At 75.2% G+C, this 57136-nt stretch carries 49 protein-coding genes and 3 tRNA genes (2 of these 52 running past the window's edge); 32 read left to right on the top strand and 20 right to left on the bottom strand.

Annotation, left to right across the window (positions count from 1 at the left end):
• From gyrA to P9841_RS10975, 6 genes are all read left to right on the top strand, one after another.
• On the top strand, positions 1-1722 hold the 3' portion of the coding sequence (gyrA, locus tag P9841_RS11000) for a DNA gyrase subunit A (RefSeq protein WP_283318732.1). The gene continues 891 nt to the left of window position 1, outside the view; 1722 of the gene's 2613 nt are visible here — the last part of the coding sequence; its start codon lies beyond the left edge, outside the window; the stop codon is at positions 1720-1722.
• Positions 1719-2420 (top strand): DUF3566 domain-containing protein, encoded by a 702-nt coding sequence (locus P9841_RS10995; protein WP_283318731.1) that lies wholly within the window; start codon positions 1719-1721, stop codon positions 2418-2420. Before gyrA ends, P9841_RS10995 begins: the two co-directional genes overlap by 4 nt.
• Positions 2421-2482: 62 nt before the next feature.
• A tRNA-Ile gene (locus P9841_RS10990) sits at positions 2483-2556 on the top strand.
• 23 nt (positions 2557-2579) lie between these two features.
• A complete protein-coding gene (locus P9841_RS10985) occupies positions 2580-2699 on the top strand; it encodes a DLW-39 family protein (RefSeq protein ID WP_222170890.1) in 120 nt (39 codons plus the stop codon).
• 49 nt (positions 2700-2748) lie between these two features.
• Positions 2749-2824: transfer RNA gene (locus tag P9841_RS10980), tRNA-Ala, on the top strand.
• 95 nt (positions 2825-2919) lie between these two features.
• Complete coding sequence (locus P9841_RS10975) at positions 2920-3459, top strand: hypothetical protein (protein WP_283318730.1); 540 nt, start codon at positions 2920-2922, stop codon at positions 3457-3459.
• A 40-nt stretch (positions 3460-3499) separates the two neighbouring features.
• On the opposite strand, the gene P9841_RS10970 is transcribed toward P9841_RS10975, so the two are convergent.
• Entirely contained in the window at positions 3500-5998 is a 2499-nt protein-coding gene (locus P9841_RS10970) for an FAD-dependent oxidoreductase (protein WP_283318729.1), read from the bottom strand.
• Positions 5999-6152: 154 nt separating this feature from the next.
• Positions 6153-7064 (bottom strand): hypothetical protein, encoded by a 912-nt coding sequence (locus P9841_RS10965; RefSeq protein ID WP_283318728.1) that lies wholly within the window; start codon positions 7062-7064, stop codon positions 6153-6155.
• 148 nt (positions 7065-7212) lie between these two features.
• On the opposite strand from P9841_RS10965, the gene P9841_RS10960 reads away from it, so the two are divergent.
• Positions 7213-7755: a peptidylprolyl isomerase gene (locus tag P9841_RS10960; protein ID WP_283318727.1), complete on the top strand. Its 543-nt coding sequence runs from the start codon at positions 7213-7215 to the stop codon at positions 7753-7755.
• Between the two features lie 139 nt (positions 7756-7894).
• On the top strand, positions 7895-8614 hold the full coding sequence (locus tag P9841_RS10955) for a rhomboid family intramembrane serine protease (RefSeq protein ID WP_349306890.1): 720 nt from the start codon (positions 7895-7897) through the stop codon (positions 8612-8614).
• 214 nt (positions 8615-8828) lie between these two features.
• On the opposite strand, the gene P9841_RS10950 is transcribed toward P9841_RS10955, so the two are convergent.
• Entirely contained in the window at positions 8829-9077 is a 249-nt protein-coding gene (locus tag P9841_RS10950) for a cell division protein CrgA (protein ID WP_222170895.1), read from the bottom strand.
• A 120-nt stretch (positions 9078-9197) separates the two neighbouring features.
• Here P9841_RS10950 and P9841_RS10945 point away from each other — a divergent pair, with 120 nt between their 5' ends.
• From P9841_RS10945 to P9841_RS10930, 4 genes are read left to right on the top strand one after another with little or no spacing between them, the layout of a single operon-like run.
• Complete coding sequence (locus P9841_RS10945) at positions 9198-10142, top strand: DUF881 domain-containing protein (protein WP_283318725.1); 945 nt, start codon at positions 9198-9200, stop codon at positions 10140-10142.
• Positions 10139-11014 carry a class E sortase gene (locus tag P9841_RS10940; RefSeq protein ID WP_283318724.1) on the top strand — a complete coding sequence of 292 codons (876 nt, stop codon included), beginning with the start codon at positions 10139-10141 and terminating at the stop codon, positions 11012-11014. Before P9841_RS10945 ends, P9841_RS10940 begins: the two co-directional genes overlap by 4 nt.
• Complete coding sequence (locus P9841_RS10935; RefSeq protein ID WP_283318723.1) at positions 11014-11172, top strand: hypothetical protein; 159 nt, start codon at positions 11014-11016, stop codon at positions 11170-11172. The genes P9841_RS10940 and P9841_RS10935 overlap by 1 nt, the downstream gene beginning before the upstream one ends.
• A gap of 3 nt (positions 11173-11175) precedes the next feature.
• Positions 11176-11799 carry an aminodeoxychorismate/anthranilate synthase component II gene (locus P9841_RS10930; RefSeq protein ID WP_283318722.1) on the top strand — a complete coding sequence of 208 codons (624 nt, stop codon included), beginning with the start codon at positions 11176-11178 and terminating at the stop codon, positions 11797-11799.
• A 67-nt stretch (positions 11800-11866) separates the two neighbouring features.
• On the opposite strand, the gene pknB is transcribed toward P9841_RS10930, so the two are convergent.
• From pknB to P9841_RS10895, 7 genes are read right to left on the bottom strand one after another with little or no spacing between them, the layout of a single operon-like run.
• Positions 11867-13837, bottom strand: coding sequence for a Stk1 family PASTA domain-containing Ser/Thr kinase (pknB, locus tag P9841_RS10925; protein WP_283318721.1), 1971 nt, complete (start codon positions 13835-13837; stop codon positions 11867-11869).
• Positions 13837-15237, bottom strand: coding sequence for a serine/threonine-protein kinase (locus P9841_RS10920; RefSeq protein WP_283318720.1), 1401 nt, complete (start codon positions 15235-15237; stop codon positions 13837-13839). The genes pknB and P9841_RS10920 overlap by 1 nt, the downstream gene beginning before the upstream one ends.
• Complete coding sequence (locus P9841_RS10915; RefSeq protein ID WP_283318719.1) at positions 15234-16691, bottom strand: peptidoglycan D,D-transpeptidase FtsI family protein; 1458 nt, start codon at positions 16689-16691, stop codon at positions 15234-15236. The genes P9841_RS10920 and P9841_RS10915 overlap by 4 nt, the downstream gene beginning before the upstream one ends.
• Positions 16688-18175, bottom strand: coding sequence for an FtsW/RodA/SpoVE family cell cycle protein (locus P9841_RS10910; RefSeq protein ID WP_283318718.1), 1488 nt, complete (start codon positions 18173-18175; stop codon positions 16688-16690). Before P9841_RS10910 ends, P9841_RS10915 begins: the two co-directional genes overlap by 4 nt.
• On the bottom strand, positions 18175-19497 hold the full coding sequence (locus tag P9841_RS10905) for a Stp1/IreP family PP2C-type Ser/Thr phosphatase (RefSeq protein ID WP_283318717.1): 1323 nt from the start codon (positions 19495-19497) through the stop codon (positions 18175-18177). Before P9841_RS10905 ends, P9841_RS10910 begins: the two co-directional genes overlap by 1 nt.
• Positions 19498-19503: 6 nt before the next feature.
• Positions 19504-20016 carry an FHA domain-containing protein FhaB/FipA gene (locus P9841_RS10900; protein WP_283318716.1) on the bottom strand — a complete coding sequence of 171 codons (513 nt, stop codon included), beginning with the start codon at positions 20014-20016 and terminating at the stop codon, positions 19504-19506.
• A 21-nt stretch (positions 20017-20037) separates the two neighbouring features.
• A complete protein-coding gene (locus tag P9841_RS10895) occupies positions 20038-20751 on the bottom strand; it encodes an FHA domain-containing protein (RefSeq protein WP_222170905.1) in 714 nt (237 codons plus the stop codon).
• A 267-nt stretch (positions 20752-21018) separates the two neighbouring features.
• Between P9841_RS10895 and P9841_RS10890 the strand changes: the two genes are divergently transcribed.
• A tRNA-Leu gene (locus P9841_RS10890) sits at positions 21019-21101 on the top strand.
• Positions 21102-21394: 293 nt separating this feature from the next.
• Positions 21395-21541 carry a hypothetical protein gene (locus tag P9841_RS10885; RefSeq protein WP_283318715.1) on the top strand — a complete coding sequence of 49 codons (147 nt, stop codon included), beginning with the start codon at positions 21395-21397 and terminating at the stop codon, positions 21539-21541.
• 40 nt (positions 21542-21581) lie between these two features.
• On the opposite strand, the gene P9841_RS10880 is transcribed toward P9841_RS10885, so the two are convergent.
• Positions 21582-22157 (bottom strand): hypothetical protein, encoded by a 576-nt coding sequence (locus tag P9841_RS10880; protein ID WP_283318714.1) that lies wholly within the window; start codon positions 22155-22157, stop codon positions 21582-21584.
• 96 nt (positions 22158-22253) lie between these two features.
• On the opposite strand from P9841_RS10880, the gene P9841_RS10875 reads away from it, so the two are divergent.
• Complete coding sequence (locus tag P9841_RS10875) at positions 22254-22862, top strand: dihydrofolate reductase family protein (protein WP_283318713.1); 609 nt, start codon at positions 22254-22256, stop codon at positions 22860-22862.
• 229 nt (positions 22863-23091) lie between these two features.
• Here P9841_RS10875 and P9841_RS10870 read toward each other — a convergent pair whose 3' ends face one another.
• Positions 23092-24597, bottom strand: a complete 1506-nt coding sequence (locus P9841_RS10870; RefSeq protein ID WP_283318712.1) for an MFS transporter — start codon at positions 24595-24597, stop codon at positions 23092-23094.
• Positions 24598-24734: 137 nt separating this feature from the next.
• On the opposite strand from P9841_RS10870, the gene P9841_RS10865 reads away from it, so the two are divergent.
• Positions 24735-25349, top strand: coding sequence for a TetR/AcrR family transcriptional regulator (locus P9841_RS10865; RefSeq protein ID WP_283318711.1), 615 nt, complete (start codon positions 24735-24737; stop codon positions 25347-25349).
• Between the two features lie 87 nt (positions 25350-25436).
• Here P9841_RS10865 and nhaA read toward each other — a convergent pair whose 3' ends face one another.
• Positions 25437-27350, bottom strand: a complete 1914-nt coding sequence (gene nhaA / locus P9841_RS10860; RefSeq protein ID WP_283318710.1) for a Na+/H+ antiporter NhaA — start codon at positions 27348-27350, stop codon at positions 25437-25439.
• Positions 27351-27638: 288 nt separating this feature from the next.
• On the opposite strand from nhaA, the gene P9841_RS10855 reads away from it, so the two are divergent.
• A complete protein-coding gene (locus tag P9841_RS10855; protein ID WP_283318709.1) occupies positions 27639-30824 on the top strand; it encodes an Ig-like domain-containing protein in 3186 nt (1061 codons plus the stop codon).
• Between the two features lie 220 nt (positions 30825-31044).
• Here the strand turns inward: P9841_RS10855 and P9841_RS10850 are convergent, their stop codons facing one another.
• Both P9841_RS10850 and P9841_RS10845 read right to left on the bottom strand, forming a co-directional pair.
• Positions 31045-33630, bottom strand: coding sequence for a LuxR C-terminal-related transcriptional regulator (locus P9841_RS10850; RefSeq protein WP_283318708.1), 2586 nt, complete (start codon positions 33628-33630; stop codon positions 31045-31047).
• Between the two features lie 140 nt (positions 33631-33770).
• Positions 33771-34727, bottom strand: coding sequence for an SDR family oxidoreductase (locus P9841_RS10845; RefSeq protein ID WP_283318707.1), 957 nt, complete (start codon positions 34725-34727; stop codon positions 33771-33773).
• Positions 34728-34850: 123 nt separating this feature from the next.
• On the opposite strand from P9841_RS10845, the gene P9841_RS10840 reads away from it, so the two are divergent.
• The 4 genes from P9841_RS10840 (at position 34851) to P9841_RS10825 (ending at position 38476) form a co-directional block, all read left to right on the top strand.
• On the top strand, positions 34851-35705 hold the full coding sequence (locus P9841_RS10840) for a helix-turn-helix transcriptional regulator (protein ID WP_283318706.1): 855 nt from the start codon (positions 34851-34853) through the stop codon (positions 35703-35705).
• 80 nt (positions 35706-35785) lie between these two features.
• A complete protein-coding gene (locus P9841_RS10835) occupies positions 35786-36349 on the top strand; it encodes a hypothetical protein (protein WP_283318705.1) in 564 nt (187 codons plus the stop codon).
• An 85-nt stretch (positions 36350-36434) separates the two neighbouring features.
• Positions 36435-37850 (top strand): sensor histidine kinase, encoded by a 1416-nt coding sequence (locus tag P9841_RS10830; RefSeq protein ID WP_283318704.1) that lies wholly within the window; start codon positions 36435-36437, stop codon positions 37848-37850.
• Positions 37847-38476 carry a response regulator gene (locus P9841_RS10825; RefSeq protein ID WP_283318703.1) on the top strand — a complete coding sequence of 210 codons (630 nt, stop codon included), beginning with the start codon at positions 37847-37849 and terminating at the stop codon, positions 38474-38476. Before P9841_RS10830 ends, P9841_RS10825 begins: the two co-directional genes overlap by 4 nt.
• Positions 38477-38480: 4 nt before the next feature.
• On the opposite strand, the gene P9841_RS10820 is transcribed toward P9841_RS10825, so the two are convergent.
• Complete coding sequence (locus tag P9841_RS10820) at positions 38481-39704, bottom strand: ROK family protein (protein ID WP_283318702.1); 1224 nt, start codon at positions 39702-39704, stop codon at positions 38481-38483.
• A gap of 168 nt (positions 39705-39872) precedes the next feature.
• Here P9841_RS10820 and P9841_RS10815 point away from each other — a divergent pair, with 168 nt between their 5' ends.
• From P9841_RS10815 to mgtE, 5 genes are all read left to right on the top strand, one after another.
• Entirely contained in the window at positions 39873-41147 is a 1275-nt protein-coding gene (locus P9841_RS10815) for an ABC transporter substrate-binding protein (protein WP_283318701.1), read from the top strand.
• Positions 41144-42034 (top strand): carbohydrate ABC transporter permease, encoded by an 891-nt coding sequence (locus tag P9841_RS10810; RefSeq protein ID WP_283318700.1) that lies wholly within the window; start codon positions 41144-41146, stop codon positions 42032-42034. Before P9841_RS10815 ends, P9841_RS10810 begins: the two co-directional genes overlap by 4 nt.
• Entirely contained in the window at positions 42034-42939 is a 906-nt protein-coding gene (locus P9841_RS10805; RefSeq protein WP_283318699.1) for a carbohydrate ABC transporter permease, read from the top strand. The genes P9841_RS10810 and P9841_RS10805 overlap by 1 nt, the downstream gene beginning before the upstream one ends.
• Positions 42940-42984: 45 nt before the next feature.
• Positions 42985-44682 carry a glycoside hydrolase family 13 protein gene (locus P9841_RS10800; protein ID WP_283318698.1) on the top strand — a complete coding sequence of 566 codons (1698 nt, stop codon included), beginning with the start codon at positions 42985-42987 and terminating at the stop codon, positions 44680-44682.
• Between the two features lie 418 nt (positions 44683-45100).
• Positions 45101-46468 carry a magnesium transporter gene (gene mgtE, locus P9841_RS10795; RefSeq protein ID WP_283318697.1) on the top strand — a complete coding sequence of 456 codons (1368 nt, stop codon included), beginning with the start codon at positions 45101-45103 and terminating at the stop codon, positions 46466-46468.
• A gap of 28 nt (positions 46469-46496) precedes the next feature.
• Here mgtE and P9841_RS10790 read toward each other — a convergent pair whose 3' ends face one another.
• Both P9841_RS10790 and P9841_RS10785 read right to left on the bottom strand, forming a co-directional pair.
• On the bottom strand, positions 46497-47486 hold the full coding sequence (locus P9841_RS10790) for an SDR family oxidoreductase (RefSeq protein ID WP_283318696.1): 990 nt from the start codon (positions 47484-47486) through the stop codon (positions 46497-46499).
• A 41-nt stretch (positions 47487-47527) separates the two neighbouring features.
• Positions 47528-48490, bottom strand: coding sequence for a glycosyltransferase family 2 protein (locus P9841_RS10785; RefSeq protein ID WP_283318695.1), 963 nt, complete (start codon positions 48488-48490; stop codon positions 47528-47530).
• Between the two features lie 342 nt (positions 48491-48832).
• Here P9841_RS10785 and P9841_RS10780 point away from each other — a divergent pair, with 342 nt between their 5' ends.
• The 4 genes from P9841_RS10780 to P9841_RS10765 all read left to right on the top strand — a co-directional run bounded on the left by P9841_RS10780 (position 48833) and on the right by P9841_RS10765 (position 53653).
• Positions 48833-49321, top strand: a complete 489-nt coding sequence (locus P9841_RS10780) for a hypothetical protein (protein WP_283318694.1) — start codon at positions 48833-48835, stop codon at positions 49319-49321.
• A gap of 182 nt (positions 49322-49503) precedes the next feature.
• On the top strand, positions 49504-51738 hold the full coding sequence (nrdD, locus tag P9841_RS10775) for an anaerobic ribonucleoside-triphosphate reductase (protein ID WP_283318693.1): 2235 nt from the start codon (positions 49504-49506) through the stop codon (positions 51736-51738).
• Entirely contained in the window at positions 51738-52355 is a 618-nt protein-coding gene (gene nrdG, locus P9841_RS10770; RefSeq protein ID WP_283318692.1) for an anaerobic ribonucleoside-triphosphate reductase activating protein, read from the top strand. Before nrdD ends, nrdG begins: the two co-directional genes overlap by 1 nt.
• Before the next feature lie 524 nt (positions 52356-52879).
• Positions 52880-53653, top strand: coding sequence for a DUF1206 domain-containing protein (locus tag P9841_RS10765; RefSeq protein WP_283318691.1), 774 nt, complete (start codon positions 52880-52882; stop codon positions 53651-53653).
• Between the two features lie 117 nt (positions 53654-53770).
• Here P9841_RS10765 and P9841_RS10760 read toward each other — a convergent pair whose 3' ends face one another.
• Positions 53771-54379 (bottom strand): dihydrofolate reductase family protein, encoded by a 609-nt coding sequence (locus P9841_RS10760; RefSeq protein ID WP_283318690.1) that lies wholly within the window; start codon positions 54377-54379, stop codon positions 53771-53773.
• A 93-nt stretch (positions 54380-54472) separates the two neighbouring features.
• Between P9841_RS10760 and P9841_RS10755 the strand changes: the two genes are divergently transcribed.
• Positions 54473-55420 carry an LLM class flavin-dependent oxidoreductase gene (locus tag P9841_RS10755; RefSeq protein WP_283318689.1) on the top strand — a complete coding sequence of 316 codons (948 nt, stop codon included), beginning with the start codon at positions 54473-54475 and terminating at the stop codon, positions 55418-55420.
• 19 nt (positions 55421-55439) lie between these two features.
• Here P9841_RS10755 and P9841_RS10750 read toward each other — a convergent pair whose 3' ends face one another.
• Positions 55440-55928, bottom strand: coding sequence for an FBP domain-containing protein (locus tag P9841_RS10750; RefSeq protein ID WP_283318688.1), 489 nt, complete (start codon positions 55926-55928; stop codon positions 55440-55442).
• A 454-nt stretch (positions 55929-56382) separates the two neighbouring features.
• Between P9841_RS10750 and P9841_RS10745 the strand changes: the two genes are divergently transcribed.
• On the top strand, positions 56383-57136 hold the 5' portion of the coding sequence (locus P9841_RS10745; RefSeq protein WP_283318687.1) for an endo alpha-1,4 polygalactosaminidase. 194 nt of this gene lie beyond the right edge of the window; 754 of the gene's 948 nt are visible here — the first part of the coding sequence; its start codon is at positions 56383-56385; its stop codon lies beyond the right edge, outside the window.

Genomic DNA, 57136 nt, shown 5'->3' with positions numbered 1-57136 from the left:
GCCGACATCCGCGACGAGACCTCGGGCCGCACCGGCCAGCGCCTGGTCATCGTGCTCAAGCGCGACGCGGTCGCCAAGGTCGTGCTGAACAACCTGTACAAGCACACCCAGCTGCAGGACACGTTCGGCGCGAACATGCTCGCGCTGGTCGACGGCGTGCCGCGCACGCTCAGCCTCGACGCGTTCATCCGGCACTGGACCACCCACCAGCTCGACGTCATCGTCCGGCGGACCAGCTTCCGGCTGCGCAAGGCCGAGGAGCAGATCCACATCTACCGCGGCTACCTCAAGGCGCTCGACGCGCTGGACGAGGTCATCGCGCTCATCCGCCGCTCCCCCGACGCCGACGAGGCACGCACCGGCCTGATGGCGCTGCTGGACATCGACGAGGTCCAGGCGAACGCGATCCTCACCCTCCAGCTGCGCCGGCTCGCCGCGCTCGAGCGGCAGAAGATCCTCGACGACTACGCCAAGCTCGAGCAGGAGATCCTGGGCTACCGCGCGATCCTCGAGTCCCCGGAGCGGCAGCGCGGGATCGTCCGCGACGAGATGGACGAGATCGTCGACAAGTACGGCGACGAGCGCCGCACCACGATCCTGCCGTTCGACGGCGAGGTGTCGGTCGAGGACCTCATCGCCGAGGAGGAGATGGTCGTCACCATCACCCGCGGCGGCTACGCGAAGCGCACCCGGTCGGACAACTACCGGGCGCAGCGGCGCGGCGGCAAGGGCGTCCGCGGCGCGCAGCTGCGCGAGGACGACATCGTCGACCACTTCTTCGTCACCACGACGCACCACTGGCTGCTGTTCTTCACCAACCTCGGCCGGGTGTACCGCGCGAAGGCGTACGAGCTGCCCGAGGGCGGCCGCGACGCCAAGGGCCAGCACGTCGCGAACCTGCTGGCGTTCCAGCCGGGCGAGAAGATCGCCCAGGTCCTGGACCTGCGCGACTACGACCAGGCGGAGTACCTGGTGCTCGCCACCAAGCGCGGCCTGGTCAAGAAGACCCGCCTGACCGAGTACGACTCCAACCGGTCCGGCGGCGTCATCGCGATCAACCTCCGCGAGGACGAGAACGGCCTGCCGGACGAGCTGGTCTCGGCCCGCATCGTCGACTCGGTGAACGACCTGATCCTCGTCTCCCGCAAGGGCCAGTCGCTGCGGTTCACGGCCACCGACGAGGCGCTGCGCCCCATGGGACGCGCGACGTCCGGCGTCACGGGCATGAAGTTCCGCGCGGACGACGAGCTGCTGGCCATGGACGTCGTCCGCGAGGAGGCGTTCCTGTTCACGGTGACCCAGGGCGGCATCGCCAAGCGCACCGCGCTGACCGTGGAGAACTACCGCGTGCAGGGCCGCGGCGGTCTCGGCATCAAGGTCGCGAACCTGCCGGAGGCGAACGGCGACCTGGTCGGCGCCCTCGTCACCGACGCGGACGACGAGGTGCTGGTCATCATGGAGCGCGGCAAGATCGTGCGCTCCGCCACCTCCGAGGTGAACGCGACCGGCCGCACGACGCAGGGCGTCATCTTCGCGAAGCCCGACAACGGCGACCGGATCATCGCCGTCGCGCGCAACATCGAGCGTCACCTCGGCGACGAGGCGGGTACCGTGGGGTCGACGGGCGAGCCGGACGTGGCATCCGCTGCCCTCGAGGACACCAGCGCCACCACAGCTCCGGAAGCCCCGGTGGCTGACGAGACCTCCGAGGAGGATGCGTGAGCGACACGCCTCCGTCGATCCCGCCGCGCAAGGCCGGGGACGCGTCCGAGAAGCCGTCGGGCGGCCGCACGGCCACCGAGACCTCGCCGCGCGGCGCCGGGTCCACGCAGGCCACGCCCACCGCGCCCCGCGGCTCGGCGTCCGCCCCGGCCAGGCCCGCGAGCGGCAAGCCCGCGACGTCGGGCAAGCCCGCCGGTGCGCCCTCCGGGCCGGCGGCGCCGTCCGCCTCCCCCGCCGGCGGCACGGCCTCCGGCACCGCGACCGCCACGAAGCCGGCGGCGCGCCCCGCGCGTGACGCCGACGCCGCGGCCGCCCCGCGCCCGTCGCTGAGCGGCTCCGGTCCGCGGCGCGTCCGGCTCGCGATCTCCCGGGTGGACCCGTGGTCGGTCATGAAGCTGTCGTTCCTCATGTCCGTCGCGATCGGCATCATGATCGTCGTCGCGGCCGCGGTGGTGTGGCTGACGCTCGACGGGCTCGAGGTGTTCGCCAAGCTCAACGGCCTGATCGTCGAGATCCTCGCGGACTCCGACTTCGACCTCATGCAGTACGTCGAGTTCGACCGGGTCATCTCGGTGGCGACGCTCGTCGCGGTCGTCGACGTCTTCCTCATCACCGCGCTGTCCACCATCGGGGCGTTCCTGTACAACATCACCGCCGCGCTGGTCGGTGGCGTGCACGTCACGATGACGGACGAGTGACCCGCGGTTTGGGCGGGCAGCCCCTGCTGGGGTAGTCTCGTCCGGCACGCCAGCCGTGCCACGGGCCTATAGCTCAGACGGTTAGAGCGCTTCCCTGATAAGGAAGAGGTCAGAGGTTCAAGTCCTCTTAGGCCCACTCCCGAGCCCTGGGGGGAACCCGTGAAGAAGCTCCTTCTCCTGACGGCCGTGGCCGTCGCGGGATACGTCGCCTGGACGCGGTACGCCGCCGAGCGCGACGACCGGGACCTGTGGGCCGAGGTCACCGACCCGGTCGAGTAGGGCTCGCCCACGCAGCACCTCCCGGTGCGGCCGCACGCCGGTCGCTCACGGGGCCATGGCGCAATTGGTAGCGCACCTGCTTTGCAAGCAGGGGGTTAGGGGTTCGAGTCCCCTTGGCTCCACCACCCGGTCGCGGTCCCGCGGGACGTCCCACGCGCGGCTCCCCCCTGGCAGGTCGATGCACCCCGACGCCGCACGCGCGCGGGCTACGGTGGCCGCCATGACCGATCCCCACCCGACCGTCCCGGGCGCCACCTACCCCGGCCCGCCGGGCTCCGGGCGCACAGGCCGTGCGGCGCGGGACGCGTGGGACGTCCAGCTGCGGTGCCAGGCCGTCGTCGCCGCGCTCGCGGTCCTCGCCACCGTGGCTGTGGCCGTGGGGTCGCACGACGACGGCGCCGCCGGCCTCATGGCGTTCGTGTGGCTCGTGCACGCGCTGGTGACGCTCGTCGTCGGGTTCCCGGTCGGCGTCGTCGTGGCGCGGCAGGTGCCGGCGGGGACGACCGCACCGCGGGCGGCTGCCTGGTTCGCGGTCGCCGGGGCCGTGACCGGCGGCCTCCTCACCCTCGCCACCGCGCCGGCGACCGCCGTCGTCTACGCGCTGCTCGGCGGGGTCGTCGCGGGCGGTGCGCGGGCCTGGGCGCACGCCCCGATCGAGCGCCGGCGCGCGGCGCGGGACGCGGCGGCGGAGCGGCCGGCCGGCGTCGTCCTGCCGCCCGGGGACCCGCAGGAGCGGGTGCCGGCGACGGACGCCGGCTGACGTCGGCCGGGGCCACGCGGCCGGGCGGACCTCCGCCGGATCAGATGAACAGGGTCGTGCCGGACCGATCCGCCGCCCCCAGGAACGAGGCCACCCCGCCGAACCGCACGCCGTCCACGAGGTCGCTCGCGGCGATGCCCATGAGGTCCATGCTCATCGTGCACGCCGTCAGCTCGGCGCCCCCGCTCACCGCGGACTCCAGGAGCTGGGGCAGGGAGGGCACGGCGTGGTCGCGCATCACCTTCTTGATCATGGCCGTGCCGGCCCCGCCCAGGTGCATCTGCGACAGGGTCAGGGAGTCCGGTCCGGAGGGCATCATCGCGGCGAGCATCCGGTCGGTGACGCCCTTGGGACGCGTCGGCGCGTCTGCCCGCCGCAGGGCGTTGAGGCCCCAGAACGTGAAGAACATCGACACCGGCTTGCCCATGGCGAGAGCGCCGTTCGCGATGATGAACGCGGCGAGCACCTTGTCGAGATCACCGCTGAACACCACGAACGACACCCCGTCCGGCGGCGCTGCCACCGGTGCGACCGGTGTGACCGCCGCCCCCGCCCGGAACCGTGCGCGGAACCCGGGACCCTCGGGCTCCATGCTCAGCAGCTCGTGCCCCTGCGCGGCCGCCCACGCCGGACCGTCCAGCGCGAACCCCGGGTCGGAGACACGGATCTCGACGTCGTCCCCGGGGGCCAGGTCCCGCACCGTCTCCGCGAGGCGCATGATCGGCCCAGGGCACGCGAGCCCGGTGCAGTCGAGCTCCACGAGCCGGCCGGTCGTCTCCCTCGCCGCCTCGGGCTCGGGCACCGTGCGTGACGCCGGCGGAGCGGCGTACGGGATCTCCGGCTCCTGCGGTGCGGGCCCGCTCGGGACGTGGTGCCACGCCCGGAACGTCGTCGACCCGCCGGACAGCGTCCGGACGTCGTCGAAGCCGCGCTGCACCAGCACCCGGTGCGCGAGGTACGACCGGAAGCCGACCGCGCAGTACAGCCGCACCGGCACCGACCGGTCCCAGCCGGCGCTCGCGTCCCGCAGAGTCGCGAGCGGGACGTTCTCGGCGCCCGGCAGGTGCCAGAGGGCGAACTCCTCGGCGGTGCGCACGTCCACGAGCCGCGCGCCGTCCACGGCCTGCGGGTAGTCCTGGGCGTACCAGAGGTCGAGGTCACCCCGGCGTGTGTTGGCCGCCACGAACGCGGCCATGTTCACCGGGTCCTTGGCCGACCCGAACGGCGGGGCGTACGCCAGCTCGGCCTCCTCCAGGTCCTCGACGGTCAGCCCGGCGCGGAGCGCGACCGCGAGGACGTCCAGCCGCTTGTCGACGCCGTCGAATCCCGAGGCCTGGCCTCCCAGCAGCCGTCCGGTGGCCGGGTCGAACAGCACCTTGAGGTGCATCATCGCGGTGCCGGGGTAGTAGCCGGCGTGACCGGACGGGTGCACGTGCACGGCGCGGTAGGGGACGCCGAGCTCCCGCAGCTGGCGCTCCGTCGCGCCGGTGCCGCCCGCCACCATGTCGAAGACCTTCACCACGGACGTGCCCTGCGTCGACCGGTAGCGGGTGTCGCGGCCGCAGATGCTCTCGGCCGCCACGCGGCCCTGCCGGTTGGCGGGCCCGGCGAGCGGCTGGAGCCAGCGTCCCGGCAGCACGGTGTGCGGGGTCTCGACCACGTCGCCCGCGGCCCAGATGTGCGGGTCGCTGGTCCGCATCTGCTCGTCCACCACGACGCCGCCGCGCTCGCCGATCTCCAGCCCTGCGTCCCGGGCGAGGCCCGCCGCCGGCCGCACGCCCACCGCGAGCACGACGAGGTCGGCGCGCAGGGTGCGCGCGGATGTGAGCTCCACGTCGACACCGCCGTCGGGCCGCGCGACGAACGCCGCGGCCGCGGTCGACAGGTGCAGCTCGACGCCGCGGCTGCGCAGGTGCTGCTCGACGGGGACGGCGATCTCCCGGTCGACCGGCGGGAGGATCTGGTCCGCCGTCTCGACCACCGCGACGCGGACGCCTCGGTGGTGCAGGTTCTCGGCGGTCTCGAGCCCGATGTACCCGGCGCCGACGACGACGGCGCGGACGGGCCCGCGCTCGCCGCGACCGTGCGCCGCCAGCGCCTCGTCGACCCGCGCCTTGATGCGGTCCATGTCGCCGACCCGGCGCAGCACCATCACCTCGGGGAGGTCGGCCCCGGGCAGCGCCGGCCGGACCGGATCGGCCCCGGGGCACAGCGCGAGGGCGTCGTAGTCCTCGGTGTACTCGCGGCCGGTGTCGCGGTCCAGTACGCGCACACGCCGGGCCGCGGGGTCGATGGCGAGGACCTCCTGGGCGACGCGGACGTCGATGTCGAGGCTCTCCCGGAGGGACGCCGGGGTCTGCAGCAGCAGCCGCTCGCGCTCCGCGATGACCTCGCCGACGTGGTACGGCAGCCCGCAGTTCGCGAACGACACGTGGCGCCCGCGCTCGAGCACGACGATCTCGGCGTGCTCGTCGAGGCGGCGTGCCCGCGCGGCCACCGAGGCGCCCGCGGCGACGCCCCCGACGACGACGATCTTCATGACCCACTCCTTCTGCCCGGTGTGCGACTCCGACCGTACCGATACCCCAGGGGGTATCAGCAGGACCTGAGTCCCCCGGTCCCGGACGCGCGACGGCCCGGCACCTGCGCGGTGCCGGGCCGTCCGGGTCGTGCTGCGGCGCGCGCCGGGAGGCTCAGGCCTCCGGCTTCTCGGCCTCCGCCGCGGCGTCGGGCTTCTTCGGCGCTGCACGGCGCTGCGTCGCCTTCTTGGTCGCCTCGCTGACCTTCTCGGTCGCGTCGGCGACGCGCTCCTCGACGTCGTCGCGGACCTCGGCGACCTTCTCGGCGGCCTTCTTGGTCGCCTCGCGGCCCCGGGCGACGGCCTCGCCGGCCGCCTCGCCGACGGCCTCGGCGGCGTCACCGGCACGGGCGCGGAGCTGGTCGGCCGCCGGGGCCTCCGGCTCCCACGGCTCGGCCCACGGGTCCGTGGTCGTCCGCGAGCGGGTCCAGGCGAACGCCGCGGCGCCCGCACCGGCCAGGGCCGCGACCAGGAAGAACCGCTTGGCGCCCGTGTGCTTCTTCTTCTGGGACTGCTTCGCCGCGGCGGCGACGGCCGCGGCCGCGGCGGCGGCACGGGCCTTGGAGGCGTCCGCGCCCTTGTCGGCGACGTGCTCGACCGCGGAACCGGCGCGCTCGGCGGCCTCGTTCACGGCCGCGACGAGCTTGGGCAGCAGCTCGTCGACGAGCTTGTCGTGCGCGGTGTCGATGACCGGGCCGGCCTTCACCGCGGCCTTCTCGACGCGCGGGGCCGCGGCCTTGACGCTCTCCTTGTACAGGTGGTCGATCCGCGGGATCAGCCACTCGATCGCGGCCTCGACGCGCGGCTGCGTCCACTCGACGGCGTGCCCGGCGGCGCCCTTCGCGGCGACCGCTGCCTCGGCTGCCTGCACCTTCGCGGTGGCGGCCAGCTTGCCGGCGCCGTCGGCGGCCTTGCTCCCGGCGTCCGCGAGGGCTGCGCCCACGTCGGCGGCCTGGTCCTTGAGGCGCTCGGAGGTCAGGTGGTCGGTGACGGTCTCGAGCTTGCTCCGTCGAGTCAGGAAGGCCATGTCCACACTCTCCCTCAGGGGTGGTCCGTTGACGTCCCACTCTGCCACCGTCGGGCTCTTCGCGCAGGTGGCAGGGCTGTGTTCGTCGCCCGTGAACACGGGACCCTCACGGGGTCGCCCCACGGCCCGGCGTGACAGGATGACGGGCATGCACGCGACCCTGCACACGAACCGTGGCGACATCCGCCTGGAGCTCTTCCCGAACCACGCCCCGCGGACCGTGGAGAACTTCCGCGGCCTCGCCACCGGTGAGAAGGAGTGGACCGACCCCGCGACCGGCGAGCCCCGCACCGGCACGCCGCTGTACGACGGCGTCGTCTTCCACCGTGTCATCGACGGCTTCATGATCCAGGGCGGCGACCCGCTCGGGCGCGGCACCGGCGGCCCGGGGTACACGTTCGACGACGAGATCCACCCCGAGCTGCGGTTCTCCGAGCCGTACCTGCTGGCCATGGCGAACGCGGGCCTGCGCCGCGACCCGGTCACCGGCCAGGTCGGCGGCACGAACGGCTCGCAGTTCTTCATCACCGTGACCGCGACGCCGCACCTCAACGGCAAGCACACGATCTTCGGCAAGGTGGCGGACGACGAGTCCCGCGCCGTCGTCGACGCGATCGCGACCACCCGCACCCGCCCGGGCGACCGGCCGGTCGAGGACGTCGTGATCCAGTCGGTGACCATCGAGCCCTGACGCCCCGATGACCCAGCCGCAGCCGGTCCCCGCTCCCGCTCCCCCGCCGGTCTGCCCGCGGCACCCCGACCGCATCGCCTACGTGCGGTGCCAGCGGTGCGGCAGGCCGACGTGCCCGGAGTGCCAGCGACCGGCTGCGGTGGGCATCCAGTGCGTCGACTGCGTGCGGGACGCGGCGCGTCAGACCCGTCCCGCACGCACCGCCTTCGGGGGAGCCGTCACCGGCCGCACCCCCGTGGTGACGTACACGCTCATCGCGCTGTGCGTCCTGTCGTACGTCCTCCAGCTGACCGTGCCGGGCTGGACGCAGCGCCTGGCGTTCGCGCCGGTGCTGGGGGAGACGGAGCCGTGGCGGTTCCTCACGGCGGCGTTCCTGCACTCCCAGAACCAGATCCTGCACATCGTGTTCAACATGGTGGCGCTGTGGTCCGTCGGGCCGTTCCTCGAGGCGATGCTCGGGCGGTGGCGGTTCCTCGCGCTGTACCTGCTGAGCGCCGTCGGCGGGTCGGTCATGTTCCTGCTGCTCGCGTCGCCGGACTCGCTGAGCTGGTTCACGTGGCTCGTGGGGGCGTCGGGGGCGGTGTTCGGCCTGTTCGGCGCGGTCCTCGTGGTGCTGCGTCGCACGGGACGCAGCGCGGGCGGCATCGTCGGCGTCCTGGTGATCAACGCGGTGCTCGGCTTCGTGCTCCCGGGCGTGGCCTGGCAGGCGCACCTCGGCGGTCTCGTGGTGGGTGCCGCGCTCGGGACGGCGTTCGCGTACGCGCCGCGCGAGCGCCGGCTGCCGGTGGCGGTCGGCGCGTGCGCGGGGGTGGCGGTGCTGCTGGCAGCGGCCGTCCTGGTGAGCTACGGGGCGGTCTGACGCCCGTCCCCAGCGTTGCTCACAGCTGTGGAACTACACCCGTGTAGTTATCCACAGGGTTGTGCACCCCTGGGGACATCGCGGTCGCGTGCCTGGGGACAACGGGTCCGCGGCTGGGGACGGCGCTGTGGTCGACGCCGCGCACGACCGGCCGGCACACCACCGGCGAGGCTCCGGACGTCGTCGTCCGAGCCTGCGCCGGGCGGGACCGCCGCTACTTCCAGCGGGTGGCCATCCCGAGGCCGCCGAGCGCGAACGCGAAGCCGATCGCCAGGTTCCACGACCGGATGCCGGGGACCGGGTAGTCGAACCCCGTGAGGTACGTGACGACGATCCAGAGCAGGCCGAGCAGCAGCAGCCCGCCCAGCACCGGCACGAACCACGGCGGGTTGACGCCGGGTCCTGCGGACTTCTCGGGCGGCGCGGTGTAGTGCGACTTCTGCCGCGTCCTCGACTTGGGCACGGGGATGCTCCTGACCTCGACCGTCGGACGTGCGCCCGATCCGCGCACGACCCGCTGTGGACGCACACCTGCGGGGCGCCGTCGTGGCCTAGCGTAGTGGCGACACCGAGGGGGAGAAGCGTGCCTGACGAGCACCCCGAGCGCCGGGCCCACGGCGCCCACGCCGCGGACGCCGCGGCGTCGCCCTCCGGTGCCCGCGACGACGAGGTCTCCGCGCGCCTGCACGCCGCGCGCGAGCGCGCCCAGCACCGCCTCACCCGGCAGCGGCGCGGGCGGGCGCTGCGGGGCACCGCGTCCGTCGCGCTGGTCATGGCGCTCGCCGGCGCCCTCTTCACGGCCAACGCCCGGCTCTCGGCCGGCACGGACACCCGCCAGCCGCAGGACCTCCAGGGGCTGCAGGCCAACGAGGACGCCCGACGGGAGCGGCTCGCCGACGAGGTCGCGGCGCTGCGCGCCCAGGTCGACGCGCTCACGCAGGAGCAGACCGACACCGTGGGCCTCGAGTGGCAGTCGGCCGGCGCGGCGTTCGACGTCGCCTCCGGCAAGGTCGCGGTCACCGGGACCGGCATCACGGTGAGCCTGGACGACGCGCCGGCGGACGGTCCGCGCCCCGCCGGCACCGGGCCGGACGACCTGGTGGTCCACCAGCAGGACCTGCAGGCCGTCATCAACGCGCTCTGGGCGGGCGGCGCCGAGGCGATGGCGCTCATGGACCAGCGCGTGATCTCGACCAGCGCGTTCCAGTGCATCGGCAACGTGCTCTCGCTCCAGGGCCGCCGGTACTCGCCGCCGTACGTCGTCACCGCGGTCGGCGACCCGGAGGAGCTGCTCGCCGCGCTCGACGCCGACCCGGCCGTGCGCGCGTACCGGACGTGGGTGGACGCCGTGGGACTCGGCTGGGCCGTGACCGAGCCGGACGGCGGCGTCCAGGTGCCCGCCTACGATGGGTCCGTCGACATGAGGTACGCCAGCGTGCCGCCGGGCACGGAGGTGCTGCCCGGGCTCGTCGCGGGCAGCAGCACCGCGACCGGCGCGCAGAGCCGGCGGGAGGACACCGGGGGATGAGCGGGACGGAGGCCACGTGGCCGCCCCTCGGCGAGCGCGGCGAACCCGACCGGCCCGGTGAGGGCGGCGCCCCGGGCACGACGCGGACGACGCCCGGGCCGGGGACGCGCCGCCGGGCGTCCCGCGGGTCGGCGGGGACCGCGGGACCGCCCCGCCGGGGCGCCGGCGTCGTGCTCGGCGCCGTGGGCGTGCTCGGCGAGCTGCTCATCACCGCCGGCGTGCTGCTGCTCGCGTTCCTCGCGTGGCAGCTGTGGTGGACCGACGTGGTCGCCGACCGGGAGCAGGCGGCCGTGGTGGCCGAGCAGGGCTGGGACGAGCCGCTCGCCGACCTCGACGACGGCCCGGCGATCGTCACGCCGCGGTACGACGACCCTCCGGTCATGGAGCAGCCGCCGTACCTCACGACGTTCGCGTCCATGCGCGTGCCGCGGTGGGACGGCGAGCCGACCCGCACCATCACGCAGGGCACCGACCGCGAGAACGTGCTGAACCCGCTCGGCGTCGGGCACTACGACGGCACCGCGATGCCGGGCGGCGTCGGCAACTTCGCGCTCGCGGCGCACCGCACCACGTACGGCAAGCCGTTCAACCGGATCGAGGAGCTGCAGGCGGGCGACCCGATCGTCGTGTGGACCGAGGAGGCCTGGTACGTCTACCGGGTCACCGACTCGCAGATCGTGCTGCCGCACGAGACGCAGGTCATCGAGCCCGTCCCGAACCAGCCGGGCGTCGCCCCGACCGAGCGGTACATCACCCTGACGACCTGCCACCCCATGTTCTCCGCGCGCGAGCGCTACATCGTGCACGGTGTGATGGACTACTGGGCACCCCTCGACGAGGGTGTGCCCGCCGAGCTCGTGGAGGGCACCTGATGTACGGCTGGCTGTGGCGGCACCTGCCCGGACCGGCGGTGGTGCGTGCGCTGGTGCTGCTGGTCCTCGCGGCCGGCGTGCTGGCGGCGTGCTTCGTCTGGGTGTTCCCGTGGCTCGCCCCGTACATGCCGTTCAACGACACCACCGTGGGGGAGTGACCGATGAGCCGGATCCTCGTCGTCGACAACTACGACTCGTTCGTCTACACGATCGTCGGCTACCTCGACCAGCTCGGGGCCGAGACGGTGGTCGTGCGGAACGACGCCGTGCCGCCCCTCGAGGAGCGCACCGGGTTCGACGGCGTGCTCGTCTCGCCCGGGCCCGGCACGCCGTCCGAGGCCGGCGCCTCGATGCAGGTCATCCGCGACTGCGCGGCGTCGGGCACCCCGATGCTGGGCGTCTGCCTCGGTCACCAGGCGCTCGGGGAGGTCTTCGGCGGCACGGTCACGCACGCGCCCGAGCTGATGCACGGCAAGACCAGCCAGGTCGCGCACGACGGGCAGGGCGTGTTCGAGGGCCTGCCGACGCCGTTCACCGCGACCCGCTACCACTCGCTGGCCGTCGTCGACGGGACCGCGTCCGACGAGCTCGTGGTCACCGCCCGGGCGAACGGCATCATCATGGGCCTGCAGCACCGCGAGCTGCCGCTGCACGGCGTGCAGTTCCACCCGGAGTCCGTGCTGACCGAGGGCGGCCACCGGCTGCTCGCCAACTGGCTGACGCTGACCGGGGCGGACGACGCGGTCGCCCGCTCGGCGGACCTGCACCCGCTCGTCCGGCCGTAGCGCCGGCGGGGACGACGGAGGCCGGCACCCGCGCGGGTACCGGCCTCCGTCAGGGACGAGCGGCGTCTCAGGGTGCGTCGGTGCTGTCGCCGGACGGCCCCGCGTAGACGTTGAGCGTCACGGTGGACCCGATCTGCACGGTGCTCCCGGGCGACGGGGACGTCGAGACGACCTCGCCGGGCTCCGCGTTCTGGAACTGCCCGCTGGCCTCCTGCGACTGCACCTCGAGCCCGAGCCCGCGGAGCTGCGCGGTGGCGTCCTCCTCGGACTTGCCGACGACGTCGGACGGGATCTGGACCGTGGTGGGCGCCGCCGCCACGGTCAGCGTGATGACGGTCTGCTGCGGGATGATGCCGGACCGGTCCTGCGCGATGACGGTGCCCGGCTCGGCGTCGGCCGTCTCCTGCTGCTGGATGTTCGACCCGAGCTTCAGGCCGTTCAGCGCCGCGACGGCGTCCTCCTGCTTCTGGCCGCGCAGGTCGGGCAGCTCGACGTTGCCGGAGGCGATGAACAGCGCGACGGTGGAGCCCTCCGCGACCGACTGGCCCTTGGCGGGGTCGGTGCGCAGGGCGCGGTCGCCGGCCTGGTCGGGGCTGTTCTCCTCCTCCACGCTGCCGACGACGAGGCCACGCTCCTCGATCTGCTGCCGCGCCTGCTCCTGGGTGAGGCCGGCGACGTCCGGGACCTCGACGGAGCTCGGGCCGGTGGAGACGACGTACGTGACGTCGGAACCCTCCTCGACCTCCTCGCCGCCCGCGGGGTCGCTGCTGATGACGGTGCCCGCCTCGACCTCGGTGCTCGCCTCGGCGGTCCGCACCGGGTTGAGCCCGGCGTCCTGGATCGCGGCGACCGCGTCGTCCTCGGACATGCCGGCGACGGTGGGGACCGTGACCGGCTCGACCGGCGGCGTGCGGTCCTGCATGAGCAGGTACACCAGGCCGGCGACGGCGAGCGCGGCGATCACGCTGAGCGTGATCCACAGCCAGCGCTTCGACTTCTTCTCCGGCTCCTCGTCCTCCGGGTCCGCGGGCGGCAGCACGGCCGTCCCCGGGCTCGTCGGCGCCCACGCGGGCGCGTCGCCGGGCATGAGCTGGGTCGTGGCGGCGTCGGCGCCGAGCACCTGGGTCGCGGCGCCGGCGCCGAGGGCGGCCGGGACGACCGGGGGAGCGGTCACGACGCCCCCGCGGGCGGCGGCCTCGAGGTCGGCGCGGAACTCGGCCGCGGAGGAGTAGCGGGCGTCCCGCTCCTTCGCGAGCGCCTTCGCGCAGATCCGGTCCAGCACCTCGGGCACGTCGGACGCGACGGACGACGGCGCCGGGGCGATCTCCCGCACGTGCTGGTAGGCGACGGCCACCGGGGAGTCGCCGACGAACGGCGGTCGGCCGGTCAGCAGCTCGAACAGCAGGCAGCCGGCGGAGTACAGGTCGGAGCGGGCGTCGACGGTCTCGCCGCGGGCCTGCTCGGGGGACAGGTACTGCGCCGTGCCGATGACGGCCTGCGTCTGGGTCATGGTGGCCGCGGAGTCGGCGACGGCCCGGGCGATGCCGAAGTCCATCACCTTGACCGCACCCGTGGGCGTCAGCATGACGTTCGCGGGCTTGATGTCCCGGTGCACGATGCCGGCGTGGTGGGAGTACTCGAGCGCCGACAGCACGCCGGCGGTGATCTCGATGGCCTCCTCGATCGGCACGGCCTGGCCGTCGCGGAGGATGTCGCGGACGGTGTGCCCCTCGACGTACTCCATGACGATGAACGGCACGTGCGCGACGGCGCCGGTGGGCTCGGTGTAGACGTCCTCGCCGGTGTCGTACACCGCGACGATCGACGGGTGGTTGAGCCCGGCCGCGGCCTGCGCCTCCCGGCGGAACCGTGCCTGGAAGGACGGGTCGCGCGCGAGGTCGGAGCGCAGGATCTTGATCGCGACGGTGCGACCGAGCCGCGCGTCGTGCCCGATGTGCACCTCGGCCATGCCGCCGCGGCCGATGAGCTCGCCGACCTCGTACCGTCCGGCGAGGATCCGGGATCCGTCGTCCACCACTAGGCGTCCTTCGCTGTCGTCGTTCGCGCGCCCGGTGCGGTTGCGCCGGGCACGTGCTCGGAGATCATCCCACCCTCGGCTGCCGCCTGGGCGTACCCGGGGGCGTCCTGGCGGCCGGTCGACCCGGTGTCTCCGCCCGTCAGGCTGTCGGCCAGCGCGGCGCCGAGCAGCGCCACGACCAGCACGGCCAGCACGAGCAGGGGCCACCGCACCTGCAGCCGCCGCCACGCGGGCCGCTCGGTGACGCGCACGTGCGCGCGGGTGGTGGGCTGGGCGTGCGCGCCGCCGGGCCGGGCCGCGCCGCCCACCTGGTAGGTGGGGCGGTCGACCGGCCGACCGGTGCGGGGGTCGAACGCCGGCGGCGGCGCGGGGGTCGCGGCGACCGTCGGGTTCACGGAGCCCCGGACCCGGGTCGCGCCCTCGGCGGTCGGCCGGGAGCCGGTGGCCCGCCCGCGCCGGGTGTCGGCGGCAGCGGGTCGCGCGGCCGCGTCGCGGGCCGGACCGGAGGCGCCGGACGTCGCGGCCGCGGCCGACCGCGACCGGCCGGGCACGATCGACACGGGCGGGCTGCCGCCGGCCGGCGTGTGCGGGACGAGCGCGTCGAACATCCGCGCGAGCTCCTCGGCGCTCGCGGGACGCTGCGACGGGTCCTTCGAGAGCAGCCGCATGACGAGCGCCGCGATCTGCCGGTCCACCGTCGCGGGCAGCGGCGGGACGGGCGTGTTGACGTGGGCGACCGCGATGTCGACAGCGGTCGGGCCGGTGAACGGCCGGTGCCCGACGAGCGCCTCGTAGGCCACGATGCCGAGCGCGTACATGTCCGAGGCCGCGGTCGCGGGGCCGCCGACGGCCTGCTCGGGGGACAGGTACTGCGCCGTGCCCATGACCATGCCGGTCGCCGTCATCGGCACCTGGTTGTGCGACAGCGAGACGCCGAAGTCGGTGATCTTCACCTTGCCGGTGGGCGTCAGCAGGATGTTGCCGGGCTTGACGTCGCGGTGCACGACCCCGGCCTCGTGGGCGGCGTGCAGGGCGCGGGCGGTCTGCGCCAGGATCGGCAGCAGCCGGCGCGGCGGCAGCACGGGCTCGCGCTCCAGCAGGTCGCTCATCGGCTCGCCGATGATGAGCTCCATCGCGAGGAACGCGGAGCCGTCCTGCTCCCCGTAGTCGAACAGCGCGGCGATGCCCTCGTGCGACAGGCTCCCGGCGTTGCGGGCCTCGGTGCGGAACCGCTCGAGGAACCCGGTGTCGCCCGCGAACTCCTCGCGCAGCACCTTGATGGCGACGTCGCGCTGCAGGGACTCGTCGTGCGCGGCCCACACCTCGCCCATGCCGCCGACGGCGATCTGCCGGGTCAGCCGGTAGCGGCCGCCCAGGACGACGCCGGGTGCGGGCCTCACTGCCCGATCACCGCCTGCATGACGGCGCGCGCGATCGGCGCGGCCACGCGGCCGCCGGTCGCCTCGGAGCCGGCGTCGCCGCCGTGCTCGACGATGACGGCGACCGCGACCTGCGGGTCGTCCGCGGGCGCGAAGCCGGTGAACCAGGCGTGCGGCGCCTCGCCCTCGCGGCCGGTCTGCGCCGTGCCGGTCTTGCCGGCCACCCGCACGCCGGGGATCTGCGCGGCGGTGCCGGAGCCGGAGTCCACGACGCCGACCATCATGTCGGTGAGCGCGCTCGCGGTGGCGCCGGAGACGGCGTCGGACAGCTCGGACGGCTCGGTCTCGCTGACGACGTCGAGGTCGGCCGTGCGGACGGTCTGCACCAGGTACGGCGTCATGAGCGTGCCGCCGTTCGCGATGGCCGCGGAGACCATCGCCATCTGCAGCGGCGTCGAGCGCACCGACTCCTGGCCGATCGCCGACAGCGCGGTCTGCGCCGCGTCCGGGTCCGCCGGGAACGTCGACGCCGACACCGGCATGGGCACCGTGAGGCCGTCCGAGTCGAACCCGAAGCGGTCCGCCTGCTCGCGCAGCGCGTCGTCGCCGAGGTCGGCCCCGAGCTGCGCGAACGCGGTGTTGCACGAGATCCGCAGGGCGTTCGCGAGCGTCGTCTGCTCGTTCGCGCCGCAGGACGACCCGCCGAAGTTCGGGAGCTGGGTCCGCGTCCCGGGCAGCGTCAGCTCGTCGGGTGCGGCGAGCACCGACTCGGGGGAGTAGTCGCCCGACTCCAGCGCGGCGGCGGCGGTGATGAGCTTGAACGTCGACCCGGGCGGGTAGTTCTCGCGGATCGTCGTGTTGAGCAGCGGGTCGCCCTCGGCGGCGGCGAGCTGCTGGTACGCGGCGTTCGCGGCCGTCGTGTCGTGCGTGGCCAGGGCGTTCGGGTCGAACCCGGGGGTCGAGACCATCGCGAGGATCCGGCCGGTCGACGGCTCGACCGCGACGACCGCGCCCTGCTGGCCGCCGAGCGCGTCGAACGCCGCCTGCTGCGCGGCGGGGTCCAGCGTCAGCTCGATGGACGAGCCCTGCGGCTGGCGGCCGGTCACGAGGTCCTGCACGCGGGTCCAGAACAGGGAGTCGGCCTGCCCGGTCAGCACGTCGTTCATGGCACGCTCGAGCTGCGTGCCGCCGTTGACCACCGAGTAGAAGCCGGTCACCGTCGAGTAGAGCTCGGGCTGCAGGTACGAGCGCTGGTAGCCGAACGGGTCGTCGACGGGCTTCGACTCCGCGATGGTCTGCCCGGCCACGATGATCGGCCCGCGGGGCCGGCCGTACTCCCGGTACAGCGTGCGGACGTTGCGGGGGTCGTTGTTCAGCGCCGACGCCTGGCCGAACTGCACCCAGGACGTGCCGGCGAGCAGCGCGAGGAACATCACGAGGACCACCGTGGCGAGGCGGCGCAGCGGGGCGTTCACGCGTCACCACCCCCGCTCGTCCGGCGCAGCCGCTCGGTGGGCTGGTCGTCGGTGGGGCTGGCGCCCGCCACCCGCACGGGGGCCACGGCCTCGTCGTCCAGCGGGATGCCGCCGGCGGGGGTCGACAGCAGCGGGCCGGACACCTCGGGCGCGGGGCGTCGCGCGTCGTCGGAGATGCGCAGCAGCAGCGCGGCGATCAGCCAGTTCGCGAGCAGCGACGACCCTCCGTACGCGAGGAACGGCGTGGTCAGGCCGGTCAGCGGGATGATCCGCGTGATGCCGCCGACCACCACGAAGCACTGGAACGCGATGACGAACGCGAGGCCGGCGGCGAGCAGCTTGCCGAACCCGTCGCGGACCCCGATGGCCGTGCGCAGGCCGCGCTGGCTCAGCACCAGGTACATCACGAGGATCGCCATGAGCCCGGTGAGGCCCAGCTCCTCGCCGAGCGACGCGACGATGAAGTCCGACTCGGCGAACGGCACGAGGTCCGGGCGGCCCTGCCCCCAGCCGGTGCCGAACAGCCCGCCGCTGGCCAGGCCGAACAGCCCGCGCACGAGCTGCCCGGAGCCGCCGGGCGCGCGGTCGAAGACGTCCTGGTCGAGCGCGTGCAGCCAGATGTGGAACCGCGCCGCCACGTGCCCGAACGAGGACGCGGCCAGCGCCACACCGCCGCCGAACATGAGCAGGCCGATGATGATCCAGGACAGCCGCTCGGTGGCGACGTAGAGCATCGCCACGAACAGGCCGAACAGCAGCAGCGACGTCCCGAGGTCCCGCTGGAACACCAGCAGGGCGATCGACGCGGCCCACACCACGGCGATCGGGCCCAGGTCCCGCAGCCGGGGCAGCTGCAGGCCGAGCACCTTCGGCCCGGCGAGCGCCAGGGTGTCGCGGTGGGTGACGAGGTAGCCGGCGAAGAACACGGCCAGGGCGATCTTCGCGAGCTCGGCGGGCTGCAGCGAGAACCCGAGCGCCCGGATCCAGATGCGCGCGCCGTTGATCTCGACCCCGAGCCCGGGGACCAGCGGCAGCACCAGCAGCACGAGCGCCGCCACCATCGCCGTGTACGTGTACCGGCGCAGCGTCCGGTGGTCGCGCAGCACGACGAGCAGCACGCACGCCAGCACCACGGAGATCGCCGACCACGCGAGCTGCTTGCCGGCGAACATCTCCGTGCCGCCGCGCGCCTCCCGCGCGAGGTCGATCCGGTAGATCATCGCCAGGCCGATGCCGTTCAGCGCGATGACGACCGGCAGGATCACGGGGTCCGCGTAGGGGGCGCGCCAGCGCAGCACCACGTGCACGAGCAGCGCCAGGCCGGCCATGCCCGCTCCGTACCCGAGCACGTCGGCGGGCAGCTCGTCCGTCGCGCCCAGGCCGACCAGGGCGTACGCGGAGACCGCGATGACCAGGGCCACCGCGATCAGCCCGAGCTCCGTCCCGCGACCGGCGCGCACGCGGTGCGCCTCCACGGTCGCCATCAGGGGGCCGCCGTGCCGGTCGGGCGGGCGGACGACGTCGGGCGCGGGGTGCGCGTCGGCTCCGGGTCCGGCTGCTCGGCGGCAGCGTCCTCCGCGAGGGCGTCCACGCGGGTGCGGGCGTCCGCGAGCGAGGCGGTGTGGATGGTCTGCTCCACGCGGTCGCGCACGAAGCCGGGGAGGTCGTCGACCGCCAGCTCGGTCCGCTCCACCACGTCGGACAACGTCAGCGGCCCGATGGACTGCGGGATGCCGCGGTAGATCGCCACGACCTCGCCGTCGACGCCGACGTAGTACTGCGTCTGCGTCCAGCGGTAGAACCCGGTGGCGCCGGCGGCGAGCAGCAGCACCGCGAGCAGGGTCACGACGGTCCCGCGGATGCGGCGCCGGCGGCGGGCGCGGCGCTCGTCCTGGTCGTCCTCGTCGTCCTCGACCGCCGGGACGCCGCCGCCGGGGGTGCTCGCCGCCGCCTGCCGGGACAGCTCCGCGGCGCGGGCGGCCGGCCCGTCCTGCGCGGACGTCGGGCGGTTGCGGGTCACCGCGGCCGAGCCGACCACCACGGCGTTCGTCCGGGGGCCCGCGCCGTCGCGGACCTGGTCGAGCTCCAGCACGTCCGCGACCACGACGGTGACGTTGTCGCCGCCGCCGGCCCGCAGCGCGAGCTGCACGAGCCGCTCGGCGCAGGTGTCGACGTCCGCGATGTCGTGCAGCGTCTGGGCGATCGTGTCCCCGCTGACGAAGCCCGACAGCCCGTCGGAGCACAGCAGCCAGCGGTCGCCCGCCCGCGCCTCCCGCACGGACAGGTCCGGCGCGATGTCGACGTCGAAGTCCCCGAGCACCCGCATGACGACCGACCGCTGCGGGTGGTGCTCGGCCTCCTCCGGCGTGATCTTGCCGGTGTTGACCAGGTGCTGGACGAACGTGTGGTCGGTCGTGACCTGCGTCAGCACCCCGTCGCGCAGCAGGTAGCCGCGCGAGTCGCCGAGGTGCACCATCGCGAGCTTGTTGCCGGCCCGCAGGATGGCCGTGACCGTCGTGCCCATCCCCGCGAGCTCCGGGTTGGCCTCCGAGCGGCTGATGATCTCCTCGCGGGCCTCCTCCAGCGCGCGCTCCAGCTCGTCCAGCGCGTCGTCGGGGCCGTGGGACTCCCCGTCCAGGGGCGCCAGCGCCGCGATCGCCACCGACGAGGCCACGTCGCCGCCCGCGTGCCCGCCCATGCCGTCCGCGACGACCAGCAGGTGCGGCCCCGCGTAGGCGGAGTCCTGGTTGTTCGACCGGACCAGCCCCACGTCGGACCGGGCGGCGTAGCGCAGCGCGATGGTCACGACCCGCTACCCCTGCAGCTCGAGGACGCTCTGGCCGATGCGCAGCTGCGCGCCGGGGCGGAACGGCACGGCTCCCGAGACCCGCTGGTCGTCGAGGAACGTGCCGTTGGTGGACCCCATGTCCTCCACGAGCCACTGGTCGCCCTCGGGGAAGACGCGGGCGTGCCGGGAGGAGGAGTAGTCGTCGTCGAGCACGAGCGTGCAGGACGGGGCGCGGCCGATCAGCACCGCGGACGCACCGAGCGGCAGCGTCGTCCCGCGCAGCGGACCCTCGGTCACGACGAGCCGCGTCGGACCGGCACGCCGACCGCGGCCGCGGTCCGGGGCGGGCGGCGCCGCGGGGGCCGGGGCCGCGGGGGTGGCGCCCGGCGTGGCGGCGGCCGGGCGGCCCGGGCGGCGGCGGTTGACGATCCGCGTGCCGTACAGGTCGCGGCGCAGCACCCCGATGGCGGACAGCACGAACGCCCACAGGAGGACGAGGTAGCCCAGCCGCAGCAGGGTGACCGTCAGCTCACTCATGCGTGCCGATCGTGGAGCCGCTCACTCGTCCAGGTCCTGTCCGTCGCCGTCACCCGTCCAGAACATGATGCGGGTCCGGCCGATCGTCAGCGTGTTCCCGTCCAGGAGTGTCGCGGCCGGGACCTGGTGGCCCTCGACGAACAGGCCGTTGGTCGACCCGAGGTCCGAGGCGACGACGCCCTGCGGCGACACCCGGATCTCGAGGTGCCGGCGGGAGACCCCCGGGTCGTCCACCACGATGTCCGCCTCGGAGCCGCGGCCGATCACCGTCACCGGCCCCGTCAGCAGGTACCGCTGGCCGTCGATGTCGATGAGCGGGTGCCGGGGGCTCGGCGCGGCGGTCGTCGCCGGGGCGGCCGCACCGCGCACCGTCGCCGACTTCACGCGGAACCGGCCCGTCTCCAGGTCCTCGTACTCGTGGAACGCCACCGTCACCGGCCCGACGAACGCGTACCGCTGACCCGTCGCGTGCTCCGTGACGTTCGCCGCCAGCTCGTCCGCCAGGGCCTCCGCGCCCCACGCCTCGACCTGGTCGTAGTCGCCCGGCGACAGCTCGATGGTGAACTCGTTCGGCACCACCGTCCGGTCGCGGCCCACCACGGCGGCCCGGTCGTCGACCTCGCGGCGCAGCGCGCTCGCCAGCTCGACGGGCTTCACCTCGCTGCGGAAGGCCTTGGCGAACGCGGTGTTCACGACGCGCTCCACCCCGTGCTCGAAACGGTCGAGGATGCCCACGCCCACCACCTCCTCACCGCACGCGTGTGCCGCCGGTCACCGGACGGCGCCCGACATTCTGCCTGAATGGTAGCCGTGGGACCGATCCCCGGACCCTGCCTGGGGACGGCGGGGCGGCGCGGACCTGGTGAAAGGGTCGTGGTGGGCGCCGGCGGGTGCCGTGTGCGGGGCTCGGGCGGGGGCGCGGGGCGGGCGGTGCCGGGCGCTCCCCGGGGGCGCCCTCGGGGTTGTCCGGGCGACCCGCGAGTCGTGCTAATCTTCTGCGGCGCGCGAGTGGCGGAACGGCAGACGCGCTGGCTTCAGGTGCCAGTGTCCGAAAGGGCGTGGGGGTTCAAATCCCCCCTCGCGCACGCAGAGTTGTTCAGGTGACCCCTGGTCGGAGTGATCCGGCCGGGGGTTCTCTGCTTCTGGTTTCTGACCTGCGGTTTCGTGAGCACGCTGGTGTGCTGGAGTCGCGAGTCCGGGTGCTCGGGGCACGCGTGCGTCGTGCGGTCGGGCTTCCCGCTGGCGCCGTGCTGGGAGCTGCCGCAGTCTCTGTCGGTGCGGGCGCCGCTGCGTCGGCCGCCGTCACGTGCGCCGTCGGTGGACAGGAGGGGGATCCGTGCGTGCTCGTGCGCTCGTCCCCTGCGTCAGCGCATTCGTTGTGCTGTTCGCGATGCTCGGCGCCCGATTCTTCCCGCCGCTGATGCGCGACGGGAAGTCGATCTCCCGCAGGGCGGGGTTCTTCGCTCTCGGCTACTTCGTGATCGCGCTTCTCGGCGGCCTCTCGCTCCTCGTGACATCGGCCTGACTGACGGCACCGTCGACACGTCGAGGACGTCCGACCGCGGTCAGCCGACGACGCACTCGTCGACGCTGACGCCGGCGTCCGTCAGCTGCTGCTCCATCTCGGACACCGTGCCGGCCGCCTCGATGCCTCGGTCCTCCAGGCATCCGCGCGCGACGCGTGCCCACTCGGACGTGTCGCTCTGCGCGATCTGCCACGCCACATCCAGAGGGCCGAACTCCCGGGCGTAGCACTCCTCGTCGACACCCGAGACGACGGCGGCCTCCGGGATGGAGTAGTCGACGACCGGCCCGCTGTCGTCGTGCACGACGACCTCGTAGCCCTCCCCGCTGAGGCACGCGGCGAACCGCTGGAAGCCCGCCAGGTAGGCGTCGTGCCCGACCTCGCCCGACCCGAGCGCCGCGAGGAGCTCCGGACTCTCGACCGGCGACCCGCTCGGAGAGGGAGAGGCCGATCCGCCGTCGAGTCGAGGCTCCTGCGCGGCCGGCGTACACCCGCCGACGGCCCACGCCAGCACGGCGACGGCGGCGACACCGCGCCGGACCCAGCTCCCCGCGGAGGTCCGCGAGGTGTCGTGGGTGCTCGGCTCGGCGGCTGCGGCTGCGAGTACGTGCGTCATCACTCACCCCTGGGAGCGTCCGACGGGCCGGCCGCCCGCCGCGGGGTGCGGCGCTGTGCCATCGTGAGCGGGGGAGAGCGGACGGAGGAGACGACCATGACCGACACCACGTGCCACTTGTCCATCTCGCTCGACGGCTACGTCGCGGGCCCCCACCAGAGCCTCACCGACGGGCTCGGCGTGCGTGGGCAGGAGCTGCACACCTGGCACCTGGGGGACCCGCGGGCGACCGACGCCGACCGTGCCGCCGAGACGTGGCTGATGCGTCCCCGCGGCGCCTACGTGATGGGTCGGAACATGTTCGGGCCGGTCCGGGGGGAGTGGGACGAGCGCTGGGACGGGTGGTGGGGCGAGGAGCCGCCGTACCACGCGCCGGTCTTCGTCCTCACGCACCATCCTCGCGAGTCGATCGCGATGGCGGGCGGCACGACGTTCCACTTCGTGACCGAGGGGTTCGACGCCGCGTACGCCCAGGCGCTGGCCGCCGCCGACGGCCGCGGTGTCGACATCGCCGGAGGGGCGTCGACGGTCCGCCAGGCGCTCGCGGCGGACGTGGTCGACGAGCTGGTCCTCGACGTGGTCCCCGTCCTGCTCGGGGACGGCGAGCGGCTGTTCGACGGGGTGGGGTCCTTCGGGTTCGAGCCCGTCGAGGTGCTGCCCTCGCCGCTCGCGACGCACATCCGCTACCGGCGCGCCGCGCGCTGACGCGGCCGTCACGGTCGTGCCCCGACCGCGGGGATGGTGCAGGGGACTCCTGCCGTTCACCGCGACCGTCGAGGCGGCGTCCCGCTGCTCGTGGTCCGGGAGCTCGTCGTGTCGTCGGCGTGGTTCGGTGTGGGCGTGCTGATCGCGCGCCGGGTGCTCGCCGCCGTGCGATCGGGCCGACGGTCGCGCGCGACGTGTGGACACGCGGACTCCTCCGGGGTGGTGCCGGTCAGCCGTGGTCGGGCTCCGCCTGCGCGCGCCGGGGCAGCAGCCGGGCGACGGGCAGGCAGACCGCGGTGATGACCAGCGCGATGAGCAGCGCGACGGTCACGGCGTGCACGGTGCCGCCGGACGCGTCCCCGCCGGACCCGCCGCCGAGCGCGTGCAGGTACACGGTGGTGATGAGCGCGGACCCGATGCCGTTCGCGAGCTGCTGCACGGCGGTCAGGGACCCGCTGGCGCTGCCGGCCTCCTCGGCGGAGACGTCGCCGAGCGCGATGTCGTAGATGGTGCCGAAGCAGGTGCCCAGCCCGACGCCCATGACGAAAACCGGCGCGACCATGGCCCAGGTGCCGATCGACAGCCCCTGCGCCAGCACGAGCAGCAGGAACCAGCCGAGACCGACCAGCGTGATGGTCAGCCCGGCGAACACGAGCGTGCGCCCGAGCCGCGCCATGAGGCCCATGCACGCGAAGGCGGCGACCATGATGCCGACGGTCAGCGGCATGAGGGACAGCGCCGCCCGGCCCGGGCTCTGGTGCAGCCCGCCCTGGAGGAACAGCGACAGGACGTACATGAGCCCGCTGGTCGCCGCGAAGAACGCCAGGCCCATGATCAGGCCGGCGGTGAACCCGCGGTTGGCGAACAGCGAGGGGCGCAGCAGCGGGTCGGCGGCCGTGCGCTGGCGCCGCACGAACAGCACGAACGCGATCACGCCGACCGCCAGGGCGGCCAGCGACACCGGCGCCCAGTCGGTCTGCGAGCCCTCGATCAGCCCGTAGAGCAGGCCGAACATCGACAGCGCGAGGTACGCCGAGCCCTGGCCGTCGATGCTGACCGCCGCGCGCTCCGCGGAGGTGTCGCCGTCGCGGGGCAGCAGCCGCACCGAGAGCGGGACCCCGACCACGCCGAGCACGATGTTGATGAGGAAGACCGCGCGCCACCCGGTGCCGGCGACGTCGGCGTCGATGAGGAACCCGGCGAGGACGGGGCCGCCGATCGCGGCGATGCCGAGCAGCGGGCCGAACAGGCCGAACGCGGTGCGCATCATGTCGCGCGGGAAGGCGCGCGTCATGATCGCCATGCCCTGCGGGATGAGCAGCGCGCCGAACGCCCCCTGCAGGAGGCGGGCCGCGACCATGACGCCGGGGCCGGTGGCGAGGCCGGCGGCGCCGGAGGCGAGCACGAAGCCCGTCATGCCGAGGAGGAACAGCCGGCGCTGGCCGTACTTGTCCCCGAGGCGCCCGCCGATCACCAGCAGCACGCCGAGGGCCAGCGCGTAGGACGCGCCGAGCCACTTGATGAGGCCGTCGCCGCCGCCGATGTCGGCCACGATCGACGGGGCGGCGATGTTCGTCACCGTCGAGTCGATCATGTCCAGCGCGTCGGCCAGCAGGACCAGCCCGAGGACGGCCCACAGCCGCGGGCGCGACAGGGGCGTCGCCGTTCCGTCGGCACCGGCAGGGCTCCCGCCCCCGGTGGTGGCCACCTGGGTGGCCGGTGTGCTCTCCGCCATGACGTTCTCCTGTCCCGGGGCCGGCACCGCGGCGCGGAGTGCGTCGGCGCGTCGTGCGGCCAAGGTTGAGTGTAGTCACTACACGTTTGGAGTCACTACCAACAACTAGTGACTAGCATCACGTGTACGATGGGGCCATGACGGACCCCCGCACCGGCCTGCCCGCCGCCGCCGGACGCCGCGAGCGCAAGAAGGCGGAGACGCGGCAGGCGCTCGTGGCCGCCGCCCGGCGCCTGTTCGTCGAGCGGGGCTACGACGACGTGACGGTCGCGCAGATCGCCGAGGAGGCCGACACCGCCGTCACGACGCTGTTCAACCACTTCCCGGACGGCAAGGAGGCGCTCGTCTTCGACGACATCGCCGGCGAGGACGAGCGCGCGTCGTCGCTCGCGGCCGCGGTGCGGGGCACCGGCAGCGCCCGCGCGGCACTCGAGGCGCTCGGGCGGTTCTTCCGCGGCCGCGGGGTGTTCGTGCCCGACCCCTCGCCCGAGGAGCAGCAGGTCCTCGGGCTGATCCTCCGCACCCCGCAGCTGCGCACCTACGCGCGCCGGCAGTGGGAGGCGTGCGAGGAGGCCCTGACCGCGGCGCTCGCGGCCGAGGCCGGTGCCGCCCCCGACGACCCGGCCCTGCGGGCGCTGGCCCGCTACGTCCTGCAGATCCCTGACCTGGCCACCGACGCGACCGAGCCGCGCGCGGCCCTCGACGCGATCATCGCGCGCCTCGTGTCGGGGTGGGGCGCCGACCCGGCGTGAGGTGACGGCCCCCGCGGCCCGCCGTGGCGGGGGAGGGCCGCACGACGGTCCGGTGCGCCGGTGGCGCGCACCGCCGGGCCGCGGGCGTCAGGCGCGCTCCGGCGCCCCTCCGGCGTCGGCCGGCGCCCGGGTCGCCGCCGCGTCGGCCTCCGCCGCGGTCAGCGCCGCGATGAGCGACCGGGCGTCGTGCGGCGCGGTGTGCCGGCGACCGTTGACGAACAGCGTCGGGACGGCCGTGATGTCCATCGCCTCCGCGTCGAGCATGTCGTCGCGCACGCGCGCGGCGACCTCCGGGGAGGTGAGGTCGCGCTCGAACCGCTGGACGTCCAGCCCCAGGTCGGCGGCGCGGCGCAGGATGTCCGCCGGGCGCTGGTGCTCCTGGTCGGTGAACAGCGCCCGCTCGAACTCGAAGAACTTGCCCTGCAGCGCGGCCGCCTCCGAGGCCTCGGCCGCCGCGACCGCGTTGGGGTGGTAGCTGAGCAGCGGGGCGTGGCGCCACACGTAGCGGAGCCGCCCGCCCAGCTCCGCGACGACCTCCTGGATGGTGCCCGCGGTCTTGAGGCAGAACCCGCACTGGAAGTCGCCGTACTCGACGAGGGTCATCGGCGCGTCGACGGGCCCGTAGATGTGGTCGCGCTCCGGGTCGACCGGACGCTGCAGGACGTTCCGGGTGTCCTCGCCCGTCCCGCCGCGCTCCGCGGCCCGGAAGATCACGGCGGCCAGGCCCGCGGCCAGGGCGGACGCGAGCAGGACGCCGACGCGAGCCTCGTTGGCGACGGCGGGGTCGTCGATGGCGAGGTCGACGATGAACAGCGAGAGCGTGAACCCGATGCCGCAGAGCGCCGCCCCGCCGGCGAGCCGCCCCGAGGTCAGCCCCGGGCCCAGCTCGCCCAGGTGCAGGCGACGCATCGCGGCGGTCGAGCCCCAGACGCCCAGCGGCTTGCCCAGCACGAGCGCGATCACCACGCCCCAGGTCACGGGCGAGCGGACCGCGGCGGCCAGGACGTCCCCGTTCACGACGACGCCCGCGTTCGCCAGCGCGAACAGCGGCAGGATCACGAACGAGACGTACGGCGTGTACGCCGACTGCAGCCGCTCGTTGACGGAGATCGACTCGCGGAGGCTGTTCGCGGCGGCGCGCGCGTACTGCGTGCTGGGCGACTGCCGGAACGTGCGGGCGAGCTCGAGCGCGTGGTCGACGTCCCGGCGGCTCGGGCGGTACACCGGCACGAGCAGCGCGACGGCGACGCCCGCGAGCGTCGGGTGCACGCCGGAGGCGAGGAACGCGAACCAGACGACGATCGCGAGGGTGGCGTAGATCGGCCCCCGCCCGCTCGGCACGTACCGCGTGAACCAGATGCCCACCAGCCCCACCGCCGCGACGAGCAGCGGCATCGGGCGGAAGTCCTCCGTGTAGACGAGAGCGATGATCGTCAGCGCCGCGATGTCGTCCACCACGGCGAGGGCCAGCAGGAACACCCGCAGCCGGGCGGCCGACCGCGGCCCCAGCAGCGCGAGCCCGCCGACCAGGAACGCCGTGTCCGTGGAGATCACGACCCCCCACGCGTGCTCGAAGCCCGTGCCGCGGGTGACCAGGACGAACAGCAGGGCCGGCAGGGCCAGCCCGCACAGCGCCGCGACCACCGGCACGACGGCCCGCGACCAGCTCGTCAGCTCCTCGATCGCGAACTCCCGCCGCACCTCCAGCCCGACGGTGAAGAAGAACAACGCCATCAGCGCGTCGTTCACCAGCGCGTGCAGCGTGAAGTCCAGGTTGAGGTCCGCGACCCCCACGGTGAGGTGGGTGTCCCAGAACGCCTCGTACGTCGCGTGCGACGCGTTCGCCCAGACGATCGCCAGCGCCGTGCCGAGCAGCAGCACCACCGCGCCGAGCCGGCCGGACCCCACGGACCGCACCCACGCGGCGATCGACGGCGGGGCCGGCGTGCTCGGGGGCGCCTCCGGGTCCGGCGAACGGTCGATCACGAGCGGCAACGACATGGGGACCCCCGTCTCCCGTGCGCCCGCGGGGTCCTGCGGCTGACCGGGCGGGGCGCTGGACATGTGCCTCGGAGCATGGTCGCCCGGGGCCCGCTCGGGCAAGACCCCCGCCGCGGTGCCCGGGCCCGGCCGGCCCGGGGTGAAGTGCGGTGTGAAGTCCCCGGCCCCGCCCGCCGACCGGGACCTTCGTCCCACAGGCTTCCGCGGGAGCGGGGGGCTCAGCGTGCTCTCCGCCCGGTCACAGGCTGCCGCAGCGCCGTGGCCGTGTCGAAGCAGCCTGGAGGAGAAGTGCAGCACGGAACCCTGCCCGGTCACCGGGCGACGGCGCGACGACGGCCCGGTCCGGGCCGCCGCGCCGCCCTGGCCGGCCTGACGTCGCTGGCGGTGCTCGCGGGTGGCGTCGCGCCGGTCGCGCTCGCGCCGGCCGCCCTGGCCGACCCCGCCCCGGAGGCCACCACCAGCGTGTTCGGCGTCGGCACCGTGTCGGGCGTCGTCCCGGACGGCGTCTGCTCGGTGGACGTCACCGTCGTCGGCGGTGCGGGCGGCCGGTCGGCCGCGGGCGCGAACGGCGTCGGGGCCAACGGTGGCGCCGCGCGGATCGCGGCGACGTTCGCCGTGGTGCCCGGCACGGCGTTCTCCGGGGGAGTCGGCGGCGGCGGCGCCCAGAACTCGGGCAACGCGGGCGGCGCCGGCGGCGCGAACGGCGGCGGCGCGGGCGGTGCGGTCGGCGGCCAGCACGGCGGTGCCGGGGGCGGCGGCTTCAGCGAGCTGCTCCTCGGTGGCGAGCTCGCGGTGCTGGCCGGCGGTGGCGGCGGCTCCGGTGGCGGCCACTCGCAGTCGACGGACGGCTTCGGCGGTGACGCCGGCCTGCCCGCGGGGCCGGGCGAGGTCGGGGCCGGGTCCGCCGGGACGGACGGCTACGAGGGCCTGGCGGCGGGCGGCGACCGCATCGGCGTCGGCGGCGGCGCCGGGGGCGGCGCGACCCCCGGGGCGGGCGGCGTGCACAGCACCGACCCGACGCTCGACGGCCTGCCGGGTGCGGGTCGCACCGGTGGCGCCGGGGCGTTCGACCCGAACTACGACGCCGGTGGCGGTGGCGGTGGCGGCCTCGCCGGCGGTGGCGGCGGCGCCTCGACGACCATCCAGAACTCCGACGCCGACGGCACGGGCGCGCAGGTCGACACCGTCGCCGGTGGCGGCGGCGGTGGCGGGTCGAGCTTCGTCGCCGCGACCGCGACCGACGTCTCCGCGACGGCCGTGGGCCGGGCGACGGGGACGGGCGCGGGCGCGAACGGCTCGATCACGCTCGACTGGGTCGCGTGCGACTACGACCTCGCGGTCACGAAGACCGTCGCGGTCGAGGGCGGCGACCCCGTCACCTCCGCGTCCGCGCAGGCCGGCGACGACCTGACGTGGACCGTCACGGTGACCAACCAGGGCCCCGCGGCGATGACCCGCGGCGACGTCGTCACCCTGCGCGACGTCCTCCCGGGCACCGGTGCCGCGACCGTGGTGTCCGTGTCCACCAGCGGCGGCACGAACGGCGCGCTCGAGCGCGGCCCCGTCACCTGCGACGCGGCGGCCGGCGACCCGGTCCCGGCGGCCCTGGAGTGCTCCCGGCCGTTCGCCCTGCTCGGCGAGCCGGCCGACGGCGCCCGCGGCCTCGACGTCGGCGAGACCCTGACCGTCGTCTACGCGCAGACCGCGGCCGGCGACCCGGGTGAGGTGCTGACCAACGTCGCGTCCGTCGAGGACCGCGGCGACGGGTCGGACAACTCCGCCACGTCGGACGTCGTCCTCGTCGCGCCCCCCACGGCGGTCGACGACTCCGACACCGGCAACACCATCGGCGAGCGCGTGGTCGTCGGCGTGCTCGGCAACGACGCGGGCGTGACCTCCGACCTCGACCCGTCGAGCGTCGTCCTGCGCGGCCCGTCGGGCTCGTGGGTCACGTCGCTCGAGGTGCCGGGCGAGGGCGTCTGGACGGTCGACCCGGCCACCGGCGCGGTGGCGTTCGAGCCCGAGGACGGGTTCCTCGTCGACCCGACGCCGGTCGTCTACCGGGTCGCCGACCAGGACGGCCTCACGGCCACCGCGACCGTCGTGGTCGGGTACGTGCCCGCCGCGGCGGACGACTCCGACCTCGGGAACGCCATCGGCGACGTCGTCACGGTGGACGTGCTCGGCAACGACACCGGCGACCTGGACCCCGCGAGCGTGCGGCTCGTCGGCCCGTCCGGCGACCGCGTCCAGCGCCTCGAGGTGCCGGGCGAGGGCATCTGGACCGTCGACGCCGCGACCGGTGCGGTGACGTTCGCCCCCGAGGACGGGTTCCTCGTGGACCCGGCCCCCGTCACGTACGAGGTCACGGACACCACCGGCGACACCGTCGCGGCGACGGTCACCGTCGGCTACGTGCCGGACGCGGCGGACGACGTCTCCCGCGGCAACACGCTGGGCGAGCCGGTCCGCGTCGACGTGCTCGGCAACGACGCGGGCGACCTCGACCCGGCGTCCGTCCGGCTGGTCGGCGCGGACGGCGACCCGGTGACGGAGCTCGTCGTCCCGGGCCAGGGCACGTGGACGGTCGACGGCACCACCGGCGCCGTCACCTTCACGCCGGAGCGCGGGTTCCTCGGCGACCCCACGCCGGTGCGGTACCGGGTGACCGACCCGACGGGCGACACCGTCACCGCGGGCGTCACCGTCACCTACCGGCCGGCCGCCGCGGACGACACCCGCACGGGCAACGAGCTCGGCAAGCCGGTGACGGTCGACGTGGTCGGCAACGACTCCGGCGACCTCGACCCGGCCAGCGTGCGGGTCGTCGGGCCGGACGGCAGCCGCGTGACCCGCCTGGACGTCCCCGGTGAGGGGCGCTGGACGGTCGACCGCACCACGGGGCGCATCACCTTCACGGCCGAGCCCGGGTTCGACGGCAACCCGACGCCGATCACGTACGAGGTCGCGACCGTGGCCGGCGACGTGGCGACCGCCCGGGTGGCCGTGACGTTCCTGCCGCAGGCCGCGGACGACGCGGACGAGGACAACCCGGCGGGCACCGCCGTGACGGTCGACGTGCTCGGCAACGACCGCGGCAGCCTCGACCCGACGACGGTGCGCCTGCTCGACCCGGACGGCGCCCGCGTGACGCGGCTCGTCGTGCCCGGCGAGGGCACCTGGACGGTCGACCCCGAGACCGGGGCCGTCACGTTCACGCCGGAGGCCGGCTTCACCGGCGACCCGACGGCCGTGGGCTACGAGGTCACGGACGTCGAGGGGAACGTCACGCAGGCGCAGGTGCGCATCACCTACGTCGCCGCGGCCGCCGGTGACCCGGCGCCGCCGGCGTCGCAGCCGCTGGCCGTCACCGGCACGGAGGCCGCCGTCGGTGCGGGGGTGGCGCTGCTGCTCCTCGCCGGTGGTGCCGCGCTGGTCGGCTGGCGCCGGCGGGCGGAGCACACCACCCGCTGATCCCGCCCCGGGTGCGTCCCCCTGCACCCGGGAGGGCACGAGGCCCCGGCGCGCCGTGAGGGCGTGCCGGGGCCTCGTCGCGCCGGGAGCGCCGTCGGCTCAGGACGGCGGGGCCGTTCGGATCCGTTCGCACGGGCGCGCCGGGCGTGTCCGGCGGTTCGGATCCATTCGCCCGGGTGGAGGTGGGGGGCGTGCGCGGCCCGGACTGCGTACGGGTGCGTCAGCCTGTCGGGGCGTCCTGGGTGCCGACGGCGTCCTGGGCGGCCAGCAGGCCGAGGCGGCGGGCCGTGTCGAGGGCCTCCGGGCGGGAGGTGACGCCGAGCTTGCGGTAGAGCGACCGGAGCTGCGACTTCACGGTGTTCGGGCTGACCACCAGCGCCTCGGCGATCTCGGTGGCCGATCCGGTGCGGGTGAGCGCGTGCAGGACGACGGCCTCGCGCGCGGTGAGGGCCGGCGCGGGGCTGGGCGCGGCCACGGTCGTGTCGGCGGCGTCGCGCAGCACGTCGACGAGGCCCTGCTGGTCGTGGCGCTCGGCCAGGTGCCGGAGCGTGCCGCGGTCGTGGGCGGACAGCAGGGCGAACGGCAGCCGGACGTGGTGCACGGCGACGAGGGCGGCGGCGCGTGCCAGGTCGGTGCCGGCCTCGTCCGCCCGCCCCGACGCGGCCAGGGCGAGCGCGGCGAGCAGCGCGGCGTCGAGGTCGATCCGCACGCCGCCCGGGCCGGCGGTCTCCTTCGCCGAGAGGGCCTGCAGCGCCTCCTCCGGGCGTCCCGCGTGCAGCCGGGCGCGGGCGAGCGCCACCAGCCGCGCCGGGTCGGACGGGGTGCGCGGCAGGGCCTCCAGCGCGGCGAGCGGGCGCCCTGCCGCGACGAGCAGGGCGGCGCGGGTCGCCTCGAGCCCCGCGGCGCTCGCGCGGTGGGCGGGTTGCCGGCTGCCGTGGGTGCGGACGGCGGCGTCGAAGCGCGCCAGGGCCGTCTCGGGGCCGTCGCGCAGCAGGTCCGCCATCGACTGGACCTGGGCGATGAGGGGCCAGTGCTCGATGGTCGCGAGGTGCGGCGCCAGCACGTCGAGGTGCTGCTGGGCGCGCGCCGCGTCGGACTCCTCCAGGGCGGCGACGGCCTCCGCGACCTGGTAGAGCGCGCCGGAGTAGCCGTCGACCAGCCCCGGGGGCCACGTGCCGGACCGCACGCGCCGGGTCAGCGGCTCGACGCGGTCCATCGCGCCGTCCACCGCCAGCGTGCCGGCCAGCAGCGCCAGGCTGGGCAGCTGGGCCGCGGGGCGCACGGCCGCCGCGAGCCCGCGCTCGAACGCCTCGACGGCGGCCTGCCACCGGCCGTCGTACAGCAGCGTGGTGCCGGCCTGCGAGTAGAGCACGGGCAGCACGTCGGCCAGCTGCTCGCGGTGCTCGGGCACGAGCTCGTCCGCCCGCCGCACCACGTCGGCGGCGGCGCGCGCGGCCGCCGACCCGCGGCCCGTGAGCCGCAGCGCCACCATCTCGATGAGCCGGAGCAGCAGCCGGTCGTGCGGCGCGACGTGGGAGGACCGGACCCGCGAGGCCGTGGCGGCGTACCCGAGCACCGCGACGGCGCGCAGCCGCGTGTCCGGGTCGGCGTTGTACCCCAGGCCGAGCAGGAACAGCAGCACGGGGTGACGGCGCAGCCGGCGCAGCGGGACGCCGTGCAGGGCCGAGCGGATGCTGCCCGTGCGCTCCAGCAGCAGCTCGCGCCACGCCCGCCGAGCGATGCCGGTGGCGAGGTCCAGGTCGTCCGCGTCGACGGCCGCCCGCAGCGCCTCGACCCCGTGGCCGTGCTCGTCGCTCCACGCGGCGACGGTGCGCCGCAGCCGGCGGAACCGCTCGGGCTCGTCGCGGCGCATCCCCGCCCGGACCCCGCTGCGCACGACGGGCGTGTACGCGAACCGGGAGACGTCGGCCCAGGTGCCGAGCCCGAGCGCCTCGACCTCCTCGAGCGCGCGCAGCGCGTCCTCGGCGGTGACGCCCGCGAGCGTGGCGGCCAGGTCGGGGGAGAGCAGGTCGGCGGTCGCGGTCGCGGTGACGAACGCCGCCGTCGCCGGGTCGAGGCCCTGCACCACCCGGTCGGCCACGCCCTCGAGGGCGGGCACGGCGCCGGCCGGGGCGGCCCCGGTCAGCGCCAGCAGCCGCGTCGCGAGCGGGGAGCCGTCGGTGGCGCGCAGGGCGGTCCGGGCGGGCACCGGCTCGACGCCCAGCAGCGCCGCGGTCTCGGCGAGGTCGAGCGCGAGGTCCCGCGGGCCCAGCACCTGGACGTCCACCCGGGCCCGCGCCTGCGGCGACTCCAGCGGGCCTGCGGACCGCACGGTCGCGATCACCCGCGTGGTCGGCACCGCGGCCACCAGGTGCACGAGCGCGGCGGCGCCCCGCTCGTCCAGGGCGTCCGCGCCGTCGACCACCAGCACGAACGGGCCGAGCAGCCGGAACCCGCGGACGAGGTGCCCCGTGAGGTCGCCACCGGGCAGCGTCGCCCTGCCCCCGGCGAACGGGTGGCCGTCGGGCACGCCCGCGTCGGCCACCGCCTGCACGACGGCCGCCCACAGCGCCCGCGAGCCGGACTGCCGGGCGCCGGCGTCCACCCAGACGCCGCGGGCCGAGGCGCCGCGGGTGCGCGCCCACTCGGTGACCAGCGTCGTCTTGCCGCCGCCCCCGGGCGCCCGCAGCACCGTGAGCGGGACGGGCGCGTCGAGCCGCTCCACGAGCCGTGGCCGCGGCACCAGCCAGGACGGGAGCCCGGGCGCGCCGTGCACGCCGGCCGGCTCCGGGGAGCGAGCGGTCACCGGTGGTCCTCCGCCCGGTCGGGGTCGGAGCCGTGTCGCGTCATCGCTCTCCTGGTGGGGGACCGCGCGGTGCCGCACGGACCCTGAGACCGTAACCAGGTCGGGGCCGGACCGGTAGGGGGTGCGGCGCGCGGGCCCGCTCAGGCGGCGGCCAGGGCCACCCCGGTCAGCTCCTGCGACACACGCCAGACGCGGGCGGCCTCGTCCTCGCTGCGCAGCCGGGAGTACACCGCCTGCTCGGCCGGCGCCCCGCTGAGGTGCAGGAGGCCGCCCGGCCCGTACAGCCGGCCGCCCCGGGCGTCGGGGGACGTGGCCGCGTACACCGCGGGCAGCGCCGCGGACTCCGGGGTCCCGACCAGGCCGCGCGCGGACAGCCAGCGGATCATGCGGACGTCGCGCGTGTCACCCGCGCGCCCCAGCTCGGGCCGGGCGGCCAGCAGGCTGGTCGGGGCGACGCCCGGGTGGGAGAGGTTGCTCGTGATCCCCCAGCCCTCCGCCCGGCTGCGGCGGTCGAGCTCCAGCGCGAACAGCCCGAACGCGATCTTCGACTGCGAGTACGCGCGCATGGGGTGGTACCCGCGCTCCCAGTTGAGGTCCTCCCAGTGGATCGCGTTGCGGTCCGCGGCGATGCTGACCTGCGACGTCACCCGCGCGTGCCCGTCCCGCAGCAGGGGCAGGAGGTGGCCGACCAGCGCGACGTGGCCGAGGTGGTTGGTGCCGAGCTGCAGCTCGAACCCGTCGGCGGTGGTGCGGCGCTCCGGCGGGCTCATGACACCGGCGTTGTTGACGAGCAGGTGGACCCCACGGCCCTCCTCCCGCAGGCCGGCGCCGAACGCGGCCACCGACGCGAGCGACGACAGGTCGAGCTCGCGCAGCACGAGCGCGGCGGACGGGACCTGCTCGCGGATCGCGGCGGCGGCACGCTCGCCCTTGGCCGCGTCGCGGACGGGGAGCACGACCTCGGCGCCCGCGGCGGCGAGGCGGGTGGCGATCCGCAGGCCGATGCCGTCGCTGCCGCCGGTGACGACGGCGCGCCGCCCGGTCAGGTCGGGGACGGCGAGCGCGGGGGCGGTGCGGGTGGCGGTGGTGCGGGGCATCGGGACTCCTCGGGGCTGGTGGTCCTCCGAGCCTGCGGGCGGCCGCGCCTGCGGACCAGGGCCCGCCGAGCCGCTGACCGGCAGTCAGTGGATGCGCGGGCGCCGGCGCGGTAGGAACGTCGCATGCCCATCGACCGGCCCGCGCTCGCGGAGCTCCTGCGCCGCCGCCGCGAGGCGCTCCAGCCCGAGGACGTCGGCCTGCCCCGCGGCGAGCGCCGGCGCACGCGCGGCCTGCGCCGGGAGGAGGTCGCGGTGCTGTGCCACATGTCGCCCGACTACTACGCGCGCCTCGAGCGGGGGAACGGCCCGGCCCCGTCGGAGCAGATGCTCGCGTCCATCGCGCAGGGCCTGCACCTCACGGTCGCGGAGCGTGACCACCTGTTCCGCCTGGCCGGGCAGCACCCGCCCGCCGGCGGCGCCTCCGGTGACCACGTGAGCCCCGGCATGCTGCGGATCCTCGACCGGCTGGGCGACACGCCCGCGGAGGTGGTGACCGAGCTCGGGGAGACGCTGCGGCAGACCCCGCTCGCCGTGGCGCTGACGGGGGACGCCACGCGCCGCACGGGCCCGGCGCGCAGCCTCGGCTACCGCTGGTTCACCGACCCGGAGTGCCGGCGGCTGTACGCGCCGGAGGACCACGACTCCATGTCCCGGCTGTACGCGTCCGGCCTCCGGGAGGTGGTGGGTCGCCGCGGGCCCCGGTCGCGGGCGGCCGAGCTCGCCTCGCTGCTGCTCGAGCGGAGCGCCGAGTTCCGGGAGGTGTGGGACCGCCACGAGGTGGGCCTGCGGCCCCAGGAGGTCAAGCACTTCGTCCACCCCCAGGTCGGCGCGCTGGACCTCACGTGCCAGACGCTCGTCGACCCGGCCGGCTCCCACGCGCTGCTGGTGTACACGGCGGCGCCCGGGTCGGAGAGCCACGACAAGCTGCGGCTGCTGGCCGTGCTCGGCGCGCAGGCGGCGTCCCCGGCGGGGTACTAGTACCAACGTCCGATGGTGGTGCCGACCGGCGGCGCGGGACAAAGGACGGGTCAGATCCGCACCCCCGTCAGGAGCTCGTCATGAAGCGCACGCTCGTCTTCACCACCGCCGCGGCCGTCGCGATCGCCCCGGCGGTCATCGGGCTCGCCGCCAACCCCAGCCTGAGCCGCGAGGTGCCGGTGACGGTGCCGACGCAGGCGCCCGTCCTCGACGACCACGGCGGCCGCACCGACCGCGACGACCGCACGGAGCCGGGAGACGACCGGGACGCCGAGCCGTCCGCCTCGCCCACCGCGCCCTCGGCCTCGCCCTCCGCGGTGCCGGACGACCACGGCGGTCGCGTCGACCGGGACGACCGCACCGAGCCCGGGGACGACCACGGCGGTCGCGTCGACCGGGACGACCGCACCGAAGCCGGCGACGACCGCCGGGAGAACGGCGCCGCCCCGGCGGCCCCTGCCGCGCCCGCGGCCCCCGCCGTGCCCGACGACTCCGGCCACCACGGCGGCGGGACCGACGACGCCGGCGACGACGACGGCGGTCACGGCTCGGACGACCGCGGGGGTGACGACGACGGCGGCCACGGCTCGGACGACCGGGGCGCCGACGACCACGGCTCCGGCGGCCACGGCTCCGACGACTGACCCGGCCGTGCGCTCCCGTGCCGCCGCGGCTTCACCCGCCCCGGCACCCTCCCCGCCGTCCGGGCCCGACCGTAGGGTGGCGCCTGTGCCCACCGCGCCGGGTCCGGACGACGGCCGCGTCGTCCTCAGCAGGGGCCGCACCGCGGCGGCGGCCCAGCGCCCGCTGACCCCGTGGCGCGTGTTCACGCAGGTCGGCGCGGCGGCGGTGCTGGTGCTCGCGCTGGTCGCGGTGCTGGGGCTCGCCGCGAGCCGCCGGATCGCGGAGCAGGAGTCCGTCAACGACGCCGCACGCAGCACGGACCTGCTCGCGGACGCGGTCGTGCAGCCGGCCCTCGAGGACGGGCTCACGGCGGGCGACCCGGAGGCGCTCGCGTCGCTCGACGCGGTGGTCCGGGAGCGCGTGCTCGGCACGGCCGTCGTGCGCGTGAAGCTCTGGGACGCCGACGGCCGCATCGTGTACTCGGACGAGCCCCGGCTGGTCGGGCAGCGGTTCCCGCTGGGCGACGAGGAGCAGGCGGTGCTGCGCGACCCGGCGACCCAGGCGGAGATCAGCGACCTCGACGAGCCGGAGAACCGGTACGAGCGCGACGAGGACCAGCTGCTGGAGGTCTACCGCCCGGTGTGGACGCCCGACGGCACGGTGCTGCTGTTCGAGACGTACAGCCGGTACGACGTGGTGACGGAGCGGGCCGGCGCGGTGTGGCGCGGGTTCGCGGGCATCACGCTGACGAGCCTGCTGCTGCTGGTCGCGCTGCTGCTGCCGGTGCTGTGGGCGCTGCTGGACCGGTTGCGGCGCGGGCAGGGTCAGCGCGAGGAGCTGCTGCGGCAGGCGGTCGACGCCTCGGACGCGGAGCGGCGGCGGATCGCGGCGACCCTGCACGACGGCGTGGTGCAGGAGCTCGCGGCGTCGTCGTTCGCGCTCGCGGGTGCCGCCGACCGGGCGGACGCGGCCGGTGCGCACGTCGTGGCCCAGGACGTGCGGGCGGCGAGCGCGACCGTGCGCACGAGCATCCGCGGCCTGCGGTCGCTGCTGGTGGAGATCTACCCGCCCTCGCTGCGCAGCGCGGGGCTCGGCGCGGCGCTCGCGGACCTGGCCGGCGGCCTCGCGTCGCGCGGCGTGCGCGTGGTGGTGGACGCGCCGGAGGCGGCGGTCGCGGGGCTCGGGGACGGGACGCGCGAGCTGCTGTACCGGGTGGCGCAGGAGACCGTCCGGAACGCGGTCGCGCACTCCGGCTCGGCCGAGGTGCGGGTACGGGTCGCGCGCGACGGGGACCGCGTCGTGCTGGAGGTCGAGGACGACGGCGCCGGGTTCGACGTCGCGGCGGCGCTCGCGGACCCGGCGCCGGGGCACTTCGGGCTGCGCGTGCTGGGGGACCTCGCCGCGGCGGCGGGCGCGGACCTGGAGGTCACGTCGCGCGCGGGCGCCGGCACGCGGTGGCGCCTGGTGGCGGACGCCGACGCCCCGGCGGGCGCGCCGGCGGTCCCGGGGGCGTCGTCGTGACGGCGCCGGTCCGGGTGGTGCTGGCCGACGACCACCACCTGGTGCGCACCGGCCTGGCGGGCCTGGTCGACGCGGCCCCGGACCTGGAGGTGGTGGGTCAGGCGGCGGACGGCGCGGCGGCGGTGGAGCTCGTGGCGGAGCTGGCCCCCGACGTGGTGCTCATGGACCTGTCGATGCCCGGCACGGACGGTGTGACCGCGACGCGGGAGGCGCTCGCCCGGCGCCCGGGCACGCGGGTGGTGGTGCTGACCTCGTTCTCCGACCAGGAGCGGGTGGCCGCGGCGCTCGAGGCGGGCGCCGTCGGCTACCTGCTCAAGGACTGCGAGCCGGCCGAGCTGCTGGCCGCGGTGCGCGCCGCCGCCCGGGGGTACGCGCCGCTGGACCCGCGCGTGGCGGGTGCGCTGCTGCCGTCGGCGACCCCGCGGCCGGCGGACCGCCTGAGCGCCCGCGAGCGGGACGTGCTCCGGCTCCTGGCGCGGGGGCTGGCGAACAAGCAGATCGCCCGGGAGCTCGGCATCGCGGAGCGGACGGTCAAGGTGCACGTCGGGCACGTGTTCCGCGCGCTGGAGGTGCAGGACCGCACGAGCGCCGCGCTGTGGGCGCGCGAGCACCTGCCGCCGGACTGACGGCTCAGCCGGTGCGCGTCCCCCACAGGTCGAGCACGTGCCGCCGCGCGGCGGCGGCGGCCTCGGCGACCGCGCCGGTGACCACGACGTCGGCCCCGAGCGGGGAGATCGCGAGCACGGGCGCGGGCAGGTGCCGCCCGGTGGGGAGCGCCGCGCGCGCGGCCTCGACGACCTGCTGCACCCCGCCGGACACGGCCCCCGACACCACGATGCGCTCCGGGTCGAACATGCTGGCCAGCACGTTGACGACCCGCGCGAGCATCCCCCCGACCCGCTGCACCACGCGCAGGGCGTCGGGGTCCCCCGCGGCGGCGAGCTCGAGCACCCGCTGGCCGTCGAGCTCCCCGGGCGCGAGGGCGGCGAGCGCCCCGCGGGGGTCGGCCTCCCCGCGGGCGACCGCCTCCGCCGCCCACTCCGCCGCGCGGGCGCCGAGGCCCGACGCCGCGCCCACGCCCTCGACGAGGTCGAACGCCACCATCTCCCCGACGCCGCCGTGCGCGCCGTGCAGCACCCGGCCGTCGACCACGACGCCGGCGCCGAGCCGGCCGCCCGCGAGCAGCGCGACGTAGTTGCGGCTGCCGGACGCGGCGCCCACGGCGCCCTCCGCCACGGCGGCGAGCGAGGCGTCGTTCTCGATCCGCACGAGCGGCGCCCACGCGGCGAACGCGTCCTGCAGCCCGGGGTTCATGCGGTCCCAGAACCCGTCGGGGTGCCGGGGCGACTCGCCGCGGGTGTTGACGGGCGCGGGGACCCCGGCGCACAGCGCGAGCACGTCGGCGCGCGACCGGCCGGCGGCGTCGAGGGCGTCGTCGACGGTCCCGAGCACCGCGGCCCGGCGGGTCGCCGCGTCGTCCTCGGGGTCCAGCACGGCGCGCGCCGTCCCGAGCGGCCGGGAGCGCAGGTCGGTCACGGTGGCCGTCACGTGCACCTGGCCGCTGTCGACGCCGACGAGCACCGCGCCGTCGGCCCGCAGCTCGAAGCGCCGGGCGGGCCGGCCCTTGCGGTAGGTCCCGGCCTGGCGGGCGTTGGGCAGCTCGCGCAGCAGGCCCAGGGCGGTGAGGGCGTCGAGCGCCTCGATGGTGGTGGAGCGGGTCAGCCCGGTCGCGGCGAGCGCGTCGCTCGCGGTGAGCTCGCCGGCGTCCCACGCGTAGCCGAGCACGGCGTCCAGGCTGGCCGGCCGCGCGGGTGCGCGGGGCGGGGCCGGCGGGCCGGCGTGCGTCGTCGTCACGGGTCTTGACCGTCCTTCCTGAGGGGTGCCACACTGCCGGAACCGATTTGATTCGGCAAGTAGATCTACTCGGTGCACGATGACGTGCTCCGACCGGTGTCCGCGACGAGGGGGACGAGGGTGTCCGAGATCTCACGACGAGCACGACGCGCACCGCGACGGCGACGCGTGCTGGCGGCGACGCTGGTGGCCGTGGCCGGCGGGACGCTGGCCCTGGCGGGCTGCGCCGGCGACGGCCGCGAGGAGGTGCGGTTCGCGTTCAGCAAGCGCGAGGCGATCGGCTTCATGACCGAGCTGGTCGACGAGTACAACGCCTCCCAGGACGACGTCCGGATCGAGCTCGACACCTCCGGGGTCGACGTGGTGTCCGCGAGCTTCGTCCGGGGCAACCCGCCCGACATCGCCCTGTCGAACTACAACATGGAGACGTCCCGGTTCGTGCAGCGCGGGGCGCTCAGCGACCTGTCGGACACCGAGGCGGCCGGGCGCATCCGCGAGGACCTGCAGCCGCTCATGGACCAGTACGGCTCCTACCCGGGCCGGGTCAGCGCGCTGCCGTACTCGGTCATGGCGGCGTCGGTCATCTACAACAAGCAGCTCTTCGCGGAGCACGGCGTCGAGGTCCCGCAGACCTGGAGCGAGCTGCTCGAGGCCTGCGCGACGTTCCAGGACGCCGGGGTCACGCCGATCTACGGGACGTTCAAGGACGACTGGACCGTCGCGCAGGGCTGGTTCGACTACGCGGTGGGCGGGCAGCTCGACGTCATCGGGTTCTTCGAGGACCTCGCGGCGCAGGGCACCGACGTCGGCCCCGGCTCGCCGGCGTCGTTCTCGCAGGACTTCGCCCCGCCGCTGGAGCAGGTCGCCGAGCTGCTGCCCTACAGCAACCCCGACGCGGCGAGCCGCGCGTACGGCGACGGGAACCTCGCGTTCGCCACCGGCCAGGCGGCGATGTACCTGCAGGGGCCGTGGGCGTTCAGCGAGATCGCGAAGACGGACCCGGACCTCGACCTCGGCACGTTCCCGCTGCCGATGACCGACGACCCGGACGACCTGAAGGTGCGGGTCAACATGGACCTCGCGGCCTGGATCCCCGTCGAGGCGGAGCACCCGGAGGCCGCGCGCGACTTCCTGGAGTACCTGTTCCAGCCGGAGGTCGTCGAGGCGTACAACGCGTCCCAGCTCGGCTTCGCGCCGACCACCGACGCCGCGCCGGTCGAGGACCCGCGGGTCGCCGGCATGGCCGAGTACTACGAGACGGGCCGGGTGTACCAGGGGCCGTCCGTGCTCATCCCCAAGACCATCCCGGTCAACAGCTACGCCCAGGCGATGATCCTCGGCCAGGACACCGCCGCCACGCTGCGCACGCTCGACGCGGACTGGGCGCGCCTCGCGTTCCGCCAGCCCGCGCCGGCCGCCGAGACGAAGGAGTCCTCGCGATGAGCGCCACCGCCACCACCCGGCCGCACCGCCGCCGCGTCGAGCCGATCTACTACCTGTTCCTGCTGCCGACGGTCGTGCTGTTCACGCTCGCGATCACGGTGCCGGGCGTCGTCGGCATCTTCTTCAGCTTCACCGACTCGATCGGCATCGGCGACTGGAGCTTCGTCGGCCTCACCAACTACATCGCCATGTTCAGCGACCCGGCCGTCGTGCAGAGCTACCTGTTCACGTTCGGGTTCTCGGTCGCGACGGTCGTCGTGGTGAACCTGGTGGCGTTCCTGCTGGCGGTGGGCCTCACGTCGCGCATCCGCCTCAGGACCGCGCTGCGGACCGTGTTCGTGGTCCCGATGGTGATCTCCGGGATCATCATCGCCTACGTCTTCAACTTCCTGTTCTCCAACTCCCTGCCCGCGGCCGGCTCGGCGCTCGGCATCCCGTGGCTGGAGACGAGCCTGCTGGCGAACCCCGACCTCGCCTGGGTCGCCATCGTCGCGGTGACGGCCTGGCAGGCGGTGCCGGGCACGATGCTCATCTACATCGCGGGCCTGCTGTCCGTGCCGTCGGACGTCTACGAGGCGGCGGACCTGGACGGCGCGTCCAAGGTCCAGCAGCTGCTGCGGATCACGGTGCCGCTCGTGGCCGGGTACGTGGTCATCAACGTCATCCTCGGCTTCAAGGGCTTCCTCAACGCCTACGACATCATCGTCGGCCTCACCAACGGCGGGCCGGGCACGGCCACCCGCAGCGTCGCGATGACGATCATCGCCGGCTTCAACGGCGGCGACTACGCCTACCAGATGGCCAACGCCACGATCTTCTTCGTCGTCGCGGTGCTCATCTCCCTCCTGCAGCTCTCGCTGATGCGGAACAACCGGAAGGCCTCGTGATGGCGACGCAGACCCTGGCGGCCGGAGGCCGCACGCCCACCGCCGGCACCACCCCCGGCGGGCGGCCCGCCCGCGGCGACCGCGCCGAGCGCGTGAGCTGGTCCGGGACCGTCGTGCTCGTGCTGTGCGCCGTGACCGTGCTGCTGCCGCTGTACGTGACCGTGGCGATGGCGTTCAAGACGCAGGGCCAGGCGGTCGACGGCCAGGCGTTCTCGCTGCCGTCGCCGTTCAGCACCGACGGGTTCGTCCAGGCGTGGGAGCTCACCGACTTCCCGGTCGGCGCCGGCATCTCGCTGTTCGTCACCGCCGGCACCGTCGCCGCGACGATCCTGCTCGCCGCGTTCGCGTCCTACGCCATCGTCCGGAACTGGGACCGCCGGCTGTTCCGGTACTGCTTCTACTACCTGCTCGCCGCGATGTTCATCCCGTTCCCGGTGGTCGCGCTGCCGCAGATCCAGCTCACCGGGCGCGTGGGCCTCGACAACCCGTTCGGCGTCGTGCTGCTGGCCACGATGTTCCAGCTGAGCTTCAGCGTCCTGCTGTTCACGGCGTTCCTGCGCTCGATCCCCGACGAGCTCGAGGAGAGCGCCCGCCTGGACGGCGCGACCACGTGGCAGACGTTCTGGCGGCTGGTCTTCCCGCTGCTGGCGCCCATGAGCGCGACCGTCGGCATCTTCGCGTTCCTGTACGCCTGGAACGACTTCATGATGCCGTCGCTGATCATCGCCGACCCCGACCTGCAGACCCTGCCCGTGCGGCAGAACCTGTTCCAGACGCAGTTCAGCAACAACTACCACGTGGCCTTCGCGTCCTACCTCATGGCCATGGCGCCCGCGATCCTCGCGTACCTGTTCACGCAGCGCTGGGTGATGGCGGGCGTCACGCAGGGCGCCGTCAAGGGCTGACCCCCGACCCCGAGACCGATCCCACCCCCAGGAGGAGCCGCCAGCATGACCGCACCGCACCCCACCGCCACCGAGCCCGACCTCGTGCCCGACGACCACGCCGTGGTGCCGCCGTGGTGGCGCCAGGCGGTCGTCTACCAGGTCTACCCGCGCAGCTTCGCGGACGCCGACGGGGACGGCCTGGGCGACATCGCCGGCATCGTCTCCCGCGCGGACTACCTCGCGGAGCTCGGCGTCGACGCGGTGTGGCTCAGCCCGTTCTACCCGTCCGCGCTCGCCGACGGCGGCTACGACGTGGCGGACTACCGCGACGTCGACCCGCGGCTCGGCACCCTGGAGGACGTCGACGCGCTCATCACGGCCCTGCACACCCGGGGGATCAAGGTGGTCGTGGACATCGTCCCGAACCACACCTCCGACCAGCACCCGTGGTTCCAGGAGGCGCTCGCGGCCGGGCGCGGGTCGGCGGCGCGGGAGCGGTACATCTTCCGCGAGGGCACCGGGCCGGACGGCTCGCTGCCGCCCACGGACTGGGAGTCGACGTTCGGCGGGCCGGCGTGGACGCGGGTCGCGGACGGCCAGTGGTACCTGCACAACTTCGCCGCCGAGCAGCCCGACCTCAACTGGGACCACCGGGAGGTGCGGGACGACTTCCTCACCACGCTGCGGTTCTGGTCGGACCGCGGGGTCGACGGGTTCCGGATCGACGTCGCGCACATGCTCACCAAGGACCTGAGCGAGCCCCTGCCGTCGGCGGCCGAGCTGAAGGCGCTGCCCCGGGACGGGAACCACCCGCTGCACGACCGGGACGACGTGCACGAGGTCTACGCCGAGTGGCGCACCGTGCTCAACTCCTACGACCCGCCGCGCGCGGCCGTCGCCGAGGCGTGGGTCGACTCCGCCCGCGTGCCGCTCTACGCGCGCCCCGAGAGCCTGGGGCAGTCGTTCAACTTCGACCTGCTGCTCGCCGAGCCGGACGCCGTGGCGTTCCGCCGGGTCGTCACCGAGAACCTGGAGCTCGCGTCCCGCTCCGGCTCGTCCAGCACCTGGGTGCTGTCGAACCACGACGTCGTGCGGCACGCCACCCGGTACGGCCTGCCGCGCGGGGACGGCAGCCGCGACCCGCGCGAGCGCGGTGCGGACTGGCTGCTGCGCGGCGGGCCGGAGGAGGAGCTCGACCGGGAGCTCGGGCTGCGGCTCGCCCGCGCCGCGACGCTGTTCCTGCTCGGCCTGCCCGGGTCGACGTACCTGTACCAGGGGGAGGAGCTCGGCCTGCACGAGGTCGCGGACATCCCCGCGGACCAGCGGCAGGACCCGACGTTCTTCCGGACCGCCGGCGAGCAGGTGGGCCGGGACGGCTGCCGCGTGCCCCTGCCGTGGACGGCGGAGGGCGGGTCGTTCGGCTTCGGCGCGGCCGGCGCGCACCTGCCGCAGCCGGCCTGGTTCGCCCGGCACGCCGCGGACGCGCAGGACGGCGACCCGGCGTCCACGCTCACGCTGTACCGGCGGGCGCTCGCGCTGCGCCGCACGCTGCAGACCGCCGAGCGCCTGGAGTGGGTCGCGACGGGCCGCGAGGACGTCGTGCACTACGTGCGGCCCAACGGCTGGCACGTCGTGACGAACACCGGCACCGAGCCCTACCGGCCGGCCGGCGACCTCGAGCGGCTGCTCGGGAGCGCGCCCGGCGACGGCCCGGACGTGCCGGGGCGGTCGACGGTGTGGTTCCGGGGGGCGGTGGGCTGACCGCGGTGGGCTGACCGTGGTGGGCTGACCGCGGTGGGCTGATCCCGCGGGGCGACCCGCGTCGGCGCAGGACGGCCGGCGCGGGTCCCGGGTGCTGCGCGTCGGCGTTGCCCCGACCGGGGTCGGAGGCGTAGGTTCCGCCACGGTGCGCGAGCCGCGTCGTCCCCGACGCCCCGCGCCACGGCCTGCTCGAGCGCGAAGGGATGGTGCCGCATGGACGACGTCCCGAGTTCGGCGCCGCGCGGATCCCTCGTGACCGGCAGCGCCCTCGCACCCGTCCGGTGACCCCGGAGGGTCGGGCCCGGCCGGGTCGCGACGTCCGCGCGGCCTGCGTCGACCGACCCCCGCCGGCCCGAGCCGGCTCTCCCTGACGTCGCCGTGCCCGCGGTGGGCGACGTCGCCGAAGCCGAGGTGCCCCATGGAGAACGCCACCCTCATCAGCCCGGACCAGGTGTCCGCCGTCGTGCAGCGGCTGCTGGACGACAAGAACCTCGCGGACCTGACGGCCGTCGCCACCGCCGTCGGGACGCTGACCGGCCCGCAGGCCGTCGCCGTGCTGGAACGGCTGGACGCCACCGACCGGGCGCTGGTCTTCCGGCTGCTGCCCAAGACCACCGCCCTGGATGTCTTCGAGGGGCTGGACGCCACGCTCCAGGGCGACCTCGTGGGGGCGCTCCAGGACGAGGACGTCGCCGCGGTGTTCGAGCAGCTCGACCCGGACGACCGGGTGGCGCTGCTCGACGAGCTGCCCGCGACCGTCGCCACCCGCCTGCTGCACGGGCTGCCGCCGCGGGAGCGCGCCCTCACGGCGGCCGTGCTCGGCTACCCGGCGGAGTCGATCGGCCGGCGGATGAGCCCGGAGTACGTCGTCACGCACCCGTGGGTCACCGTCGACCAGACGATGGACCGGGTCCGCCTGCGCCTCGGGGACGCCGAGACCGTCTACACGCTGCCGGTGACCGACGAGCAGCGCCGGCTGGTGGGGATCGTCAGCCTGCGCGACCTGCTCGGCGCCGAGCCGGACGCGGCGATCGGCACGCTCATGCACGAGCCCCACTCGGCGCAGGCGAACGAGGAGGCGGAGGTCGCCGCGCGCCGGTGCGCCGACCTCGCGCTGCTGGCCCTGCCGGTCGTGGACGCCGAGGACCGGCTGGTCGGCATCCTCACCGTGGACGACGCGCTCGCGGTGCTCGAGGTCGAGGAGTCGGAGGACCAGGCGCGCATCGGCGGCGCCGAGCCGCTGCGGCGCCCGTACCTGTCGACCCCCGTCCGGTCGATCGTGCGCTCGCGGGTGGTGTGGCTGCTCGTGCTGGCCGTCGGGGCGACGCTCACCGTCCAGGTGCTCGGCGCGTTCGAGGCGACCCTGGACCGGATGGTGGTCCTCTCGCTGTTCATCCCGCTCCTGATCGGCACCGGCGGCAACACCGGCAACCAGGCGGCGACGACCGTCACGCGCGCGCTCGCCCTCGGCGACGTGCGCCCCCGCGACCTCACCCGGGTCCTCGCCCGGGAGGTGCGGGTGGGGTTCGTCCTCGGCCTGCTGCTCGGGTCGGTGGGGTTCGCCGCGGCGTCGCTGGCGTTCGACCTGCGCATCGGGGGCGTGATCGGGCTGACGCTGCTGGCGGTGTGCACGATGGCGGCGTCCGTGGGCGGGGTCATGCCGCTCGTCGGCCGGATGATCCGGGTGGACCCGGCGGTGTTCTCGAACCCGTTCATCACCACGTTCGTCGACGCGAGCGGGCTGGTCGTGTACTTCCTCGTCGCCCGGGCGGTGCTGGGGATCTGACGGGGTCGCGGGCGCGCGGGGTCGGCCCTCAGCGCACGCGGAACCGCGCCACCAGGTCGTCCATGACCGCGTCGAGCCGCGCGTCCACCCGGCGCCGTGCGGGGTCGGCGTCGTGCCAGGCCACGATCTGGCGCGCGCCCTCCTCGAACGTCACCGTCGTCCGGAAGTCCGGCACGAGGGCGCGCAGCTTGCCGGTGTCGAACACCATCGAGTGCGCCTTGTCCCCCAGCAGGCCGGCGCCCCAGTCCGGGTCGGCCGCCGCGATGGCGTCGGAGGGCACGTGGACGATGCGGGGCTCCACGCCGGCTGCCGCGGCGAGCGCGCGCACCACCTGGTTCCAGGTGAGCACGTCGTCCGACGTGATGTGGAACGCGTCCCCGAGCGCCCGGGGGTGCCCGAGCAGCGGGACGAACCCGCGCGCGAAGTCCTCGTGGTGGGTGAGCGTCCACAGCGAGGTCCCGTCGCCGTGCACGACGACCTCCTTGCCCTGGCGCATCCGCTCCACCGCGGTCCAGCCGCCGTCCAGCGGCACGGACGTGCGGTCGTACGTGTGGGAGGGGCGCACGACCGTGACGGGGAACCCGGAGTCGCGGTACGCGCGCTGGAGCAGGTCCTCGCACGCGATCTTGTCGCGCGAGTACTGCCAGAACGGGTTGCGCAGCGGCGTGGACTCCGTGACGGGCAGCCGCTCCGGCGGCGTCTGGTAGGCGGAGGCCGAGCTGATGAACACGTACTGCCCGGTGCGGCCGGTGAAGAGCTCGATGTCGGTGGTGACGTGCTGGGGCGTGAACGCGACCCAGTCGACGACGGCGTCGAACTCGCGGTCGCCGAGCGCGTCGCGCACGGACGCGGGGTCGCGGATGTCGCCGTGGACCGCCTCGACGCCCTCGGGCAGGGGGCGGGCGGACGCGGAGCCGCGGTGCAGGACGGTGACGTCGAGACCGCGCTCGACGGCGAGGCGGGTGACGGCGGAGCTGATGATGCCGGTGCCGCCGATGACGAGGACGCGAAGGGCCATGCCGCACGGTAGCGCCGCGGGCGGGTGGTGCGCAGCGGGGGCTACACCCAGTACCCGGACGAGGACGAGTACGCGCCGCGGTACGTGCCCGAGCGCAGCCGGACGAGGTTGCGCTTCACGTCGTAGGGCAGCATCCGCCACTCCGGCACGCCCCACCGGCGGACGACCGCGGCCACCGCCCGGGCGCGCTCGGCGGGCGGCAGGGGGGCCGCCGCCGCCTCGGTGAGCATCCGGCCGGTCAGGTACCACTGCGGGAACGCGACGGGCCGGCTGAACCCGGGGTCGTAGCTGCGCACCTGGACGAGGGGGTCCGCCCCGACGGCCTTGCTGTTCTGGTGCACGTGCCGGCGGCAGGCGAACAGCCGCTCGGGGACGACGGCCCACTCGCCCCGCAGCGCGGAGCGCATGGCCAGCACGATGTCCCCGCCGAAGAACAGCGGGTGCCCGCCCAGGGCGCGCAGGGCGTCCGTGCGGTGCACGCCGCCCCAGGCGATCGACTGGTACACGGAGCGCCGCAGCAGCAGGTCGACGCGGGCGGCGGGCGTCAGGCCGGCGAACGTCAGGTCCTCGTCGTCCATGTGGCCGACCACCTCGCCCTCGGCGTCGACGAGCGTCACGCGGGGGAACGCGATGTCGGCCCGGGGTTGCGCGGCGAGCGCCGCGTGGCAGGCCGCGAGGTGCCCCGGCGCGGCGACGTCGTCCGCGGCGTGCCACATGAACAGCGGCGCGCGGGCGAGCGCGAGCGTGCGGTTGAAGTTCCGGGCGACGCCGAGGTTCCGGGGGGACCGGACGTAGCGGAACCGCGGGTCGGAGGCGGCGTACTCCCGGGCGATGTGCGGGGTGTCGTCCGTGGAGCCGTTGTCGGCGACGACCACCTCGATGTCGCGGAGGTCCTGGTCGCGCAGGGCGGCGAGCGCCTGGTCGAGGTAGAGCGCGCCGTTGTAGACGGGGACGCCGACGGAGACCTGGGGGGCGGGTGCGGTGCGGGTGCCGGCTCGGGGCATGGCGGGACCTCTCGATCCGTCGCTGGGGGTGCCACCGCGGCCGCCGCTCGCCCGCTGCTCCGATCCGAGTCCGTTATGCGGTGGTTTGCCCAGGATGCTAGGTGGTCGGGCCGGGTTCCGCCCGCCGAGACCCCGCGGTCCGTGATCCGGACGCCCCGCGCGGCGCGGCACCGCCGGGACGGGCGGCGCCGGGCAGTGGCGAGCGCGACGTCGAGGTCGGGCCGTACGTCCCGCGCGGGCGGGCGCGGGGCGTGCCAGCGACGCCCCCGCCCGGGTGACCGGGCCCCCGCGGGCGGGACGGGGGTTCGACCGGGACCCGCCCGCCGGAGCATGGTGGGGGTCGTGCTTCTGGACGAGCCGACCCCGCGCGCCGGGGTCCCGCGGGACGCACCCGCGCACGACGGGTCCCCGCGGACCGGCGACGAGCAGGACGACGTGATCGAGCAGGCGCGCCGGCGTGCGGAGCTGGTGCGCGACCACGTCGAGCACGCGCTGACGCTCGCCGAGCAGCAGGGCGGCCCCTTCGACTTCCTGTCGCTCGCGACCGCCGCGCACTGCTCGGTCGCGTACCTGCGCCAGCACCGGGAGTTCGCGACCCGCATCCGCGCGCTGCAGGCCACCGTGCCGCAGGACCCCGAGGACGACCGGTGCCGTGCGCTGCGGGCCCGGCTCGTGCGGGCCGAGCGGCGGGCCGCGGCGCTCCAGGCCTCGGTCACCCGGCTCGAGGAGGAGAACGCCCGGCTGCGGGACCGGCTCGCGGCGCAGGCCCGCGCTGTACCCGCGACGCGGCTCCGCCCCGGCATCCGGCGCCCGGGGACGCCGCTGCGCTGAGCGCACGGCGACACGCCGGTGCGCGCCACGGTCGCGGGTGGATCTGCCCGCTCGCGACCAGGGCCGTCGGGGCTCGCCGGGACCTTCGGCCCAGGCGGCCGGCACCACCAGATCTAGTGTGACACCGCTGTAGTTCGCACTAGATGTAGTGCGGCAGAGGGGTGTGGAGGGGAGCGGCGACGATGACGACGATCGAGCTGGACGGGGCCGGACGACCGGTGGAGCTCACCCTCCAGGAAGCCGCGCTCACCGTCCGCAAGCGCGACGGCCGGGCCCTCCCGTTCGACCCGTCCCGCATCCGCGCCGCCGTCGCGAAGGCGTTCGTCGAGGTGCACGGCGAGCTCGGGGCGCTCCACGAGTTGGTGCTCGACGACATCACCGAGCAGGTCGTGGGCGAGCTCACCGCCCGGTTCGACGGCGAGGTGAAGATCTACGAGATCCAGAACGTCGTCGAGCACACCCTGCTGGAGTCGCACCAGTACGACGTGGCCCGGGTCTACATCGACTACCGCGTGCAGCGGGACCTGGCGCGCTCCCGGGCGCTCGACGTCAACCACTCCATCGGCCAGCTCGTCGGCAAGGACTCCACGGTCGTCCACGAGAACGCCAACAAGGACGCCGACGTCTTCAACACGCAGCGCGACCTCACCGCCGGCGCCGTGGGCAAGGCCATCGGCCTGCGGATGCTCCCGCCGCACGTCGCGAACGCGCACGCCAAGGGCGACATCCACTACCACGACCTCGACTACCACCCGTACGCCCCGATGACGAACTGCTGCCTCATCGACTTCCGGACGATGCTGTCCCAGGGCTTCCGGATCGGGAACGCGCAGGTCGACCCGCCGCGCTCCATCCAGACCGCGACCGCGCAGATCTCCCAGATCATCGCCAACGTGTCGTCCAGCCAGTACGGCGGCTGCTCGGTCAACCGCATCGACGAGCTGCTGGCCCCGTACGCCGAGCGGAACTTCGCCAAGCACCTGGCCGACGCCGAGCAGTGGGTCTCCGAGCCCGAGCGGCGCCGCGCCTACGCGGAGGAGAAGACCCGCAAGGACATCTACGACGCGATGCAGAGCCTCGAGTACGAGATCAACACCCTCTTCACGTCCAACGGGCAGACGCCGTTCACGTCCGTCGGCTTCGGGCTCGGCACCGGCTGGTTCGAGCGGGAGATCCAGCGCGCCATCCTGCAGATCCGCATCCTCGGGCTGGGCAAGGAGCGGCGCACCGCGATCTTCCCGAAGCTCATCTTCACGCTGCGCCGCGGTGTGAACCTGGGAGCCGAGGACCCGAACTACGACATCAAGCAGCTCGCCGTCGAGTGCGCCACCAAGCGCATGTACCCCGACATCCTCAGCTACGACAAGATCGTCGAGATCACCGGCTCGTTCAAGGTGCCGATGGGCTGCCGGTCGTTCCTGCAGGGCTGGAGCGACGAGGACGGGAACGACGTCGTCGAGGGCCGGATGAACCTCGGCGTCGTCACGCTCAACATCCCCCGCATCGCGCTCGAGACCCGCGGCGACCAGGACGCGTTCTGGGCGCTGCTCGAGGAGCGGCTCGAGATCGTCCACGACGCGATGCTGTACCGCGTCGAGCGCTGCAAGGAGGCCGTGCCGGCCAACGCCCCGATCCTCTACGTGCACGGCGCGTTCGGGCAGCGGCTCGCGCCGGACGACGACGTCGACGCCCTGTTCCGCGGCGGGCGGGCCACCGTCTCGCTCGGGTACATCGGCCTGTACGAGGCGGCCGCCGCGTTCTACGGCGGCGCCTGGGAGTCCGACCCGGAGGCCAAGGAGTTCACGCTCCGCGTGCTGCGGACCCTCAGCACCCGGGCCAAGCAGTGGACCGCGCGGCACGGCTACCAGTTCTCGGTGTACTCCACGCCGTCCGAGTCGCTCACCGACCGGTTCTGCCGGCTCGACAAGAAGAAGTTCGGGTCCGTGCCGGACATCACCGACAAGGACTACTACACGAACTCGTTCCACTACGACGTCCGCAAGGCGCCCACGCCGTTCGAGAAGCTCGACTTCGAGCAGGACTACCCGCAGTACGCGTCCGGCGGGTTCATCCACTACTGCGAGTACCCCGTGCTGCAGCAGAACCCGAAGGCGCTCGAGGCCGTGTGGGACTACGCGTACGACCGGGTCGGCTACCTGGGCACCAACACCCCGATCGACCGGTGCCTGGAGTGCGGGTTCTCCGGCGACTTCACGCCCACCGAGCGCGGGTTCGCCTGCCCCGGCTGCGGCAACGCCGACCCCCGCACGTGCGACGTCGTGAAGCGGACCTGCGGCTACCTCGGCAACCCGCAGCAGCGGCCGATGGTGCACGGGCGGCACGTGGAGATCTCCTCGCGGGTCAAGCACCTGGCGGGCAGCACGGGGTCGATGCCGCCCGCCGCCGACGCGGGCTGATGGCGCGGGACCCGCGCCCCGGGCAGTGGCGTGCGGGGGCGCTCAGCCAGGACCACGTCGCGGACTACAAGCCGTTCGTCATGGTCGACGGCGAGGGCGTGCGGTGCAGCCTGTACGTCTCGGGCTGCCCGTTCGCCTGCGCCGGCTGCTTCAACGAGGCCGCCTGGTCGTTCCGGTACGGCACGCCGTTCGACTCCGCGCTCGCCGACCGCATCGCCGCCGACCTCGCGCACGAGGCCGTCCAGGGGCTGTCGCTGCTCGGCGGGGAGCCGTTCCTCAACACCGGCGTGTGCCTGCGCGTCGTGCGCCGGCTGCGCGCCGAGCACGGGCGTGCCAAGGACGTGTGGTGCTGGACGGGCTACACCTTCGAGGAGCTGCTGGCGGAGACGGCGGCGGGCCAGGACGACAAGGCGGAGCTGCTGGGCGCGCTGGACATCCTGGTGGACGGCCGGTTCGAGCTCGCCCAGCGGGACCTCACCCTGGCGTTCCGGGGCTCGGCGAACCAGCGCGTGCTCGACGTCCCGGCGTCCCTGGCCGCCGGCCGCGCGGTCCTGTGGCACGGCACCCTGCGGACGTCGGACGAGGCGGAGCAGCTCGACCGCCGCCCCCTGATCTGACCCGCCCGCCCCGCGCATCACCCCCCGACCACTTCCTGCCTTACCGTCCGCCCGAGCTCACCGTCCCCCGCCCCGACCGTCCCCCACCTCACCGTCCCCTGGCCCCGTCGGAGGCTCCCACGGGAACCGGAGGTGTCGGCGCGCACTCGTGGTGGTCCGCGGACACCTCCGATGCCGCGCGCGTACCTCCGACACCTGTCGGAGCCTCCGAACGCGCCGGCGCCGGGTGCCCGCCCGGGAGGGGCGCGTGCTGGACGCGCGTCGTCCCCACCGTCGATGACGGTCCCGTCGGAGGCTCCCACGGTGCTCGGAGGGCGGCGCGTGCTCTCGTGGTGGTCCGCGGACACCTCCGATGCCGCGCGCGTACCTCCGACGCCCGTCGGAGCCTCCGAACGGAGGGAGGGGGCCGGGTGCAGGAGTGGGCGAGGCGCGGGGGGCGGTGCGGGTGCGGGCGGGTGCGGGTGCGGGCGGGGTGCGGGGGTGGTGCGGGTGCGGGGGGTGGCGTCGGGTGCCACCCTCGCTCCATGACCGGGAACGTGCAGTCCGCCGCCTCGCGCGCCGGCGACCACCCCGCCCTCGAGACGGGGGCCCGCCTCGGGTACGCGGCCAGCGGCGTGCTCCACCTGCTGCTCGCGTGGGTGACGGTGCAGCTCGCGTGGACGTCCGGCGGTGAGCAGGCCGACCAGCAGGGCGCCCTCGCGCAGCTCGCGGGGAACGGTGCCGGTACGGCGCTGCTCTGGGTGCTGCTCGTGGGGTTCGTGCTGCTGGCGCTGTGGCAGGCCACCGAGGCGATCGCGTGGGGTGAGCCCTCCGACCGGGCGAAGGCCGCCGCGAAGGCCGTGACCTACGGGGTGCTCGCCGCCTCGACCGTGTCGGTGCTGGCCGGCGGGGGGTCGGGCGGCGGGTCGCAGGGCGCGACGGCCGGGCTGCTGGGCAGCGGTGCGGGCCGCGCTCTCGTCGGGGCCGTGGGCCTCGGGGTGGTCGGTGTCGCCGGCTACCACGTGGTCAAGGGCTGGCGCGAGAGGTTCCTCGAGGACCTGGCCGGCAGCCCGCCGCCGTGGGTCGTGCGGGCCGGTCGCGCCGGCTACGTCGGCAAGGGTGCCGCGCTCGCGGCCGTCGGGGTGCTGCTGGTGGTCGCCGCGGTGCAGGCCGACCCGGAGAAGGCGCAGGGCCTCGACGCCGCGCTGCACGCGCTCGCGAGCCTGCCGTTCGGTGCGGTGCTGCTGACGCTGGTCGCGATCGGGTTCGCCGCCTACGGGGTGTACGCGTTCGGACGCGCCCGGTACGCGCGCGTCTGACCCGGCGCCCGCGCGGGCCCGCGCCCGCCCCCGCGCCCGCCCCGCCGGCGGAGCACGGCCCGCGCCGGCCCGACGTCGAGGTGCCCGCGCCCCAGTGGTCTCCGCAGCGACCCCGCGTCAGCGGGCGGACGTCGCTCCCGCCCCGCCGCCCGAGCCCGTCGCGGGGCCGCCGTCCCGCACCCGGTGGTGCAGGTGGACGACCCCGCCGGCGAACCGCCGCACGTCCACGAGCTCCAGGTCCAGCCGGACGTCGTGCGGCAGCGCCCGCGTCCCGCCCCCGACGAGCACCGGCGTCACGAACAGGTGCAGCTCGCCCACGAGGCCCGCGCGCAGCGCCTGCCCGGTGAGGTCGGCCCCGCCGATCAGCACGTCGTGCGGGGACGACCGCAGCAGCCGCCGGACGGCCTCCGCGTCGAAGTCCCGCTCGATCTGCGTGCGGGCGCTGCGCGGCTCGGTGAGCGTCCGGGAGTACACGACCTTGCGCGCCGCGCGCCACAGGTCCGCGAACTCCTGCACGGCCGGGGGCTCGTCCGCGGTCTCCATGTCCTCCCAGGCGGTCATCACGTCGTAGACGCGCCTCCCGTACAGCAGCGTGCCGACGTCGCGGTGCAGGGCGTTCACCGCCAGGTGCACCTCCTCGTCGGGGGCGCTCCAGTCGAACCGGCCGTCCCGGTCGGCGACGTAGCCGTCGAGCGACGTGATCGCGGCGTGCACGAGCGTGGCCATGCCGACCTCCCCCGGGGTGGGTCCCGCGTCGTCGCGGGTCAGGGGGCCAGCACAGCACATCCCCGTGTCCTGCGTCGCCCCTAGAGTCGGGTCATGCGTCCCGACACCGGTGTCCTGCTGCCCCGCGACCTGCCCGCCGACCGGCTGCTGCCGTACGCGAGGCGGGCGGACGAGCTGGGGTTCTCGGAGCTCTGGGTGGTGGAGGACCTGGGCTTCCGCGGCGGCATCGCCCAGGCCGCGGCGGTGCTCGCGTCGACGGAGCGGATCCGGGTGTGCGTCGGCATCCTGCCGGTCGGTGCGCGCAACGTGGCGTTCGCCGCGATGGAGGCCGCGACCGTCGCGGAGCTGTTCCCCGGCCGGCTGCACCTGGGCGTCGGGCACGGCATGCCGGGGTGGATGCGGCAGGCGGGCGCGTGGCCGGCGAGCCCGCTGACCGCGTTCGAGGAGCACGTGACGGCACTGCGGGCGCTGCTGCGCGGGGAGACGGTCACGACGGAGGGCAGGTTCGTGCGCCTGGACGGCGTGCGCCTGGAGTCCCCGCCGTCGGTGGTCCCGCCGGTCCTCGCGGGCGTCCGCGGTCCGCGGTCGCTCGCCGCCGCGGGCCGCTGCGCGGACGGCACGGTGCTCGCCGAGCCGGCCGGCCCCGAGTACGTGCGCACGGCCCGCGCGCAGATCGGCGCCGGTCCCGGTCACCGGGTGGCGGTCTACGACGTCGCTGCGGTGGACCCCGACCCCGCGGTGGCGCGGGCGGCGGTGCGCCCGGCGCTCGCGTGGATCGGGGACCCCGACTGGGACGTGCACGTCGCGCCGCTGCCCTTCGCCGACGAGCTCCGGGCCCTGCGCGCCCGCACGCACGACCGCGCCGCGTTCGCCGCCGCCCTGCCGGACGCCTGGGTCGACCGGCTGGCCGTGTGCGGGACGCCCGAGCAGGCGCGGGCCCGCATCGACGAGATCGGCGCGGCCGGGGCGGACGCGGTGGTCCTGGCCCCGGCCGGCGCCGACCCGCTCGCGGCGCTCGACGCGCTGGCGACGGTGCTCTGACGGCACCCGCCGGGCGCGGTCAGCCCTGCGCGACGGACGCGACGAACCGCGCGCTGCGCTCCTGCAGCCCGGCGACCCGGCGCGCCACCACGGCGGCCGCGTCGTCCCCGGCCTCGACGATCGTCGGGCGGCGGCGGGCGTTCTGCGAGCACGCGAAGTCCGCGCAGATCAGCGTGCCGAGCGTGTTGCCGTTGCGCCCGGCGGCGCCCGCACGCTTCGCGACGAACAGGCTGACGTCGTTGGTGGCGATGACGTCCTCGCACCACGCGCACACGGCGCTGCGGGTGGCCGCCCCGTCGGACGCGCGCAGCACGATGCCGACGGGCCGGTCGTCCAGCCAGGTCACGACGTAGGCGCGCCGGGGGTTCTTCGGGTCGTTCCACCCGAGGTAGTCGAGGCGCTCCCAGTCGAGGCCGGCGAGGCCCGGCGGCATCGTGGCCTGGGCGGCCTCGCGGCGGGAGCAGTTGACGAAGGACGCGTGGATCTGGGAATCGGTGACGGGACGCATGACGGGCTCGCTCTCACGGGAGTGGGGCGCGCCGGCGCGCACATCGGCGGCGCGCGGGCGCAGGGGACGGACTCCCGTCACGGGGCGACGACGACCCGTCCCGGCCGCGGCGCGTGGGCCGGGCTCAGGGACGGTGGTGCGGCGTGACGGGCTGTGCCCGGTCACGCAAGGTGGCCGTGTCGGCCGACCCCGCTCCCTGCGGACATCCGCTGCTCTCCCGTGGTGGTGACGGCCGCCGGATCTCCGGGCGGCACCGGTCGCCCGCCATCTTGCACCTCCGGACGGGTCGGCGTCACGTCGATTCCGCCGTGCGCCGCGTCACGCGGCGCACCCCGGGCCCGGGCCGGGGTCCGGCGGCGCGGCCCCGGCGGCGCGGCGACGTCGCGTCGGGTGCGACCATCGACGTCGGGTGCGGCGCCGGTCGCACGGCGGGGACAGGGCGACAGGAGCGGGTGTGGAGCACGGGCGGGTGCCGGACGGTCCGGGGGCGTGGGCGGCGCGCCGGACGCAGGGACCGCGCGGGACGCAGGGACCGCGCGGCGCGCGGGGGCTCCGCCGCGCGACCGGGGCCGTCGCGGTCGTGCTCGCGCTGGCCGGCTGCGGTCCCGCCGGGGACGACGGCCCGCTCGCGCCCGGCGTCCCGGGCGCGAGCGCCACCGGCTCCCCGGCGGGCCTGCCTCCCGCGGGCGTCGTCGTCGACTACCAGCTGGGCGGCGGCTACCCGCCCGCGGCCGGCGTCGGCGGTGTGGTGCGGGACGTCACGGACGTGCCCGAGCCGGGGCTGTGGTCCGGCTGCTACGTCAACGGGTTCCAGACGCAGCCCGCCGAGCGGGACGCCTGGCTCGCCGACCACCCGGACCTCGTGCTGCGCGACGCCGCCGGGGACCCGGTCGTCGACCCGGGGTGGCCGGACGAGCTGCTGCTCGACACCCGCACCGCGCAGCAGCGCGCGGCGATCACGGAGGTGGTCGGGGAGCAGGTGCGCCGGTGCGCGGAGCGCGGCTTCGTCGCCGTCGAGCTCGACAACCTCGACTCGTGGACGCGATCGGGCGGGCTGCTGACCGAGGACGCAGCCGTGGACCTGGCGGCGCGGCTGGTCGCGGTGGCCCACGACGCGGGCCTCGCGGCGGGGCAGAAGAACACCCCGGACCTCGGGACGCGCGGGCGGGACGAGGCCGGGTTCGACTTCGCGGTCGCGGAGCAGTGCC

Source organism: Cellulomonas sp. ES6, assembly GCF_030053835.1.
Classification (GTDB): Bacteria; Actinomycetota; Actinomycetes; order Actinomycetales; family Cellulomonadaceae; genus Cellulomonas.
This window is presented reverse-complemented; position numbering and strand designations above follow the sequence as displayed.

Excerpts from the sequence above, each read along its gene's own strand:
- P9841_RS10960 (WP_283318727.1), top strand. The coding sequence starts at position 7,213 with ATGCACGCGACCCTGCACACGAACCGTGGCGACATCCGCCTGGAGCTC.
- P9841_RS10790 (WP_283318696.1), bottom strand. The coding sequence starts at position 47,486 with ATGGCCCTTCGCGTCCTCGTCATCGGCGGCACCGGCATCATCAGCTCC.
- P9841_RS10970 (WP_283318729.1), bottom strand. The coding sequence starts at position 5,998 with ATGAAGATCGTCGTCGTCGGGGGCGTCGCCGCGGGCGCCTCGGTGGCC.
- P9841_RS10840 (WP_283318706.1), top strand. The coding sequence starts at position 34,851 with ATGCCCATCGACCGGCCCGCGCTCGCGGAGCTCCTGCGCCGCCGCCGC.
- P9841_RS10750 (WP_283318688.1), bottom strand. The coding sequence starts at position 55,928 with ATGCGTCCCGTCACCGATTCCCAGATCCACGCGTCCTTCGTCAACTGC.
- P9841_RS10975 (WP_283318730.1), top strand. The coding sequence starts at position 2,920 with ATGACCGATCCCCACCCGACCGTCCCGGGCGCCACCTACCCCGGCCCG.
- P9841_RS10940 (WP_283318724.1), top strand. The coding sequence starts at position 10,139 with ATGAGCGGGACGGAGGCCACGTGGCCGCCCCTCGGCGAGCGCGGCGAA.
- P9841_RS10870 (WP_283318712.1), bottom strand. The coding sequence starts at position 24,597 with ATGGCGGAGAGCACACCGGCCACCCAGGTGGCCACCACCGGGGGCGGG.
- P9841_RS10935 (WP_283318723.1), top strand. The coding sequence starts at position 11,014 with ATGTACGGCTGGCTGTGGCGGCACCTGCCCGGACCGGCGGTGGTGCGT.
- P9841_RS10910 (WP_283318718.1), bottom strand. The coding sequence starts at position 18,175 with ATGGCGACCGTGGAGGCGCACCGCGTGCGCGCCGGTCGCGGGACGGAG.
- mgtE (WP_283318697.1), top strand. The coding sequence starts at position 45,101 with ATGGAGAACGCCACCCTCATCAGCCCGGACCAGGTGTCCGCCGTCGTG.
- P9841_RS10765 (WP_283318691.1), top strand. The coding sequence starts at position 52,880 with ATGACCGGGAACGTGCAGTCCGCCGCCTCGCGCGCCGGCGACCACCCC.
- nrdD (WP_283318693.1), top strand. The coding sequence starts at position 49,504 with ATGACGACGATCGAGCTGGACGGGGCCGGACGACCGGTGGAGCTCACC.
- P9841_RS10845 (WP_283318707.1), bottom strand. The coding sequence starts at position 34,727 with ATGCCCCGCACCACCGCCACCCGCACCGCCCCCGCGCTCGCCGTCCCC.
- P9841_RS10810 (WP_283318700.1), top strand. The coding sequence starts at position 41,144 with ATGAGCGCCACCGCCACCACCCGGCCGCACCGCCGCCGCGTCGAGCCG.
- P9841_RS10880 (WP_283318714.1), bottom strand. The coding sequence starts at position 22,157 with ATGACGCACGTACTCGCAGCCGCAGCCGCCGAGCCGAGCACCCACGAC.
- P9841_RS10930 (WP_283318722.1), top strand. The coding sequence starts at position 11,176 with ATGAGCCGGATCCTCGTCGTCGACAACTACGACTCGTTCGTCTACACG.
- P9841_RS10805 (WP_283318699.1), top strand. The coding sequence starts at position 42,034 with ATGGCGACGCAGACCCTGGCGGCCGGAGGCCGCACGCCCACCGCCGGC.
- P9841_RS10835 (WP_283318705.1), top strand. The coding sequence starts at position 35,786 with ATGAAGCGCACGCTCGTCTTCACCACCGCCGCGGCCGTCGCGATCGCC.
- P9841_RS10865 (WP_283318711.1), top strand. The coding sequence starts at position 24,735 with ATGACGGACCCCCGCACCGGCCTGCCCGCCGCCGCCGGACGCCGCGAG.
- nrdG (WP_283318692.1), top strand. The coding sequence starts at position 51,738 with ATGGCGCGGGACCCGCGCCCCGGGCAGTGGCGTGCGGGGGCGCTCAGC.
- P9841_RS10965 (WP_283318728.1), bottom strand. The coding sequence starts at position 7,064 with ATGGCCTTCCTGACTCGACGGAGCAAGCTCGAGACCGTCACCGACCAC.
- P9841_RS10900 (WP_283318716.1), bottom strand. The coding sequence starts at position 20,016 with ATGAGTGAGCTGACGGTCACCCTGCTGCGGCTGGGCTACCTCGTCCTC.
- P9841_RS10760 (WP_283318690.1), bottom strand. The coding sequence starts at position 54,379 with ATGGCCACGCTCGTGCACGCCGCGATCACGTCGCTCGACGGCTACGTC.
- P9841_RS10800 (WP_283318698.1), top strand. The coding sequence starts at position 42,985 with ATGACCGCACCGCACCCCACCGCCACCGAGCCCGACCTCGTGCCCGAC.
- P9841_RS10785 (WP_283318695.1), bottom strand. The coding sequence starts at position 48,490 with ATGCCCCGAGCCGGCACCCGCACCGCACCCGCCCCCCAGGTCTCCGTC.
- P9841_RS10755 (WP_283318689.1), top strand. The coding sequence starts at position 54,473 with ATGCGTCCCGACACCGGTGTCCTGCTGCCCCGCGACCTGCCCGCCGAC.
- P9841_RS10875 (WP_283318713.1), top strand. The coding sequence starts at position 22,254 with ATGACCGACACCACGTGCCACTTGTCCATCTCGCTCGACGGCTACGTC.
- nhaA (WP_283318710.1), bottom strand. The coding sequence starts at position 27,350 with ATGTCGTTGCCGCTCGTGATCGACCGTTCGCCGGACCCGGAGGCGCCC.